The organism is Enterobacter sp. BIGb0383, assembly GCF_003751845.1.
GTDB lineage: Bacteria > Pseudomonadota > Gammaproteobacteria > Enterobacterales > Enterobacteriaceae > BIGb0383.
This window is the reverse complement of sequence record NZ_RJKQ01000002.1, coordinates 1-57,671: the sequence shown is the minus strand read 5'-3', so window position 1 is coordinate 57,671 and position 57,671 is coordinate 1. Positions and strand designations below refer to the sequence as shown.

Annotated in this window: 48 protein-coding genes and 1 tRNA gene (1 of these 49 running past the window's edge); 29 read left to right on the top strand and 20 right to left on the bottom strand. The window is 56.4% G+C overall.

The genetic code is table 11. From position 1 onward, the window contains the following. The 6 genes from msbA to EDF81_RS08655 form a co-directional block, all read left to right on the top strand. Positions 1-1,084, top strand: the 3' portion of a protein-coding gene (msbA, locus tag EDF81_RS08680) for a lipid A ABC transporter ATP-binding protein/permease MsbA (protein ID WP_123347756.1). It extends 665 nt beyond the left edge of the window; the window shows 1,084 of its 1,749 coding nt (coding positions 666-1,749); the start codon falls outside the window, past its left edge; the stop codon is at positions 1,082-1,084. Beyond that, complete coding sequence (lpxK, locus tag EDF81_RS08675) at positions 1,081-2,061, top strand: tetraacyldisaccharide 4'-kinase (protein ID WP_123347755.1); 981 nt, start codon at positions 1,081-1,083, stop codon at positions 2,059-2,061. The genes msbA and lpxK overlap by 4 nt, the downstream gene beginning before the upstream one ends. Positions 2,062-2,102: 41 nt before the next feature. After that, complete coding sequence (locus EDF81_RS08670; RefSeq protein WP_123347754.1) at positions 2,103-3,332, top strand: winged helix-turn-helix domain-containing protein; 1,230 nt, start codon at positions 2,103-2,105, stop codon at positions 3,330-3,332. A gap of 52 nt (positions 3,333-3,384) precedes the next feature. Continuing rightward, a complete protein-coding gene (ycaR, locus tag EDF81_RS08665; protein WP_123347753.1) occupies positions 3,385-3,567 on the top strand; it encodes a protein YcaR in 183 nt (60 codons plus the stop codon). After that, positions 3,564-4,310 carry a 3-deoxy-manno-octulosonate cytidylyltransferase gene (kdsB, locus tag EDF81_RS08660; protein ID WP_123347752.1) on the top strand — a complete coding sequence of 249 codons (747 nt, stop codon included), beginning with the start codon at positions 3,564-3,566 and terminating at the stop codon, positions 4,308-4,310. The genes ycaR and kdsB overlap by 4 nt, the downstream gene beginning before the upstream one ends. A gap of 138 nt (positions 4,311-4,448) precedes the next feature. After that, on the top strand, positions 4,449-5,342 hold the full coding sequence (locus EDF81_RS08655; RefSeq protein ID WP_123347751.1) for a YcbJ family phosphotransferase: 894 nt from the start codon (positions 4,449-4,451) through the stop codon (positions 5,340-5,342). On the opposite strand, the gene elyC is transcribed toward EDF81_RS08655, so the two are convergent. Beyond that, positions 5,319-6,098, bottom strand: coding sequence for an envelope biogenesis factor ElyC (elyC, locus tag EDF81_RS08650; protein ID WP_123347750.1), 780 nt, complete (start codon positions 6,096-6,098; stop codon positions 5,319-5,321). The two genes, EDF81_RS08655 and elyC, sit on opposite strands and share 24 nt — an antisense overlap. Before the next feature lie 119 nt (positions 6,099-6,217). Here elyC and cmoM point away from each other — a divergent pair, with 119 nt between their 5' ends. The 7 genes from cmoM to EDF81_RS08615 all read left to right on the top strand — a co-directional run bounded on the left by cmoM (position 6,218) and on the right by EDF81_RS08615 (position 16,825). Next, complete coding sequence (gene cmoM, locus EDF81_RS08645) at positions 6,218-7,012, top strand: tRNA uridine 5-oxyacetic acid(34) methyltransferase CmoM (RefSeq protein ID WP_123347749.1); 795 nt, start codon at positions 6,218-6,220, stop codon at positions 7,010-7,012. Next, positions 7,005-8,327 (top strand): chromosome partition protein MukF, encoded by a 1,323-nt coding sequence (mukF, locus tag EDF81_RS08640; RefSeq protein WP_123347748.1) that lies wholly within the window; start codon positions 7,005-7,007, stop codon positions 8,325-8,327. Before cmoM ends, mukF begins: the two co-directional genes overlap by 8 nt. Further along, on the top strand, positions 8,308-9,012 hold the full coding sequence (gene mukE, locus EDF81_RS08635; protein ID WP_123347747.1) for a chromosome partition protein MukE: 705 nt from the start codon (positions 8,308-8,310) through the stop codon (positions 9,010-9,012). The genes mukF and mukE overlap by 20 nt, the downstream gene beginning before the upstream one ends. Next, positions 9,012-13,460, top strand: coding sequence for a chromosome partition protein MukB (gene mukB, locus EDF81_RS08630; RefSeq protein WP_123347746.1), 4,449 nt, complete (start codon positions 9,012-9,014; stop codon positions 13,458-13,460). Before mukE ends, mukB begins: the two co-directional genes overlap by 1 nt. A gap of 174 nt (positions 13,461-13,634) precedes the next feature. Next, the gene (ldtD, locus tag EDF81_RS08625; RefSeq protein WP_123347745.1) at positions 13,635-15,446 is read left to right on the top strand and encodes a L,D-transpeptidase; all 1,812 of its coding nucleotides are present in this window, start codon (positions 13,635-13,637) and stop codon (positions 15,444-15,446) included. 167 nt (positions 15,447-15,613) lie between these two features. Then, positions 15,614-16,162, top strand: a complete 549-nt coding sequence (locus EDF81_RS08620; RefSeq protein ID WP_123347744.1) for a YcbK family protein — start codon at positions 15,614-15,616, stop codon at positions 16,160-16,162. Positions 16,163-16,177: 15 nt separating this feature from the next. Next, positions 16,178-16,825: an MBL fold metallo-hydrolase gene (locus tag EDF81_RS08615; RefSeq protein ID WP_123347743.1), complete on the top strand. Its 648-nt coding sequence runs from the start codon at positions 16,178-16,180 to the stop codon at positions 16,823-16,825. A gap of 50 nt (positions 16,826-16,875) precedes the next feature. Here EDF81_RS08615 and EDF81_RS08610 read toward each other — a convergent pair whose 3' ends face one another. From EDF81_RS08610 to pncB, 4 genes are all read right to left on the bottom strand, one after another. After that, positions 16,876-18,066, bottom strand: coding sequence for an amino acid aminotransferase (locus tag EDF81_RS08610; protein WP_123347742.1), 1,191 nt, complete (start codon positions 18,064-18,066; stop codon positions 16,876-16,878). Between the two features lie 170 nt (positions 18,067-18,236). Beyond that, positions 18,237-19,307, bottom strand: coding sequence for a porin OmpF (ompF, locus tag EDF81_RS08605; protein ID WP_311316599.1), 1,071 nt, complete (start codon positions 19,305-19,307; stop codon positions 18,237-18,239). A 596-nt stretch (positions 19,308-19,903) separates the two neighbouring features. Continuing rightward, positions 19,904-21,304, bottom strand: coding sequence for an asparagine--tRNA ligase (asnS, locus tag EDF81_RS08600; protein ID WP_123347741.1), 1,401 nt, complete (start codon positions 21,302-21,304; stop codon positions 19,904-19,906). Positions 21,305-21,593: 289 nt separating this feature from the next. Further along, positions 21,594-22,796 (bottom strand): nicotinate phosphoribosyltransferase, encoded by a 1,203-nt coding sequence (pncB, locus tag EDF81_RS08595; RefSeq protein WP_123347740.1) that lies wholly within the window; start codon positions 22,794-22,796, stop codon positions 21,594-21,596. 310 nt (positions 22,797-23,106) lie between these two features. Here pncB and pepN point away from each other — a divergent pair, with 310 nt between their 5' ends. Then, the gene (gene pepN, locus EDF81_RS08585; RefSeq protein WP_123347739.1) at positions 23,107-25,719 is read left to right on the top strand and encodes an aminopeptidase N; all 2,613 of its coding nucleotides are present in this window, start codon (positions 23,107-23,109) and stop codon (positions 25,717-25,719) included. 38 nt (positions 25,720-25,757) lie between these two features. On the opposite strand, the gene EDF81_RS08580 is transcribed toward pepN, so the two are convergent. From EDF81_RS08580 to xapA, 3 genes are all read right to left on the bottom strand, one after another. Continuing rightward, positions 25,758-26,663 carry a LysR family transcriptional regulator gene (locus EDF81_RS08580; RefSeq protein WP_123347738.1) on the bottom strand — a complete coding sequence of 302 codons (906 nt, stop codon included), beginning with the start codon at positions 26,661-26,663 and terminating at the stop codon, positions 25,758-25,760. 80 nt (positions 26,664-26,743) lie between these two features. Beyond that, the gene (locus EDF81_RS08575; RefSeq protein WP_123347737.1) at positions 26,744-28,000 is read right to left on the bottom strand and encodes a nucleoside permease; all 1,257 of its coding nucleotides are present in this window, start codon (positions 27,998-28,000) and stop codon (positions 26,744-26,746) included. A gap of 74 nt (positions 28,001-28,074) precedes the next feature. Continuing rightward, positions 28,075-28,908, bottom strand: a complete 834-nt coding sequence (gene xapA / locus EDF81_RS08570) for a xanthosine phosphorylase (RefSeq protein WP_123347736.1) — start codon at positions 28,906-28,908, stop codon at positions 28,075-28,077. A gap of 375 nt (positions 28,909-29,283) precedes the next feature. On the opposite strand from xapA, the gene pyrD reads away from it, so the two are divergent. Together pyrD and zapC are read left to right on the top strand one after the other, a co-directional pair. Then, a complete protein-coding gene (pyrD, locus tag EDF81_RS08565; protein ID WP_123347735.1) occupies positions 29,284-30,294 on the top strand; it encodes a quinone-dependent dihydroorotate dehydrogenase in 1,011 nt (336 codons plus the stop codon). Positions 30,295-30,462: 168 nt separating this feature from the next. Continuing rightward, a complete protein-coding gene (gene zapC, locus EDF81_RS08560; RefSeq protein ID WP_123347734.1) occupies positions 30,463-31,005 on the top strand; it encodes a cell division protein ZapC in 543 nt (180 codons plus the stop codon). A gap of 10 nt (positions 31,006-31,015) precedes the next feature. Here zapC and EDF81_RS08555 read toward each other — a convergent pair whose 3' ends face one another. Further along, positions 31,016-32,128, bottom strand: a complete 1,113-nt coding sequence (locus tag EDF81_RS08555) for a YcbX family protein (protein ID WP_123347733.1) — start codon at positions 32,126-32,128, stop codon at positions 31,016-31,018. Positions 32,129-32,228: 100 nt separating this feature from the next. Here EDF81_RS08555 and rlmKL point away from each other — a divergent pair, with 100 nt between their 5' ends. The 6 genes from rlmKL (at position 32,229) to rmf (ending at position 40,154) form a co-directional block, all read left to right on the top strand. After that, positions 32,229-34,337 carry a bifunctional 23S rRNA (guanine(2069)-N(7))-methyltransferase RlmK/23S rRNA (guanine(2445)-N(2))-methyltransferase RlmL gene (rlmKL, locus tag EDF81_RS08550; protein WP_123347732.1) on the top strand — a complete coding sequence of 703 codons (2,109 nt, stop codon included), beginning with the start codon at positions 32,229-32,231 and terminating at the stop codon, positions 34,335-34,337. A 12-nt stretch (positions 34,338-34,349) separates the two neighbouring features. Further along, positions 34,350-36,257 (top strand): ABC transporter ATP-binding protein, encoded by a 1,908-nt coding sequence (locus EDF81_RS08545; RefSeq protein WP_123347731.1) that lies wholly within the window; start codon positions 34,350-34,352, stop codon positions 36,255-36,257. A gap of 14 nt (positions 36,258-36,271) precedes the next feature. Continuing rightward, positions 36,272-37,525: a membrane integrity-associated transporter subunit PqiA gene (gene pqiA / locus EDF81_RS08540; protein ID WP_123347730.1), complete on the top strand. Its 1,254-nt coding sequence runs from the start codon at positions 36,272-36,274 to the stop codon at positions 37,523-37,525. A 4-nt stretch (positions 37,526-37,529) separates the two neighbouring features. Further along, entirely contained in the window at positions 37,530-39,170 is a 1,641-nt protein-coding gene (pqiB, locus tag EDF81_RS08535; protein ID WP_123347729.1) for an intermembrane transport protein PqiB, read from the top strand. Further along, positions 39,167-39,730, top strand: coding sequence for a membrane integrity-associated transporter subunit PqiC (gene pqiC / locus EDF81_RS08530; protein WP_123347728.1), 564 nt, complete (start codon positions 39,167-39,169; stop codon positions 39,728-39,730). Before pqiB ends, pqiC begins: the two co-directional genes overlap by 4 nt. Positions 39,731-39,986: 256 nt before the next feature. After that, positions 39,987-40,154, top strand: a complete 168-nt coding sequence (gene rmf, locus EDF81_RS08525) for a ribosome modulation factor (RefSeq protein WP_123347727.1) — start codon at positions 39,987-39,989, stop codon at positions 40,152-40,154. 58 nt (positions 40,155-40,212) lie between these two features. Here the strand turns inward: rmf and fabA are convergent, their stop codons facing one another. Both fabA and EDF81_RS08515 read right to left on the bottom strand, forming a co-directional pair. Then, positions 40,213-40,731, bottom strand: a complete 519-nt coding sequence (fabA, locus tag EDF81_RS08520; protein ID WP_123347726.1) for a bifunctional 3-hydroxydecanoyl-ACP dehydratase/trans-2-decenoyl-ACP isomerase — start codon at positions 40,729-40,731, stop codon at positions 40,213-40,215. A gap of 68 nt (positions 40,732-40,799) precedes the next feature. Further along, complete coding sequence (locus EDF81_RS08515) at positions 40,800-42,563, bottom strand: Lon protease family protein (RefSeq protein WP_123347725.1); 1,764 nt, start codon at positions 42,561-42,563, stop codon at positions 40,800-40,802. 178 nt (positions 42,564-42,741) lie between these two features. Here EDF81_RS08515 and matP point away from each other — a divergent pair, with 178 nt between their 5' ends. After that, on the top strand, positions 42,742-43,194 hold the full coding sequence (gene matP, locus EDF81_RS08510; RefSeq protein ID WP_123347724.1) for a macrodomain Ter protein MatP: 453 nt from the start codon (positions 42,742-42,744) through the stop codon (positions 43,192-43,194). A gap of 71 nt (positions 43,195-43,265) precedes the next feature. Here matP and ompA read toward each other — a convergent pair whose 3' ends face one another. After that, on the bottom strand, positions 43,266-44,330 hold the full coding sequence (ompA, locus tag EDF81_RS08505; protein ID WP_123347723.1) for a porin OmpA: 1,065 nt from the start codon (positions 44,328-44,330) through the stop codon (positions 43,266-43,268). 353 nt (positions 44,331-44,683) lie between these two features. Beyond that, positions 44,684-45,193 (bottom strand): SOS-induced cell division inhibitor SulA, encoded by a 510-nt coding sequence (sulA, locus tag EDF81_RS08500; protein ID WP_123347722.1) that lies wholly within the window; start codon positions 45,191-45,193, stop codon positions 44,684-44,686. 218 nt (positions 45,194-45,411) lie between these two features. Here sulA and EDF81_RS08495 point away from each other — a divergent pair, with 218 nt between their 5' ends. Further along, entirely contained in the window at positions 45,412-46,026 is a 615-nt protein-coding gene (locus EDF81_RS08495) for a TfoX/Sxy family DNA transformation protein (protein WP_123347721.1), read from the top strand. Here the strand turns inward: EDF81_RS08495 and yccS are convergent. Next, a complete protein-coding gene (gene yccS, locus EDF81_RS08490; RefSeq protein ID WP_123347720.1) occupies positions 45,992-48,145 on the bottom strand; it encodes a YccS family putative transporter in 2,154 nt (717 codons plus the stop codon). The genes EDF81_RS08495 and yccS overlap by 35 nt on opposite strands. Positions 48,146-48,163: 18 nt before the next feature. Continuing rightward, positions 48,164-48,610 (bottom strand): YccF domain-containing protein, encoded by a 447-nt coding sequence (locus EDF81_RS08485; protein ID WP_123347719.1) that lies wholly within the window; start codon positions 48,608-48,610, stop codon positions 48,164-48,166. Positions 48,611-48,732: 122 nt separating this feature from the next. Here EDF81_RS08485 and helD point away from each other — a divergent pair, with 122 nt between their 5' ends. Then, positions 48,733-50,787 carry a DNA helicase IV gene (helD, locus tag EDF81_RS08480; protein ID WP_123347718.1) on the top strand — a complete coding sequence of 685 codons (2,055 nt, stop codon included), beginning with the start codon at positions 48,733-48,735 and terminating at the stop codon, positions 50,785-50,787. Positions 50,788-50,818: 31 nt separating this feature from the next. Here the strand turns inward: helD and mgsA are convergent, their stop codons facing one another. Then, positions 50,819-51,277 (bottom strand): methylglyoxal synthase, encoded by a 459-nt coding sequence (mgsA, locus tag EDF81_RS08475; protein ID WP_123347717.1) that lies wholly within the window; start codon positions 51,275-51,277, stop codon positions 50,819-50,821. 169 nt (positions 51,278-51,446) lie between these two features. Between mgsA and EDF81_RS08470 the strand changes: the two genes are divergently transcribed. Further along, a complete protein-coding gene (locus EDF81_RS08470; protein WP_123347716.1) occupies positions 51,447-51,860 on the top strand; it encodes a CoA-binding protein in 414 nt (137 codons plus the stop codon). 20 nt (positions 51,861-51,880) lie between these two features. Here EDF81_RS08470 and hspQ read toward each other — a convergent pair whose 3' ends face one another. Continuing rightward, a complete protein-coding gene (hspQ, locus tag EDF81_RS08465; protein ID WP_123347715.1) occupies positions 51,881-52,198 on the bottom strand; it encodes a heat shock protein HspQ in 318 nt (105 codons plus the stop codon). Positions 52,199-52,256: 58 nt separating this feature from the next. After that, complete coding sequence (gene rlmI, locus EDF81_RS08460; protein WP_123347714.1) at positions 52,257-53,447, bottom strand: 23S rRNA (cytosine(1962)-C(5))-methyltransferase RlmI; 1,191 nt, start codon at positions 53,445-53,447, stop codon at positions 52,257-52,259. 93 nt (positions 53,448-53,540) lie between these two features. Here rlmI and yccX point away from each other — a divergent pair, with 93 nt between their 5' ends. Next, on the top strand, positions 53,541-53,822 hold the full coding sequence (gene yccX, locus EDF81_RS08455) for an acylphosphatase (protein WP_123347713.1): 282 nt from the start codon (positions 53,541-53,543) through the stop codon (positions 53,820-53,822). Here the strand turns inward: yccX and tusE are convergent. Further along, on the bottom strand, positions 53,819-54,148 hold the full coding sequence (gene tusE / locus EDF81_RS08450; protein WP_123347712.1) for a sulfurtransferase TusE: 330 nt from the start codon (positions 54,146-54,148) through the stop codon (positions 53,819-53,821). The two genes, yccX and tusE, sit on opposite strands and share 4 nt — an antisense overlap. Positions 54,149-54,236: 88 nt before the next feature. After that, positions 54,237-54,896 (bottom strand): FtsH protease modulator YccA, encoded by a 660-nt coding sequence (gene yccA, locus EDF81_RS08445; protein ID WP_123347711.1) that lies wholly within the window; start codon positions 54,894-54,896, stop codon positions 54,237-54,239. 276 nt (positions 54,897-55,172) lie between these two features. On the opposite strand from yccA, the gene EDF81_RS08440 reads away from it, so the two are divergent. Then, complete coding sequence (locus EDF81_RS08440) at positions 55,173-56,792, top strand: ABC transporter substrate-binding protein (RefSeq protein WP_123347710.1); 1,620 nt, start codon at positions 55,173-55,175, stop codon at positions 56,790-56,792. A gap of 141 nt (positions 56,793-56,933) precedes the next feature. Beyond that, positions 56,934-57,021: transfer RNA gene (locus tag EDF81_RS08435), tRNA-Ser, on the top strand. Positions 57,022-57,671 lie beyond the last annotated feature (650 nt).

The window sequence follows — 57,671 nt, the reverse complement described above, 5'->3', positions numbered from 1 at the left end:
GCAGGAAGTCGAAACCCAGCGCTTCGATAAGGTCAGCAATAAAATGCGCCTGCAGGGCATGAAAATGGTCTCTGCTTCCTCCATTTCCGATCCGATTATTCAGCTGATTGCCTCCCTGGCGCTGGCCTTTGTGCTCTATGCTGCCAGTTTCCCGAGCGTGATGGCAACCCTGAGCGCGGGCACCATTACCGTGGTCTTCTCATCGATGATCGCCCTGATGCGTCCGCTGAAATCACTGACTAACGTGAACGCCCAGTTCCAGCGCGGGATGGCCGCCTGCCAGACGCTGTTCGCCATTCTGGATAGCGAGCAGGAAAATGACGACGGCACGCGCGTGGTTGAGCGTGCTCGCGGCGATATCGAATTCCGCAATGTCACCTTCACCTATCCGGGCCGCGAAACGCCAGCCCTGCGCGATATTAACCTGACGATCCCGGCGGGGAAAACCGTGGCGCTGGTGGGGCGTTCCGGTTCCGGTAAATCCACGCTCGCCAGCCTGCTGACCCGTTTTTATGACGTTGATGAAGGCGAGGTCCTGATGGATGGTCACGACCTGCGCGAGTACAAGCTGTCGTCGCTGCGTAATCAGGTGGCGCTGGTTTCCCAGAACGTGCACCTCTTTAATGACACCGTGGCGAATAACATCGCCTATGCGCGTACCGAAGAGTTCAGCCGTGAGCAGATCGAAAATGCGGCGCGAATGGCCTATGCCATGGACTTTATCAGTAAGATGGATAACGGCCTGGATACCATTATCGGTGAAAACGGCGTGCTGCTTTCCGGCGGCCAGCGTCAGCGTATTGCTATTGCCCGTGCGCTGCTGCGCGACAGCCCGATCCTGATTCTGGATGAAGCGACCTCGGCGCTGGATACCGAGTCCGAACGCGCTATCCAGTCCGCGCTGGACGAGCTGCAGAAAAACCGTACTTCGCTGGTGATTGCCCACCGTCTGTCGACCATTGAAAAGGCCGATGAGATTGTGGTGGTGGAAGATGGCCGTATCGTCGAGCGTGGCAACCATGCCGAGCTGGTTGAAATGCGCGGCGTCTATGCCCAGCTGCATAAAATGCAATTCGGCGCATGATTGCCCGTATCTGGTCCGGTGAATCGCGGCTGTGGCTCCTGCTGCTGCCGCTATCCTGGCTATACGGTCTGGTCAGCGGACTGATTCGCCTGAGCTACCGACTGGGGCTGCAGAAAGCCTGGCGTGCGCCGGTGCCGGTGGTCGTAGTGGGAAACCTGACGGCGGGCGGCAACGGCAAAACGCCGGTGGTTATCTGGCTGGTTGAGCAGCTACAGCGTCGCGGATTGAGGGTTGGCGTGGTATCACGCGGCTATGGCGGTCGTGCGGCACACTATCCGCTGCTGCTGGATGCCTCGACCACCACGGCCGAAGCGGGCGATGAGCCGGTCTTGATTTATCAGCGAACCGGCGCACCGGTTGCCGTGTCACCTGTGCGAAGCGATGCGGTAAAAGCGCTGCTGGCGCAGCATGCGCTACAGTTGATCATCACCGATGATGGACTCCAGCACTACCGCCTGGCTCGCGATAAAGAAATTGTCGTGGTTGACGGCGTGCGGCGCTTTGGCAACGGCTGGTGGCTTCCTGCTGGGCCGATGCGGGAACGCGCGTCTCGCCTGAAAAGCGTTGATGCGGTGATTACGAATGGCGGCGTTCCGCGCAGCGGTGAAATCGGGATGCGCCTGCTGCCTGCTCAGGCGGTGAACCTTCTCAGCGGCGAACGCCGTGACGTTGTGCGGCTGAAAAACCTGGTTGCGATGGCCGGTATCGGACATCCGCCGCGCTTTTTCGCGACGCTTGAAAGCTGCGGCGCAGTGCTGCAAAAAACCGTTGCCCTGGCGGATCACCAGGCCCTGAGCCATGCGCAGGTGGCGGCACTGGTCAACGACGGTGATACGCTGATTATGACCGAGAAAGACGCGGTGAAGTGCCGCGCCTTTGCGGAAGACAACTGGTGGTATCTGCCGGTCGATGCCCGGCTTGACGAACCTGCCGCCGACGCGCTATTACAGGAACTTATCACTCTGGCGCACCGTTAGTTCTCGTTACGGGCGCTTCTGATTCGCTGACAGGAATCCCGATGCCCGTAACGCCACTTTCGCTGACCGCCGCCCGCCATTTACACCTTGCTGCGCAGGGGCTGCTTAAAAAGCCCCGTCGCCGCGCCCGCCCCGCCGATGTGCTCGACAGCATCCGGCAAATGTCGCTTCTGCAGATAGACACCATCAATATTGTTGCCCGCAGCCCTTACCTGGTGCTGTTCAGCCGTCTTGGGACGCTGCAAAATCAGTGGCTGGATGAGGCGCTGAAGCGTGGCGAGCTGATGGAATACTGGGCGCATGAGGCCTGTTTCCTGCCGCGCAGCGACTTTGGGCTGATGCGCCACCGCATGCTTTCGGCGGAGAATATGGGCTGGAAGTATCGTCGTAGCTGGATGGAAGAGCATGCCGATGAAATTGCCCTGCTGCTGGCCCATATCGAAGAGCGCGGTCCGGTCCGCTCGGCGGATTTCACCCACCCTCGCAAAAGCGCCACCGGCTGGTGGGACTGGAAACCGCATAAACGGCATCTGGAAGGGCTGTTTACCGCAGGTCAGGTGATGGTGGTTGAGCGGCGTAATTTTCAGCGCGTTTACGATTTAACCCAACGGGCGATGCCCGACTGGGATGACGAACGGGATTTCATCCCGAAGCCCGAGGCGGAAGCCCGAATGCTGCTGAACAGCGCCCGCAGCCTCGGTATTTTCCGTCCCCAGTGGCTGGCGGACTACTACCGGCTGCGCCAGCCCTCGCTGCCTGCGCTACTGGCCGAGTGGCAGGCGCAGGGGGAGATCCTGCCGGTGGAGGTGGAGACCCTGGGGCCGATGTGGCTGCACCGGGATCTGCTCCCGCAGATGGCGCTGGCCCAGGCCGGTAAGCTTACCGCCACCCACAGCACGGTATTATCCCCGTTTGATCCGGTGGTCTGGGATCGAAAACGTGCGGAGCAGCTGTTTAATTTCAGCTATCGCCTGGAGTGCTATACCCCGGCGCCGAAGCGTCAGTACGGCTATTTTGTTCTGCCGCTGCTTCATCAGGGCAGGCTGGTCGGCCGGATGGACAGCAAGATGCATCGCAAAGCGGGCGAGCTGGAGATCATGGCGCTCTATCTGGAGCCGGAGACAAACCTTAGCGCATCGCTGGAGCAGGGGCTGAAGCGGGCAATTGATGATTTTGCCGCGTGGCAGGGTGCAAGCGTGGTGCGCCTGGGACATCTGCCCGCTGGATTATTCGCCGGACGCACCGGCGGCTGGGAAATTGACGCCGTCTGAGCTGCCAGTGTGGTATGCTTTCGGCAAATTTTGCGCGTTATCTGGAGGAACAATGGATCATCGTCTGCTTGAAATTATCGCCTGTCCCGTATGTAACGGGAAACTGAATTACATCCAGGATAAACAAGAACTTATTTGCAAAATCGACAATCTGGCCTTTCCGGTGCGCGACGGTATTCCCGTCCTGCTGGAAAATGAAGCCCGCGTGCTGGCAGCGGAAGAGAGCAGACCATGAGTTTCGTTGTCATTATTCCGGCGCGCTACGCCTCCACCCGTCTGCCGGGAAAACCGCTGCAGGATATTAACGGCAAACCGATGATCGTCCACGTTCTGGAGCGCGCTCGCGAATCCGGCGCGTCACGGATTATCGTGGCAACCGACCATGACGAAGTGGCGCGGGCGGTCGAAGCGGCGGGCGGCGAAGTCTGCATGACCCGGGCCGACCACCAGTCCGGTACCGAGCGTCTGGCGGAAGTGATCGAGAAGTGCGGCTTTAGCGATGACACAGCTATTGTTAACGTGCAGGGCGATGAGCCGATGATCCCGCCGGTGATCATCCGCCAGGTGGCGGAAAACCTGACCAACAGTCAGGCCGGTATGGCCACCCTTGCTGTGCCGATCCACAGCGCCGAAGAGGCGTTCAACCCGAACGCGGTTAAGGTGGTGATGGATGCGCAGGGCTATGCGCTCTATTTCTCCCGCGCCACCATTCCCTGGGATCGGGACCGTTTTGCCCAGTCCCGGGAGACGATCGGCGACACGCTGCTCCGTCATATCGGCATCTACGGCTATCGCGCCGGTTTTATTCGTCGCTATGTCAGCTGGCCGGCAAGTCCGCTGGAGCAGATCGAAATGCTGGAGCAGCTGCGCGTGCTCTGGAACGGTGAAAAAATCCATGTGGCGGTGGCACAGCAGGTGCCGGGCACCGGCGTGGATACCCCGGAAGATCTCGCCCGCGTTCGTCTGGAAATGCGTTAATTCCTCTTCCCCTCCGCCCGGAGGGGAATCTCTCGCGCTGTTTTCCCCACTTTAATCATGGAAACTTGATCTGGCACGGGTGACATCCGTCCTGTGGATGCTCATTATAAAAGCAGTCGTTTGATAAGGGCGGGTGCTATGGAACAACTGCGTCTTGAACTGAGCCATCTGTTGGGTGAGAAACTAAGCCGCGTCGAGTGCGTTCATGAGAAAAGTGATACCGCGCTCTGGTCGCTGTATGACAGTCAGGGAAATCCGCTGCCGCTGCTGGCACACAGCTTTTCAACGCCGGGAATTGCACGCCAGCTGGCGTGGAAGATTTCCCAGCTGGCGCGCTGTGGGACAGTGCGGATGCCAGTGGTCTATGGCCTGATGACCCATGAGGAGCATCCTGGACCGGATGTGCTGCTGATTGAGCGTCTGCGCGGCGTATCGGTTGAAGCCCCGACCCGGACGCCTCAGCGCTGGGAGCAGCTAAAAGACCAGATTGTCGAAGGGCTGCTGGGATGGCACCGGCAGGACAGCGGCGGCTGCGTCGGTATGGTTGACTGCACCCAGGAAAATATATGGCCCAGCTGGTATCGCCAGCGGGTGGAGGTGCTCTGGACTACCCTCGGTCTGTACAGCAATACCGGCCTGACCATGCAGGATAAACGTATTCTCTTCCGCACCCGTGAATGTCTGCCCGACCTGTTTGAGGGCTTTAACGATAACTGCGTGCTGGTGCACGGCAATTTCACCCTGCGCAGCATGCTCAAGGACGCCCGCAGCGATCAGCTGCTGGCCATGGTGGGGCCGGGAAATATGCTGTGGGCGCCGCGGGAATATGAGCTGTTCCGGCTGGCCGATGGCGGGCAGGCTGAAGGGCTGCTTTGGCACTATCTCCAGCGCGCGCCGGTGGCCGAAGCTTTTATCTGGCGGCGCTGGCTCTACCTGCTGTGGGATGAAGTGGCCCGGCTGACCAGCACCGGGCGTTTCGATCGTGGCCGCTTTGATCTGGCGGCAAAATCACTCCTGCCCTGGCTCGCCTGAGGCGCCTTTCAGCCACTGCCAGATGCGTCCCATCGTTTCATAGCTTACCCGGTCGCTGTGCATCAGCCAGGCCGGGGAGGGGATGATGCGCTCCCAGGCGTTCAGCGGCGAGTCAATCGCCAGCTGGTTAGCCGGTGCCGGCAGTGGATTCAGCCCGGCGTGATGGAAAAAGTTCATCGCCCGCGGCAGGTGCGAAGCGGAAGTGACGAGCAGGAAAGGCACATCGCCAATCGCCTGTTTTACCGCCGCCGCTTCTTCTTCCGTATCCTTTGCCGTATCCAGCACTAAAATTGCGCTGCGCGGTACGCCGAGGCTTTCCGCCACGCGGGCACCCGTTTCCGCCGTGCTGACCGGGTTACCGCCCGCCGCGGCACCGGTGAAAATCAGTTTTGCACCGGGATTTTCCCGCCACAGCCTGACGCCTTCCGTCAGCCGTGGCAGGCTGTTATTGATCAGGTTTGAGCTGGGCGCCCATTCCGGGTTCCAGGTGTAGCCGCCGCCCAGAATCACAATCCAGGCCACTTTCTGCTCACCGCGCCACGTCGGATAGCGGTCTTCAATCGGTTTCAACAGCCCGTCGGCCACCGGCTGCAGGCTGAGCAGCAGCAGAACCAGCCAGCTGACGCTGATCAGTCCTTTCCCACTCTTCTGCCAGCGGGTAAACCACACCAGCGCGATCCCAAGCCCCATCAGTAAAAGCAGCAGAGGAAGCGGCAGCAGCAGGCCACCAATATATTTTTTAAGGGTAAAAAGCATCGGTGTCGGTTCCTTTTTGACCATACAGCAATAGATTTTCCGCGATATTACACCAGATAGCTCCATTCTCGGCGCGGCTGTGACAAAATAGGTCCTTTGCCAGTATTGCGGAGGGGAACATGCAGGATCGCAATTTCGACGACATCGCGGAAAAGTTCGCTCGCAATATCTATGGCACCACCAAAGGTCAGCTGCGACAGGCCATCCTGTGGCAGGATCTTGATGCGCTGCTTGCCACTCTGGGTACCCGACCGCTGCGCGTTCTCGACGCCGGTGGCGGAGAAGGGCAGACCGCCATCAAAATGGCCCAGCTGGGCCATCACGTCACTCTTTGCGACCACTCCGGTGAAATGGTGAGCCGGGCGAAACTGGCAGCCGATGAGAAAGGTGTGAGCGGTAACATGCATTTTGTACAATGCGCGGTTCAGGATGTGACGGAACATTTGGAAACCCCGGTTGATCTGATATTGTTTCACGCTGTGCTGGAATGGGTGGCAGATCCGCAGCCGGTGTTACAAACATTGTGGTCAGCCCTAAAGCCTGGCGGTGCGCTGTCGTTAATGTTTTACAACGCGAATGGTTTAGTGATGCGCAATATGGTGGTCGGAAACTTCGATTACGTTGCGATCGGGATGCAAAAGCGCAAAAAGCGCACGCTATCGCCCGACTATCCGCGCGATCCGCAGCAGGTTTATGGCTGGCTGGAACAGATGGGCTGGCAGATCGTCGGCAAGACCGGCGTACGGGTGTTCCATGATTATCTGCGCGACAAGCAGAAATCGCGTGAATCTTTTGCGCAACTCATGGAGCTTGAAACCCGCTACTGCCGGCAGGAACCCTTTATGAGTCTTGGCCGCTATATTCACGTCACCGCGCTTAAGCCGCAGGTTGATACAAGGACAAACGATGAGTGAATTTTCCCAGACAGTCCCGGAACTGGTTGGCTGGGCCAGGAAAAATGATTTTTCGCTGTCGCTGCCGGTCGACAGGCTCTCTTTCTTGCTGGCCGTTGCCACGCTGAACAGCGAACGCATGGACGGCGAGATGAGCGAAGGTGAGCTGGTGGATGCGTTCCGCCACGTGAGTGATGCGTTTGAGCAAACCAGTGAAACCATCAGCGTCCGCGCCAACAACGCGATCAACGATATGGTACGTCAACGTCTGCTGAACCGCTTTACCAGCGAACTCACCGAAGGCAACGCCATTTATCGTCTGACGCCCCTGGCGATCGGGATCACCGATTATTATATCCGCCAGCGCGAATTCTCTACCCTGCGCCTTTCTATGCAGCTCTCTATCGTAGCCGATGAATTAAAACGCGCTGCCGATGCGGCGGATGAAGGCGGGGATGAATTCCACTGGCACCGTAACGTCTACGCCCCGCTGAAGTATTCCGTGGCCGAAATCTTTGACAGTATCGACCTGACCCAGCGTCTGATGGACGAACAGCAGCAGCAGGTGAAAGACGATATCGCTCAGCTGTTGAATAAAGACTGGCGGGCGGCGATCTCCAGCTGTGAGATGCTGCTGTCGGAAACCTCCGGCACCCTGCGTGAACTGCAGGATACGCTGGAAGCGGCGGGGGATAAGCTGCAGGCTAACCTGCTGCGTATTCAGGATGCCACTCTGGCGCAGGAAGCCCTGCATTTTGTTGACCGCCTGGTGTTCGATCTGCAAAGCAAACTGGACCGCATTATTAGCTGGGGCCAGCAGTCTATCGATCTGTGGATCGGCTATGACCGTCACGTGCATAAATTTATCCGTACCGCCATCGATATGGATAAAAACCGCGTCTTTGCTCAGCGCCTGCGCCAGTCGGTGCAGACTTATTTCGATGCGCCGTGGGCGCTGACCTATGCCAGCGCCGACAGGCTGCTGGATATGCGCGACGAAGAGATGTCCCTGCGTGACGAAGAGGTGACCGGCGAACTGCCGCCGGATCTCGAATTTGAAGAATTTAATGAAATCCGTGAGCAGCTTGCGGCGCTGATTGAAGAACAGCTGGCGGTATACAAAACTCGTGGCGTGCCGTTAGATCTCGGCCTTGTCGTGCGCGAATATCTGGCGCAATACCCACGGGCACGCCATTTTGACGTGGCGCGCATCGTTGTGGATCAGGCGGTACGTCTGGGCATCGCGCAGGCGGATTTCACCGGGTTGCCGGCAAAATGGCAGCTAATTAATGATTACGGAGCCAAGGTACAGGCGCATGTCATCGACAAATATTGAACAAGTGATGCCGGTTAAGCTGGCTCAGGCTCTGGCCAACCCCTTATTCCCGGCGCTGGACAGTCAGCTGCGTGCGGGACGACATATCGGCCTCGATGAACTGGATAACCACGCATTTTTAATGGATTTTCAGGAGCATCTTGAGGAGTTTTACGCTCGCTACAACGTGGAGCTTATCCGTGCGCCTGAAGGTTTTTTCTACCTGCGTCCGCGCTCCAGCACCCTGATCCCGCGCTCGGTCCTTTCCGAGCTGGATATGATGGTCGGCAAGATCCTCTGCTACCTCTACCTTAGCCCGGAGCGGCTGGCCAATGAGGGGATTTTCACCCAGCAGGAACTCTATGACGAGCTGTTATCGCTGGCCGACGAGTCCAAACTGCTCAAGCTGGTGAATAACCGATCCACCGGGTCCGATCTCGACCGACAGAAGCTACAGGAAAAAGTGCGCGCGTCTCTGAGCCGCCAGCGCCGCCTGGGTATGGTCTGGTTTATGGGCCATGACAGCAGCAAGTTCCGCATCACCGAAGCGGTATTCCGTTTTGGCGCAGATGTGCGCTCCGGGGACGATGCGCGTGAAGCGCAGCTGCGCATGATCCGCGACGGCGAGGCGATGCCGGTGGAAAACCATCTGCAGCTTAATGATGAGCACGAAGAAAATCAGCAGGATAGCGGGGAGGAAGAGTAATGATTGAACGCGGTAAGTTTCGCTCGCTGACGCTGATTAACTGGAATGGTTTCTTTGCCCGAACCTTCGACCTGGATGCGCTGGTCACCACGCTTTCCGGCGGTAACGGTGCCGGTAAATCCACCACCATGGCGGCCTTTGTCACGGCGCTGATCCCGGATTTAACCCTGCTGCATTTCCGTAACACCACTGAAGCCGGTGCGACCAGCGGGTCACGCGATAAGGGCCTGCACGGGAAGCTGAAAGCCGGTGTCTGTTATTCGGTGCTGGACGTCATCAACTCGCGCCATCAGCGCGTAGTGGTTGGCGTTCGTCTGCAGCAGGTTGCCGGTCGCGATCGCAAAGTGGATATTAAACCCTTTGCCATTCAGGGGCTGCCAACGGCTATCCTGCCGACGCAGCTGCTGACCGAAACGCTGAACGAGCGCCAGGCGCGCGTCCTGACCCTGCAGGAGCTGAAAGACAAGCTCGATACCATGGAAGGCGTGCAGTTTAAACAGTTTAACTCCATCACCGACTATCACTCGCTGATGTTCGATCTGGGCGTGGTTGCCCGTCGTCTGCGTACGGCAGCCGACCGTAGCAAATACTATCGCCTGATTGAGGCCTCGCTGTACGGCGGGATCTCCAGCGCCATCACCCGCTCCCTGCGCGACTACCTGCTGCCGGAAAACAGCGGCGTGCGTAAAGCGTTTCAGGATATGGAAGCGGCGCTGCGCGAAAACCGCATGACGCTGGAGGCGATTCGCGTTACCCAGTCCGACCGCGATCTCTTTAAACACCTGATCTCCGAAGCCACCAACTATGTGGCGGCGGACTATATGCGTCACGCCAACGAGCGTCGTCTGCATCTGGACAAAGGGCTGGAGTTCCGCCGTGAACTCTTCTCCTCCCGTAAGCAGCTGGCCGCCGAGCAGTATAAGCATGTCGATATGGCACGCGAACTGCAGGAGCACGCAGGAGCAGAAGGGGATCTGGAAGCCGATTACCAGGCCGCCAGCGATCACCTGAACCTGGTGCAAACGGCGCTGCGTCAGCAGGAAAAAATTGAGCGCTACGAAGGCGATCTCGACGAACTGCAGATCCGCCTCGAAGAGCAAAATGAAGTGGTTGCCGAGTCGGCGGAGCGCCAGGAAGATAACGAAGCCCGCGCCGAAGCCGCCGAGCTGGAAGTGGACGAGCTGAAAAACCAGCTGGCCGATTACCAGCAGGCGCTGGACGTCCAGCAGACGCGTGCCATTCAGTATCAGCAGGCGGTTCAGGCGCTGCAGCGTGCGCAGAAACTCTGTCATCTGTCGGACCTCAACGTCGACAACGCCGACGAGTGGCTGGAAACCTTCCAGGCCAAAGAGCAGGAAGCTACCGAAAAACTGCTGACGCTGGAACAGAAAATGAGCGTGGCGCAAACCGCGCACAGCCAGTTTGAGCAGGCATATCAGCTGGTGGCGGCCATCAACGGCCCGCTGGCGCGTGATGAAGCCTGGCTGATTGCCCGCGAGCTGTTACGCGATGCCTCTAACCAGCGTCATCAGGCGGATCAGGTGCAGTCTCTGCGTAGCCGCCTGCGTGAGCTTGAGCAGCGTCTTGGCGAGCAGCAGGAAGCCGAACGTCTGCTGGCGGAATTCTGCAAACGCCAGGGCAAACAGTATGATCCGGAAGAGCTGGAAGCCCTGCATCAGGAGCTGGAAGCGCGTATCGCCAGCCTCTCTGACAGCGTGGCCTCCGCCGGTGAACAGCGTATGGCGCTGCGTCAGGAGCTGGAGCAGCTTCAGACCCGTATTCAGCAGCTGACCCGCCAGGCACCGGTCTGGCTGGCGGCGCAGAGCAGTCTGACTCAGCTTATGGAGCAGAGCGGCGAATCCTTCGAGTCAGGTCAGGAGGTCACCGAGTATCTGCAGCAGCTGCTGGAGCGCGAGCGCGAAGCCATCGTGGAACGCGATGAAGTCGGGGCGCGTAAGCAGGCCGTCGATGATGAAATCGAGCGCTTAAGCCAGCCGGGCGGCTCTGAAGACGCGCGTCTCAACGCGCTGGCCGAGCGTTTTGGCGGCGTGCTGCTGTCCGAGATTTATGACGATGTTAGCCTTGCCGATGCGCCGTACTTCTCGGCCATGTACGGGCCGTCGCGTAATGCGATTGTCGTCCCGGATCTGTCGCGCATTGCCGATCAGCTGGAAGGGCTGGAAGAGTGCCCGGAAGATCTCTATCTGATTGAGGGGGATCCGCAGTCCTTCGATGACAACGTCTTTGACGTTGATGAACTGGAAAAAGCGGTCGTTGTGAAGGTGGCCGATCGTCAGTGGCGCTATTCACGCTTCCCGGAAGTGCCGCTGTTTGGTCGTGCTGCCCGCGAAAGCCGTATTGAGATCCTTCACGCCGAGCGTGAAGAGCTGTCTGAACGTTTTGCCACACTTTCGTTTGACGTGCAGAAAACCCAGCGTCTGCATCAGGCGTTCAGCCGCTTTATCGGCAGCCACCTGGCCGTCGCGTTTAACGACGATCCGGAAGCGGAAATTCGTCAGCTGAGCACCCGTCGCGGCGAGCTGGAGCGTGCTATCAGCAGCCATGAAAGCGACAACCAGCAGCAGCGTCAGCAGTTTGAGCAGGCGAAAGAGGGCGTAGCACAGCTTAACCGCCTGGTGCCGCGACTGAGTCTGCTGACCGATGACACCCTGGCCGATCGCGTGGGTGAGATTCAGGAGCGCCTTGACGAAGCCCAGGACGCCGCCCGTTTTCTGCAGCAGCACGGAAATCAGCTGGCGAAACTGGAGCCTATTGTTTCGGTTCTGCAGAGCGACCCGCAGCAGTTTGAACAGCTGAAAGAAGACTATGCTCTCTCCCAGCAGACCCAGCGCGATGCGCGTCAGCAGGCGTTTGCCCTGACGGAAGTCGTGCAGCGTCGGGCCCACTTTGGCTATTCCGATTCGGCGGAGATGCTCAGCGGCAACAACGATCTGAACGAAAAACTGCGTCAGCGTCTTGAGCAGGCTGAAGCCGACCGCGCCCGCACCCGTGAGGTGATGCGCAGCCATGCCGCGCAGCTGAGTCAGTACAGTCAGGTGCTGGCCTCTCTGAAAAGTTCGTTCGACACCAAGAAAGAGATGCTCACCGATCTGCAAAAAGAGCTGCAGGATATCGGAGTGCGCGCCGACAGCGGGGCGGAAGAGCGTGCGCGTATTCGCCGTGACGAGCTGCATACCCAGTTAAGCAATAACCGCGGACGCCGTAACCAGCTTGAGAAAGCCATTACCCTCTGTGAAGCGGATATGGATCGCCTGACCCGCAGCCTGCGTCGTCTTGAACGTGACTACTACGAGACGCGTGAACAGGTGGTGACCGCCAAAGCGGGATGGTGTGCGGTGATGCGCATGGTGAAAGACAACGGCGTTGAACGTCGTCTGCATCGTCGCGAGCTGGCCTATCTCTCCGGCGACGAACTGCGTTCCATGTCGGATAAGGCGCTGGGTGCCCTGCGCCTGGCGGTGGCGGATAACGAACACCTGCGCGATGTGCTGCGCCTGTCGGAAGATCCGAAACGTCCTGAGCGTAAAATTCAGTTCTTCGTCGCCGTTTATCAGCATCTGCGCGAACGTATCCGTCAGGATATTATCCGCACCGATGACCCGGTCGAAGCTATCGAACAGATGGAGATCGAACTGGGACGTCTGACGGAAGAGCTGACCTCCCGCGAGCAGAAGCTGGCGATCAGCTCCCGCAGCGTGGCCAACATCATCCGTAAGACGATTCAGCGCGAGCAGAACCGTATTCGTATGCTGAACCAGGGCCTGCAGAGCGTCTCCTTCGGCCAGGTCAACAGCGTCCGACTGAACGTGAACGTGCGTGAAAGCCATGCCACGCTGCTGGAAGTGCTGTCTGAACAGCATGAACAGCATCAGGATCTGTTTAAGAGCAACCGCCTGACCTTCTCGGAAGCGCTGGCGAAACTCTATCAGCGTCTGAACCCGCAGATCGATATGGGGCAACGCACGCCGCAAACCATTGGTGAAGAGCTGCTGGACTACCGCAACTATCTGGAGATGGAAGTGGAAGTTAACCGTGGCTCCGACGGCTGGCTGCGTGCGGAATCCGGTGCGCTGTCGACCGGTGAAGCTATCGGTACCGGCATGTCGATCCTGGTGATGGTGGTGCAGAGCTGGGAAGATGAGTCGATGCGTCTGCGCGGAAAAGATATTTCCCCGTGCCGTCTGCTGTTCCTCGATGAGGCGGCGCGTCTCGATGCCCGCTCTATCGCCACGCTGTTTGAACTTTGCGATCGTCTGGATATGCAGCTGATTATCGCCGCGCCAGAGAACATCAGCCCGGAAAAAGGGACCACCTACAAGCTGGTGCGTAAAGTGTTCAATAATCAGGAGCACGTGCACGTGGTTGGCCTGCGCGGGTTTGCCCCGCAGCCCCCGGAATCACTCCCCGACACGGCGGATGCCTCCTGACCACTAACTGAATAAAAAGCGGCCGTAAAGCCGCTTTTTTTTGCTCTGTATTCTTTTTAATAGACGTATTATCTTTAAGCATCTTTACACCATGTAAAGATAACGTTTTTTTTTGTTTATATACTTGGGAATAAGCCTGATAAAAAGGCAACTTTGAATTTACCGGGGGCAAGGATGTGGCTTAACAAGAAGTATGCGTATCGGCTGTCAGCGTTGAGTGCAGGGCTGGCATTCGTCCTGGCTCCGTTGTTTTTCATTGTTAAGGCCGATGAGCCTGAGCAGATCCCTGCCGACGGCTCTGCGCTGCCGGACGCGAGCGGCTCGGCGTTTGCCTGGCCGATGCAGCAGTCGGCGACGGTGGCAATGCTGGCTGGCGTTCAGCCTTATCCGCAAAACCAGACGCCGGCAAATACGCGTGTGCAAATTCAGTCTCAGCTGCCCGCCGGTTACACGCCCGTTTATATGAACTCGCTGGCTTCCCTCTATGCTGCCCGCGAAATGAAACCCCTGTGGGAAAACCGCGATGCGGTACAGGCTTTCCAGCAGCAGCTGGCGGAGCTGGCTATCGCCGGTTTTCAGCCTCAGTTCACCACCTGGGTTGAACTGCTGACCGACCCCGCCGTCACGGGAATGGCGCGGGACGTCGTGCTGTCTGATGCCATGATGGGCTATCTGCACTACGTGACCGGGATTGCACTGAAAGGCCAGCGCTGGCTTTACAGCGAAAAACCCTATGCCCTGGCGACGCCGCCGCTGTCGGCGATTAACCAGTGGCAGCTGGCGTTTGATAAAGGTGAGCTGCCGCAGTTTATTGCGCGGCTGACCCCGCAGCATCCGCAGTATGAAGCCATGCACCAGTCTCTGAAGGCGTTGGTTGTCGATTCGCGCCCCTGGCCGCAGCTGACCGCAACCACCACGCTGCGTCCGGGACAGCAAAGCCAGGACATTCTCGCGCTACAGGAGATCCTGCAGCGTACCGGCATGCTGGAGACCGAAACGCAGCCGAATATCGTGCTGCCGGGCGATACTCCTCCTGTCGTCAGTCCCTCCGCTGAGAAAAAGAAAGCCCCGAAGCCGGGCGCCTATAGCCGCGAACTGGTCGAGGCCGTTAAGCGTTTTCAGAAATGGCAGGGACTGGGTGCCGATGGCGCGATTGGCCCGGCAACGCGTGAGTGGCTGAACGTTTCACCGGCTCAGCGGGCGGGCGTTCTGGCGCTGAATATTCAGCGGCTGCGGCTGCTGCCGGGCAAAGTGTCCACCGGTATTATGGTGAATATCCCGGCCTATTCTCTGGTCTATTACCAGGATGGCAACCCGGTGCTCGACTCACGGGTGATCGTCGGTCGTCCCGATCGCAAAACGCCGATGATGAGCAGCGCGCTGAATAATGTGGTGGTGAATCCACCGTGGAACGTGCCGCCGACGCTGGCGCGGAAAGATATTTTGCCCAAGGTCTGGAACGATCCGGGATACCTTGAGCGTCACGGCTATACGGTGCTGCGCGGCTGGAGTAACAACGCGCCGGTCATCGATCCCTGGATGGTGGACTGGAATACGATCAGCCCGTCAAACCTGCCGTTCCGCTTCCAGCAGGCACCGGGCGCGCAGAACTCTCTGGGCCGCTATAAGTTCAATATGCCAAGCTCGGACGCTATCTATCTCCATGATACGCCGAACCATAATCTGTTCAGCCGCGATGCCCGGGCGCTGAGCTCCGGCTGCGTGCGCGTGAACAAGGCTTCGGAGCTGGCCAATATGCTGCTGCAGGATGCAGGCTGGAACGATGTGCGGATATCCGACACCCTGAAACAGGGCGATACCCGCTACGTGAATATTCGCCAGAACATACCGGTTAATCTGTACTATATGACCGCGTTTGTTGGCGAAGACGGGCGGACTCAGTATCGAACAGATATTTACAATTACGATCTGACTGCGCGATCGGGTGCACAGATCCTGCAGAAAGCCGAACAATTAATCAGGTAAATTAAGCAGTTCTGCCGGAATTGTTGTCCTAAATACGGTTGAGTACGGGCTGCCGCGCGTACTCAACCGGGACAGGCCGCCTTGACGTTGCTTTTATTGCCCGGTAAGGTGCCTTTTGTGCGCAAGGGTGCATAAATGACGAACACTTACTTGTAGACCTGATTATCATGGACAAATTTGACGCTAACCGCCGCAAACTGCTGGCGTTAGGTGGCGTTGCCCTCGGGGCCGCTATTCTACCGACGCCAGCATTTGCCACGCTTTCCACGCCACGCCCGCGTATTCTGACGCTCAGTAATCTGAATACCGGTGAATCTATTAAAGCCGAGTTCTTTGATGGTCGGGGCTATATTCAGGATGAATTATCCAGGCTCAATCATTTTTTCCGCGACTACCGTGCGAATAAAATGAAAACTATCGATCCGAAACTCTTCGATCAGATTTATCGCCTGCAGGTTTTGATCGGCACGCATAAGCCGGTCCAGCTTATTTCCGGCTATCGTTCGCTCGATACCAATAACGAATTACGTTCCCATAGCCGTGGGGTAGCGAAAAAAAGCTACCATACGAAAGGCCAGGCGATGGATTTCCATATCGACGGCATTTCGTTAAGCAATGTTCGCAAAGCTGCGTTGTCTCTGAAGTCTGGTGGTGTAGGATATTACCCTTCCAGCAACTTTGTGCATATTGATACCGGGCCGGTACGGCACTGGTAACAAATCAGGAGCAGCATGAACTATCGCATTATTCCGGTTACCGCCTTTTCGCAGAACTGTTCATTAATCTGGTGTGAACAAACCCGTCTTGCCGCGCTGGTCGATCCCGGCGGTGATGCAGAGCGAATCAAACAGGAAGTGGAGGCCAGCGGCGTCACCCTGATGCAGATCCTGCTGACTCACGGTCATCTCGATCACGTCGGCGCGGCCGCAGAGCTGGCAGCGCACTACGGCGTGCCGATTATCGGTCCGGATAAAGAAGATGAGTTCTGGCTGCAGGGGTTACCTGCCCAAAGCCGTATGTTTGGTCTTGATGAGTGTGAGCCTCTGACGCCGGATCGCTGGCTGCAGGAAGGCGATAAGGTCAGCGTCGGCAATATCAGCCTGCAGGTGCTGCACTGTCCGGGCCATACGCCAGGGCACATTGTTTTCTTTGATGACGCTTCACGCCTGCTGGTGTCCGGAGATGTGATTTTCAAAGGCGGGGTCGGGCGCAGTGATTTCCCGCGTGGCGACCATAGCCAGCTTATCGACTCCATCAAGCGTAAGCTGCTGCCGCTGGGCGACGACGTGACCTTTATTGCGGGCCACGGTCCGATGTCCACGCTCGGCCATGAGCGACAGCACAATCCCTTCCTGCAGGATGAGATGCCTGTGTGGTAATAAATAAAAAAGGTCGCTGAGCGACCTTTTTTAATGCATGCCGTTTATGCTTACAGCACGGCGACGATGGCTTCACACAGCGGAGCCATATTGTCCGGCGTCATCCCGGCAACGTTAACGCGACCGGAAGCCACCGCGTAGACCCCAAACTCTTCACGCAGACGCAGCACCTGCTCTTTGCTCAGGCCGCTGAATGAGAACATCCCGTTCTGGCGGATGATAAAGCTGAAGTCGCCGCTGGCGCCTTTTTCCTGCAGGGTATTCACAAACAGCTGACGCATACGGTGAATGCGCTGGCGCATATCCGTTAGTTCCTGCTCCCAGAGCGCGCGCAGGGCATCGTTGCTGAGAATGGTCGCCACCACGGCCGCACCGTGCGCCGGTGGGTTGGAGTAGTTGGCGCGAATCGCGGATTTCATCTGGCTAAAGGCACGGTCAACGGTTTCGCTATCCGCAGCAACCAGGGTACAGGCACCGACGCGCTCGTTATACAGGCCAAAGTTCTTCGAGTAGGAGCTGGCAACCAGCAGCTCTTTGTGCAGGGCAGCAAAGGCGCGCAGACCTTCGGCGTCTTCTTCCAGACCACGCGCAAAGCCCTGGTAGGCGAAGTCGAACAGCGGCAGCCAGCCTTTTTCCACGGACAGTTTAGCCAGGGTTTGCCACTGCTCAAGGGTCGGATCGATACCGGTCGGGTTATGGCAGCAGCCGTGGAACAGCACCACGTCACCGGCCTGGGCTTCGCTGAGGCTAGCAACCAGCGCATCGAAGTCGAGGTCGTGGTTAGCGGCGTCGTAGTAGGCGTATTCGCGTACTTCCAGCCCGGCGGCGTTAAAGACGCTCTTGTGGTTCGGCCAGCTCGGGTTGCTGACCCAGACGCGTTTTACGTCGGTCGTGCGGGCCAGGAAGTCGGCCGCGACGCGCAGCGCGCCGGTACCGCCAGGCGTTTGCGCCGTGCGGGCGCGTTTATCCGTCACAATGGTGCTCGTCTTGCCGAACAGCAGCTCCTGCGTGCAGCGGCCGAATTCAGGAATACCATCGATGCCAAGGTAGTTCTTGGTGGTTTCATTTTCCAGCAGATACTGTTCGGCTTTTTTAACGCTGGTCAGAACCGGGGTTTTACCGGTTTCATCTTTATACACCCCGATACCGAGGTTAATTTTCCCGGCTCGGTCATCGGCACGAAACAGATCGGCCAGGCCCAGAATAGGGTCGGCAGGGGCAGCGGTTATGTTCTCAAACATGACGAGGTTCCATTGTGATTGCAGAAGGGAAGTCCGCTCTCAGGTTAACGGCAGAATCAGCAATTGCCAACCGTTTGCGACACTCTTTTTACAAGACGCGATATTTTTCTTTCAGGCATAAAAAAACAGGGCCGAAGCCCTGTTTTTTAAGCAGATAACGAGGGTAAAGATTAGAACTGGTAAACGATACCAACGGCAACGGTGTTGTCGGAACCTACGCCCAGTTTGTTGTCTTTGTCGATCTGGTTGATGATGTAATCAACATAGGTAGACATGTTTTTGTTGAAGTAGTAGGTTGCGCCCACTTCAATGTAGTTGATGAACTCTTCGCTGCCGACGCCTTCAACATCTTTCGCTTTAGATTTGTAGTAAGCGATGGACGGACGCAGACCGAAGTCAAACTGGTACTGTGCTACAACGGAGAAGTCCTGGGTTTTGTTAACAAAAATATCGTTAACAGCAGTAGCATTGCGGGTTTCACCGTACAGTGCTGCCAGGTAGATGTTGTTAGCATCGTATTTCAGGCCAGTCGCCCACTGCTCAGCCGTGTTGCCGCGAGCTCCACCGACCTGAGTCTGCTGCGCGTTAGTACGGTCAGCTGCACCGTATGCACCGACAACGCCAAAGCCGTCAAAGTCGTAGCTTACAGATGTTGCCCAGCCGTCACCGTTGGACTTGGTCGCATCATCACGCTCGTTTTTGCCCAGGTACTGAATGCCGAAGTTCAGGCCTTCAACCAGACCGAAGAAGTTGTTGTTACGGTAAGTCGCCAGACCACCGGTACGGCTTGAGAAGAAGTTGTCGCTGCTAGCGGTGTCGCCACCGAACTCTGGCAGCATATCGGTTACGCTGATTGCGTCATTAACCAGACCGTAGTTACGACCGTAGTCGAAGCTGCCCAGGTCGCCGAATTTCAGACCAGCGAACGCCAGACGAGTTTTGTCGCTCTTTGCGCCTTCGCTTTCAGCGTTGTTACCCGCGAAGTGATATTCCCAGCGGCCGTAACCGGTCAGCTGGTCGTTGATCTGAGTTTCACCTTTGAAGCCCAGACGCGCGTAGGTTTTGTCGCCGTTGCCAGCGTAACCGTTAGAACCGTTGTCTTTGGTGAAGTAGTGCAGGCCTACAGCTTTACCGTAGATATCAACTTTGTTGCCGTCTTTGTTATAGATTTCGGCCGCGTTAGCCGCGCCAGCAACCAGCAGGGCAGGGATAACCACTGCCAGGATATTACGCTTCATCATTATTTATTACCCTCATTAGGTTTTTTTGAACACCTGCCACTGCCAGCCAACAATTTCGTCAATAAAAATTTACGGAACTATTGGTGAGAGTTTGGTGTCTTTCTGTGTCTGAGAGGCATCTTTCCATTCATGACAACGTTTCGCTAGCCTGAAAGTGCTACAAATGTCGAAAAGAAGTAACCAAAAGAAATTATGTGTAACTAAATGTGTAATTTCGGGAACTTTGTGAACCACCTCTAAATTCCAAACCAATCGCTGAAGAAACCAGCAATCTCATTACTATATATATGAATTGCTTATGTTTAATTTAGCTAATATCAGTGACTGGCCCGCCGTTCCATTTTGGGCACGCTTTTATTGCATCTGATTTTGGCCGTCCGGATTGCCATCTTAATGTCGAAATTCTGTGCTAATGCCCGGTTAGGCAGTTCGTGCGCAATAGGAGAAATACGGATTTGGCAGGGAGGGAAAGGGGGAAACAGAGTGTAACAGTAAGCTGACAGCCTGCCGTTGACCCTGACGTCAGTTGACAGTTTTAAAGGTTTTTTGACAGGGAAAGAAAAAGGGCCAGCGGAGGCTGACCCTTTATAACATCATCAGAAGCTGGCGCTACGCGGCGTACGCGGGAAGGCGATAACGTCGCGAACGTTCTGCACGCCGGTGACGTAGGCGATCAGACGTTCAAAGCCGAGGCCGAAACCGGCGTGCGGCACGGTGCCGTAGCGACGCAGATCGCGGTACCACCAGTAGTCTTCTTTATTCAGACCCATTTCCGCCATGCGGGCATCCAGCACGTCCAGACGCTCTTCACGCTGGGAACCGCCGATAATCTCGCCGATACCCGGGGCCAGAACGTCCATTGCCGCCACGGTTTTGCCATCGTCGTTCAGACGCATATAAAACGCTTTGATCTCTTTCGGGTAGTTCTTCACAACCACCGGCGCTTTAAAGTGTTTCTCGGCCAGATAGCGCTCGTGCTCGGAGGAGAGATCCACGCCCCAGTACACCGGGTTCTCGAAGGTCTCACCGCAGTTTTCAAGGATGGTCACTGCGTCGGTGTAGTCCACCTGCGCGAAGTCGGCAGCGATAAAGCGCTCCAGACGGTCGATAGCTTCTTTATCTACGCGTTCGGCGAAGAACTTCAGATCGTCCATGCGCTCGTCCAGCACGGCCTTGAAGACATACTTCAGCATGGCTTCCGCCAGGCGGGCGTTATCTTCCAGATCGGCGAAGGCTACTTCCGGCTCCAGCATCCAGAATTCCGCCAGGTGACGGCTGGTGTTGGAGTTTTCGGCACGGAAGGTCGGGCCAAAGGTGTAGATCTTCGACAGGGCGCTGGCATAGGTTTCGCCGTTCAGCTGGCCGGACACGGTCAGGAAGGCCTCTTTGCCAAAGAAGTCTTTATCGAAATCGACTTTACCCTGGTCGTTGCGCGGCAGGTTTTCCAGGTCCAGCGTGGAGACGCGGAACATCTCACCGGCACCTTCGGTATCGGACGCGGTAATGAGCGGGGTCGACACCCAGAAGAAGCCCTGCTCGTCGAAGAAGCGGTGCAGCGCCTGCGCCAGGGTATGGCGAACGCGCGCGACGGCACCGATCAGGTTAGTACGCGGACGCAGGTGCGCCACTTCACGCAGATACTCGATGCTGTGACGTTTTGCCGCCATCGGGTAGGTGTCCGGCTCGTCAACCCAGCCGGTGACTTCTACTTTGGTTGCCTGCAGCTCGAAGCTCTGGCCCTGGCCCGGAGAGGCGGAAACCACGCCGGTCACAATAACCGAACAGCCGGTAGTCAGACGCAATACGTCTTCATTGTAATTCGACAGAGAATTATTAATGACGGCCTGTACAGGATCAAAGCAGGAACCGTCATAGACGGCGAGGAAAGAAATGCCAGCTTTTGAATCTCGGCGGGTACGTACCCATCCGCGCACGGTGACTTCGCTGTCAGCGGCTACGCGGCCCTGGAGTACGTCGGCTACAGGCACAACGCTCATAATAGTCTCTCTTGTTGTCAAAATGGAAATACCCTGCATATTTCAAGTTGCAGATGCGTTGGCTTCCTCGCTCACCCCAGTCACTTACTGATGTAAGCTCCAGGGGATTCGCTGCGTCGCCGCCTTCCTGCAACTCGAACTATTTTGGGTATAAATTAATTCACCGCCAACAGGGGCGGGTTATCTATGTTACCTGGCATCCGTCAGCAAACAAGCATAATTAAGCGTAGAAAAGGCAGAATTAATAAATTTATCAGTACGCGGGAGCCGGAAAGGCTCCCGGTGGGGATCAGCTGGCTTTTTTAACCTGGGGTAAATCGAAGGCTTTACGCAGGGCGCGCACGAACGCTTTGTCGTGGCATATAGTTTTACCCGGGCTGTCGGAGAGCTTGGCGACGGGTTTACCGTTGCACTCCACCAGCTTGATCACGATATTCAGCGGCTTCACCTGCGGGATATCGCAGGTCAGGCGAGTGCCGATACCGAAGCTCAGATTGACGCGTGAGGAGAAGTGGCGATAGAGGGACACCGCTTTCGTCAGATCGAGATTATCAGAGAACACCAGGGTTTTGCTCAGCGGGTCGATGCCCAGCTTCTGATAATGGGCAATGGCTTTTTCGCCCCACTCAACCGGATCCCCGGAGTCGTGGCGCAGCCCCTGATAGCGGGTCGCAAACTCGGGACCAAAATCGCGTAAGAAGGCGTCCATGGTGATGCAGTCGGTCAGGGCAATGCCCAGCTGGTCCGGGTACTCTTCAAGCCAGGCCGCGAGCGCGGCACGCTGGCTGGTGGCTAAATCCGGGCTAATTTGCTGATGCGCCTGGAACCACTCATGTGCCTGGGTACCCATCGGGGTGAGCGAGAGACGGCGGGCGAGATCGTAGTTGCTGGTGCCGACAAACCAGGGTTCCTGCTGCAGGCGCTGAACGATAGCCTGCTGAACGTCATGAGAGAAGCGACGACGGGTGCCAAAATCCATCAGATGAAACGCGGACATATCCAGCCCGGCCGTCAGCACAGCAAACTGCTCAAGCTTCTCTTCCAGCGTCGCCAGCGCCTGCTCAACGTCCGCTTCCGGGGAACGGTAACGGTGCACCAGTTCACTGACCACCGCCAGCAGCGGGACTTCCCACATAATAACTTCACGCCACGGCCCGGTAAGACGAATATTGAGCTTGCCGCTGTCGTTAGTGACGGTGACCTGGGAAGGATCATAGCGAAAATCGCGCAGCCACTGCAGGTAGTCATCTTTAAAGAAGGGCAGGCCGGACAGCCACTGATACTCATCGTCCTGCAGACGCAGCGACTGCATGGCGTCGACCTGCTCACGGATCGCATCGGCATAGATGCCCAGCAGATCGTCCCCACGGCAGCGGAACTCCGCGGCCACGTGGACATCGCCATAATGGTGGAAAACCGCCTGCTGCATATGCAGTTTGTAGGCGTCCGTATCAAGCAGCGTGTGCAGAATCGGGGAAGCGAATTGTGTCATGGTGCGCAGTAGCATCCTCTCACAGGAGCGTTTCCATCAATACGTATCATCTTATCAGGCAACCTGAATGCTGTGGTTTCTAAGGCTCAGCAAATAAAGACGCAGGAGTATACCCTGATTATCTGTTTATTAAAGCCCGATCACAACATATGCCGACGCCCAGGTCGAGGGCAGTTTGTGCCACCACTGTTATCTAAATGTAGCATTTTAATGATTTTCCCCGAGAAAGATAAGCATTCCGGATAGCGAGATCCCGGCAACAGGAATAGACTGGAGTACGATACCGTATACGTAAAAGCTAAGGTTTTTTATGACACAACAGCCACAAGCCAAATACCGCCACGACTACCGTGCGCCGGATTACCAGATCAGCGATATTGACTTGACCTTCGACCTGGATGCCACAAAAACCGTTGTTACCGCCGTGAGCCAGGTTGTGCGACACGGTGCCGCAGATGCTGCGTTGCGCCTGGACGGGGAAGACCTGACCCTGGTTTCCCTGCAGATTAACGACCAGCCGTGGACCGACTATAAGCAAGAACAGAGCCAGCTGGTAATTTCCGTTCTGCCGGAGCATTTTACCCTGCGCATCGTGAATGAAATCAATCCGTCGGCGAACACCGCTCTCGAAGGGCTGTATCAGTCCGGTGAAGCGCTCTGTACCCAGTGTGAAGCCGAAGGCTTCCGCCATATTACCTGGTATCTTGACCGGCCGGATGTGCTGGCGCGCTTTACCACCACCGTGATCGCCGACAAGACAAAATATCCGTACCTGCTCTCCAACGGTAACCGCGTCGACAGCGGCGAACTGGAAAATGGCCGTCACTGGATGAAGTGGCAGGATCCGTTCCCGAAACCCTGCTACCTGTTTGCGCTGGTTGCCGGAGATTTCGACGTGCTGCGCGATACCTTTACCACGCGCTCTGGTCGGGAAGTGGCGCTGGAGCTGTTTGTCGATCGCGGCAACCTCGATCGCGCCCCCTGGGCGATGACCTCCCTGCAGAATTCGATGAAGTGGGACGAGGAGCGTTTCGGCCTGGAGTACGATCTCGACATTTATATGATCGTTGCCGTCGACTTCTTTAATATGGGCGCGATGGAGAACAAAGGGCTGAACGTCTTTAACTCCAAATACGTGCTGGCCCGTACCGATACCGCCACCGACAAAGACTATCTCGATATCGAGCGGGTAATCGGTCACGAATACTTCCATAACTGGACCGGTAACCGCGTGACCTGCCGCGACTGGTTCCAGCTCAGCCTGAAAGAGGGGCTGACGGTGTTCCGCGATCAGGAGTTCAGCTCCGATCTCGGCTCCCGTGCCGTAAACCGTATCAGCAATGTCCGCACCATGCGCGGCCTGCAGTTTGCCGAAGACGCCAGCCCGATGGCGCATCCGATCCGTCCGGACAAAGTGATCGAGATGAACAACTTCTACACCCTGACGGTGTATGAGAAAGGATCGGAAGTGATCCGTATGCTGCACACCCTGCTGGGTGAAGAGAATTTCCAGAAAGGGATGCAGCTCTATTTCGAACGCCACGACGGCAGCGCCGCGACCTGCGATGATTTCGTTCAGTCGATGGAAGATGCGTCGAACGTCGATCTCTCTCATTTCCGCCGCTGGTACAGCCAGTCCGGCACGCCGATTGTCAGCGTGCGGGATGATTACAATCCGGCCACCGAGCAGTATACGCTGACCATCAGCCAGCGTACGCCAGCCACGCCGGATCAGCCTGAGAATCTGCCGCTGCATATTCCGTTCGATATCGAACTGTATGACAACGAAGGCAAGGTGATACCGCTGCAGAAAGACGGGCATCCGGTGCACTCCGTGCTGAACGTGACCCAGGCCGAGCAGACCTTTGTCTTTGATAACGTCTGGTTCCAGCCGGTTCCTTCCCTGCTGCGCGAATTCTCCGCACCGGTGAAACTGGAATATAAATGGAGCGATCAGCAGCTGACCTTCCTGATGCGCCACGCCAGCAATGACTTCTCCCGCTGGGATGCCGCACAGAGCCTGCTGGCGACCTATATTCGCCTCAACGTGGCCCGCCACCAGCAGGGCCAGCCGCTCTCGCTGCCGATCCACGTTGCCGACGCCTTCCGGGCGATCCTACTGGATGACACCATCGATCCGGCGCTGGCAGCTGAGATCCTGACGCTGCCGTCAGCGACGGAAATGGCTGAGCTGTTCGACATTATCGATCCGATCGCCATCAGCGCGGTGCGCGAAGCGTTAACCCGCACGCTGGCGACCGAGCTGGCCGACGAGGCGCTGGCGGTTTATAACGCCAACAAACTGGATGCCTACCGGGTTGAACATGCGGATATCGGCAAGCGTTCGCTGCGTAACACCTGTCTGCGCTATCTGGCCTTTGGTGACGCGCAGCTGGCGGACAAGCTGGTCAGCCATCAGTATCAGCAGGCGGACAACATGACCGACGCGCTGGCGGCACTGTCTGCGGCCGTGGCGGCGCAGCTGCCTTGCCGTGATGCGCTGATGAAAGCGTACGATGACAAATGGCATCAGGACGGTCTGGTGATGGATAAGTGGTTGATCCTGCAGGCGACCAGCCCGGCGGAGAACGTGCTGGAGACCGTTCGCGGCCTGCTACAGCACCGCTCCTTTACCCTCAGCAACCCGAACCGCGTGCGTTCTCTGATCGGCGCCTTTGCCGGCAGTAACCCGGCGGCGTTCCATGCGGCGGACGGCAGCGGATACCGCTTTATGGTGGAAATGCTGACCGAGCTGAACAGCCGCAACCCGCAGGTGGCTTCTCGCCTGATCGAGCCGCTGATCCGCCTGAAACGCTACGATGAAAAACGCCAGGCGCTGATGCGTGCGGCGCTGGAGCAGCTGAAAGGACTGGAAAATCTCTCCGGCGATCTGTACGAGAAGATTGCCAAGGCTCTGGCCTGATAAACCGCTTCTCCCCGGCGTGGATGCCGGGGAGAGCGTTATTCCCACCCGCTAAAGGTCAGGGCGTCAATCAGCCGCTGTCGTGCAGGGGTGAGCTTCGCGGCCTCATAAATCAGATAGAGATCTGCCGGAATACGCTCCTGCAACGGGCGGAAAACGATCCCCGGCCAGTGCATCAGGCTATAGCTGTCCGGCATCAGCGTAATACCGATCCCCATACTCGTCAGGGCCAGCACCGTCTGCGGCTCAAGCACCTCCCGCGTAATGTTGGGGGAGAGTCCTGCCTTAAAAAACACCTGCTGTAAGAAAGACCAGTCCGAATGCGCGGTGCGCAGGGTAATAAACTCTTCATCCTTGAGCTCGGATAACGGAACGGCATCCCATCCTGCCAGACGGTGTCCAGTCGGCATAGCGACAAGGTAGGAAGCGGTACACAGCAGCAGGCTGCTGAATTCCAGAGGAAGCGCGGTGGCCATTCGCCAGATACCGATGTCGAGTTCATTGTTGCTGAGCATCTGCAGCTGTACATCGGGAGACTGCTCGCGAAAGATAATATCGAGCGTGGGGTTGCGCTGAATAAAGCGCTGGAAACGAAGATTGAGTTCTCCCCATAGCGCCGTGCCGACAATGCCCAGCTCGATCTTCCCGCTTTCACCGCGGCCTATCTGCTCGACCTTTGCCAGCGCCTGGCTGGTTGCCTGCAGCAGCCGCCGGGTTTCGTCCATTAACACCTTACCGGCGTGGGTCAGCGCGACGTTGCGGGAGTTGCGAATAAACAGCGCCGTGCCGAGCTGGGATTCCAGTTCTTTAATCTGCATACTCAGCGGCGGCTGCGACATATTGAGCCGTGCAGCCGCTCTGCCAAAATGAAGCTCTTCGGCGACCGTCAAAAAATAACGTAAAAGCTTGAGGTCGGTTCGATAAACGTGCTCGGACTGAATCATCCCCGGCTCCCGTTGCCGATAGTGAATCGGCAGATCATAACTGATTCGCAGGCCTTCAGTCACGGAAGTCGGGGACGTGCTTAGCGTGTAGCTCCAGCCTGGACGAATTTCTCCGGCTGGTGACGGTAGCGGAAGAGGAAGAAGAACACCACGGCCAGCAGCAGTGAATAGGCCGCAAATATCAGCCAGATCGTCTGCCAGTCTCTGACGCCATCGGTCGTGAAAATATCGACCACTTTGCCGCTGACGATTGCGCCCGCGTAGGCACCGAAGCCGTTCACCATCGTCATAAACAGTCCCTGGGCGCTGGCGCGAATATCTGCGCTCACTTCCTGCTCGACAAAAACCGATCCTGAGATATTAAAGAAATCAAAGGCGCAGCCATAGACGATCATCGACAGTAACAGCAGGGTAAAACCGACCGGGGTCGGATCGCCCCAGGCGAACAGACCGAAGCGGAATGTCCAGGCCACCATACTGAGCAGCATCACCGTCTTAATGCCAAAACGGCGCAGGAAGAACGGGATCGCGAGAATGAAGGCCACTTCAGACATCTGGGAAACGGAGAGCAAAATCGACGGATACTGCACCACAAAGCTGTCGGCAAACTCAGGAATACGTGCAAAGTCGTGCAGGAAGGGGTTGCCAAACGTATTGGTAATTTGCAGCACCGCTCCCAGCAGCATGGCGAAGACGAAGAAAACGGCCATGCGGGGCTTTTTAAACAGGGCCAGCGCGTCGAGTCCCAGCATGCTGCTGATGGGTTGCCCCTGTTTGCGGTTAGCGGTCGGGATCGTCGGTAACACCATGGCGTAGACGGCCAGTAGCAGTGATGCCCCCGCTGCAATATAGAGCTGCAGATTGCTTAACTCCAGCTTCAGCAGGCTGATGGTCCACATGGCAACGATAAAGCCGACGGTGCCGTAGACGCGAACCGGCGGGAAGTGGGTGACGGTATCCAGCCCCGCTTTTTCCAGACAGGAGTAGGCAAGGGTATTCGATAAGGAGAGGGTGGGCATAAACGCCATCGCGTTGATCAGCATCGCCCAGAACATCAGGTCCGGATCCTGGATGCCTGCGGCATAAAACAGGGCGCCGGCGCAGATCAGATGGCAGATCATATAGACCCGATTGGCGCGGATCCACTTGTCCGCCACGATCCCTATCAGGGCCGGCATTAATATGGCGGCTAATCCCTTGGTGCTGTAAACCAGGCCGACGGTAGCCCCGTTAAAATACAGTGTTTTAATCATGTAGGAGCCCAGCGTAACCAGCCAGCTTCCCCAGATAAAATACTGCAAGAACATCATTATTTTGAGACGATTTTGGATTTTCATCGCGCTCGATTCCCGAGTGAGTGTGGCGCGGCGACTGTGTCAGCCGCCGCGGCCTGTTAACGTTCTAATTATTGTCAGGCCAGTTTACGCAGGAAGCCGTGAATCAGCGTGATAAAGTTCTGCTGGGACAGGGTGGCGGCCGCCAGGGTTTGTTCGTGCGACAGCGCAATCTCGCCCAGGCCTTCCGCCAGGTTAGTGATGGCAGAAACGGCGACCACTTTCAGCCCGCAGTGACGCGCTGAGATCACTTCCGGCACCACCGACATCCCCACGACGTGGCCGCCAATAATCTGCATCATGCGGATCTCTGCGGCGGTTTCAAAGTTCGGGCCCGGATAGGAAACAAACACGCCTTCAGAGAGCGGGAAGCCGGACTCTTTGGCGACGTCCTGCAGAACGGCGCGGTAGTCGGCATCATAGGCGTTAGCCAGCGAGAAAAAGCGATCGCCAAAACGGTCATCATTAGGACCGACCATCGGCGTGCCCGGCATCGTATTGATATGATCGTTGAGGGCGACCAGGCAGCCCGGGCCGATCTCCGGTCGCAGGGAACCGGCGGCGTTGGTGGAGAACAGCAGCTCGCAGCCCAGCAGCTTAAAGGTGCGGATAGCGTCGGTCATGACGTTCATCCCGCGGCCTTCATAAAAATGCCCACGGCCTTTCATACAGGCGACCGGAACGCCAGAAAGGGTGCCCAGGACCAGCTCACCCGCATGGCCGTGCACGGTGCTGACCGGGAAACCCGGCAGTTTTTCGTAGGAGATTGCGACGGCATCTTCAATCTGCTCGGCCAGTGCGCCGAGGCCGGAGCCTAAAATGAACGCCACTTTAGGGGTGAAACCAGGCTTGCTGGCGCGAATAATATCGGCAGTAGTGAAGGGGTTTTGGGCGTGATCTTGATTCAACATGGTTGGCTTTTCCTTGGCTGATGTGACGTAAGGGGAATTTCCATACGCGACCTTTATAGCGAGGGAGAAAAGGCGCTTTCCAATATTGTTTACTGCTCCGATCGATATGATTTATATATCAATTTCGCTAATTCTTGCGCAACAAGCGGTAGCGACTGCGCAACGTTGCCTGGCGGCCTTTTTTGAATTTAAGCGAAATTCTCAGGCTGCGATCCTTTTCACATTTCCCTGGGCGCTCTTTGCCAGAAGAGTGTCGGCGCGGAGAGGGAACCGTTTGCGGAACGAGACGCTTTTTTGCCACAGGTCAATTCCCTTTCGCACCCGGATCGCACATAATACCGCCCCGGTTTGCACACCGGGAATCCAGGAGAGTTCATGTACTATCCCTTCGTTCGTAAAGCCCTTTTTCAGCTCGATCCCGAGCGCGCTCATGAATTTACATTCCAGCAATTGCGTCGCATAACCGGCACCCCGCTGGAGGCGCTGGTACGCCAGAAAGTCCCGTCAAAGCCGGTCACCTGTATGGGACTGACCTTTAAGAATCCGCTGGGCCTTGCCGCCGGGCTGGATAAAAACGGTGAGTGTATCGATGCCCTCGGCGCGATGGGATTCGGATCGATCGAAATCGGCACCGTGACCCCGCGTCCGCAGCCGGGCAACGATAAGCCGCGCCTTTTTCGACTGGTCGCCGCCGAAGGGTTGATCAACCGTATGGGCTTCAATAACCTCGGCGTTGACAACCTGGTCGAGAACGTTAAGAAATCCCATTATGACGGAATTCTGGGTATTAATATCGGCAAGAATAAAGATACGCCGGTAGAGCAGGGTAAAGATGACTATCTGATTTGTATGGAAAAAGTCTATGCCTATGCCGGTTATATCGCGATCAATATCTCCTCGCCGAACACCCCAGGACTGCGCTCATTGCAATATGGCGAAGCGCTGGACGATCTACTTGTGGCGATTAAAAATAAGCAAAACGATCTTCATTCCCGGCACCATAAATATGTTCCGGTGGCGGTAAAGATCGCGCCGGATCTTTCCTCTGAAGAATTGATCCAGGTTGCCGATAGTTTAGTCCGACATAATATTGATGGCGTAATTGCGACCAATACCACGCTGGAAAGATCCCTGGTCCAGGGAATGCCGAATTGTAACGAAGCGGGTGGTCTGAGTGGTCGACCGCTGCAATTAAAAAGCACCGAGATTATTCGTCAGCTGTCGGCAGAGTTAAATGGCCGGATGCCGATTATCGGCGTTGGCGGCATTGACTCCGTGATAGCCGCCCGTGAGAAGATGGCTGCCGGTGCTTCATTGGTGCAAATTTATTCCGGGTTTATTTTTAAAGGTCCACCGCTGATTAAAGAAATCCTCACCGATATCTGACCTTTTACGACATATTGAACGCCGGGGCTTTATTTTAAGCTCCGGTTGTTTTATATTTCAGCACTGTTGCTAATTTGAACATTGTAGTCTTTTATTATAAGGACAATAAGCGAAGCGGCAAAAGCTCAGAAAGGTATCGAAGAGTTAGCTGAAGTGTGGGAGAGAATAATGCGAATTAAACCTGACGATAACTGGCGTTGGTATTTTGATGACGAGCACGATCGTATGATGCTCGATCTGGCCAATGGCATGTTATTCCGTTCGCGTTTTGCCCGCAAAATGCTGACGCCGGACGCCTTCTCTCCCGGCGGTTTCTGCGTTGATGACGCCGCGCTGTACTTCTCTTTCGATGAGAAGTGCCGCGAGCTGGAGCTGTCCAATGAACAGCGCGCCGAACTGGTGCTGAACGCGCTGGTGGCGATTCGCTTCCTCAAGCCGCAGATGCCAAAAAGCTGGCACTTCGTTGCGCATTCCGACAGCTGGCTACCGCTGGCGGGCGACGCTGCCTGCGTCTGGTTAAGCGATACCCGTGAGACGGTGAGCCTGCTGGTGGTCGAGTCGGGTGACAACGCCGCGCTGTGCCTGCTGGCGCAGCCGGGTGTAGTGATCGCCGGACGAACAATGCAGCTCGGCGACGCCATCAAAATTATGAACGACCGCCTGAAACCGCTGCCGCGTCCGGCAAGCTTTGGACTCGAACAGGCCGTCTGAGCCGCCCTTTCTACAGGGCGGAGAGCCGCAGCGGCGTTTTGGGAATGCAGCTGCAGCTTAGAATCGTCCCGTCATCAGCCCGCGCGTTTTTCTTCAGCACATTGACTTCACCTTCCAGCAAACGTACCCGACAGCAGCCGCAGATCCCGGCCCGACAAGAATAGGGAACGCGAATTCCCTGTTGCTCAAGCTGCTCCAGTAAGATTTGCTGATTGTTGCCACGGAACGCCTGGCCTTCCCATTCCACGGAAACAGTGCCTTCCGGCTCCGTTTCCGGGACCAGGGTTTCTTCGACCTGACCTGCGCCGTAAGGTTTTGCCGGACCGGTCGCCAGAATTTCGATCTCATCACCCACGCGAACTACGCCGCTGTTGCGGGCGATCAGGTTCTGCCCGAAATCGACATCGCCGTTGTCCTGTGCGGTGCGAAACGTCTGCAGCGTTGCCAGAGGCTCACCTGAAGGGTGTTTTTGCCCGCGTTCCGGGCTGACGGTGGTAAAAATACAGCGGCTACAGGGTTTGACGACGTCAAAAATCACCTCGCCGATGCGGATGGTTTTCCAGCCGTCCTCAGCCCATGCCGGTACGCCGGTAACGACCAGATTCGGGCGAAACTGCTCCATTTTGACGCTGGCGATGCAGCGCTGCTGCAGATCGCGCAGAGAGGCGTCGTTGGTCAGCAGATAGGGAAAACCATCGGCAAACGAGAGCGGGACATCTTCATGGCGTTTTACCCGGCGAGTCGGCTCGGGACCGACCCAGCGCAGTTGCACCTCGCGGGCGAAAAAGGTCGACAGCCAGCGGTTGATCTCCGCGGGCGCAATCAGGGCGGTAAAGTGGTTACCCCAGACTTCGGTCGGCGCGGCGGTGGCGGCAAATTCGGCGAAGCGTATTCGCGCACTGCTGCCGTCCGGCGCCGTCAGGTGCAGGCCGTCATACAGCGGGGACGCCGTGAAACGCACCATCTGTGGATACTGGCGTGCGGTAATAAAAGTGCCATCGGGTTCGGTGACCATAAAGATGCGGTCAAAGGCCATGCCGCTGATGTCGGCCAGCGCATGACTCAAACCGATGCCGCGCATGGATTTGACCGGATGTATAAAAAGCCGTGATAAGGTTGCCACTGCCCGCTTCCTGAAAATGAAAATAAGCCTTCAACTTTATGACATAGCCGCCAGATTGGCTATAATGCGCAGCAATTTTCTACGAGTAATAAGTGACGATATGAATTCTCTGTTTGCCAGTACGGCCCGCGGGCTGGAAGAGCTGTTAAAAACTGAACTGGAAAACCTCGGCGCGCAGGCGTGCCGGGTGGTTCAGGGCGGTGTCCATTTTGAAGGTGACACCCGGCTCATCTACCAGAGCCTGATGTGGAGTCGTCTGGCGTCGCGCATCATGATGCCACTGGGTGAGTGTGGCGTTTACAGCGACCTCGACCTTTACCTTGGCGTACAGTCGATCAAGTGGACGGAGATTTTTGCCGAAGGCGCAAGCTTTGCGGTGCATTTCAGCGGCCTGAATGACAGCATCCGTAATAGCCAGTACGGCGCGCTGAAGGTAAAAGATGCCATCGTCGATGCCTTTACCCGTAAAGACCTCCCGCGCCCGAACGTCGATCGCGAGAACCCGGATTTACGTATTAACGTCTGGCTTAACAAAGACACCGCCCATATCTCGCTCGATCTGAGCGGGGAAGGTCTGCATCTGCGTGGCTACCGCGACGGTACCGGTCAGGCGCCAATCAAAGAAAACCTTGCTGCGGCCATCGTGATGCGCTCCGGCTGGCAGCCGGGAACGCCGCTGCTGGATCCGATGTGCGGTTCCGGCACGCTGCTGATTGAAGCCGCTATGTGGGCGACCGATCGCGCACCGGGCCTGCATCGCGGGCACTGGGGCTTTGGCGGCTGGGCGCAGCATGATGACGCGATTTGGCAGTCGGTGAAGGCTGAAGCCCAGACCCGCGCCCGTCAGGGGCTGGCGGACTACGGCGCACGCTTCTACGGCTCTGATAACGACGCCCGCGTGATTGAGCGCGCCCAGCGCAACGCCCGTCGCGCCGGGATCGGCGAACTGGTGACCTTTGAGGTTAAAGAAGCCTCGCAGCTCAGCAATCCGCTGCCGAAAGGCCCTTACGGGACGGTGATCAGCAACCCACCTTACGGTGAGCGTCTCGAGAGCGAACCGGCGCTGATTGCGCTGCACAGCCTGCTGGGGCGGACCCTGAAAAATCAGTTTGGCGGCTGGACCCTGTCGTTGTTCAGCGCCTCACCGGAGCTGCTGAGCTGCCTGCAACTGCGTGCCGAACGTCAGTTCAAGGCGAAAAACGGCGCGCTGGACTGCGTGCAGAAAAACTACCATCTGACCGAAACCACCGGCGATGCACTGCCGCCAGCGATGGCAGACGATTACGCCAACCGTCTGCGCAAGAATGTGAAAAAGCTGGAGAAGTGGGCGCGTCAGGAAGGGATCGAATGCTATCGCCTGTACGATGCCGACCTGCCTGACTATAACGTGGCGGTGGATCGTTATGCGGACTGGGTCGTGGTACAGGAGTATGCCGCGCCGAAAACCGTCGACGCCACCAAAGCGCGTCAGCGCCTGTTCGATATCATTGCTGCGACCATCGCCGTGCTGGGCATTGCGCCGAATAAACTGGTGCTGAAAACCCGTGAGCGCCAGAAAGGCACCAATCAGTATCAGAAGATGAACGAGAAGGGCGAGTTTATCCAGGTGAGCGAATACAACGCGCAGCTGTGGGTCAACCTGACCGACTATCTCGATACCGGCCTGTTCCTCGATCACCGCATTGCCCGCCGGATGCTCGGCCAGATGAGCAAAGGCAAAGATTTCCTTAACCTGTTTGCCTACACCGGCAGCGCCAGCGTTCACGCCGGGCTTGGCGGCGCACGCAGCACCACCACCGTGGATATGTCGCGTACTTATCTGGAATGGGCCGAGCGTAACCTGCGCCTGAACGGTCTGACCGGTCGCGGGCATCGCCTGATGCAGGCGGATGTGCTGGGCTGGCTGCGCGAAAGCGATGAGCAGTTCGACCTGATCTTTATCGATCCGCCGACCTTCTCCAACTCCAAACGTATGGAAGAAGCCTTTGACGTCCAGCGCGATCACCTGCGTCTGATGCAGGATCTGAAACGTCTGCTGCGCAAAGGCGGCACCATTATGTTCTCAAACAACAAACGCGGTTTCCGCATGGACCTGGAAGGACTGGCTACGCTGGGACTGAAGGCTCAGGAAATCACGCAAAAAACGCAGTCGCAGGACTTCGCCCGTAATCGTCAGATCCATAACTGCTGGCTGATCACCGAAGCCTGAAAGGAAAAGTAAATGTCATTAATCAGTATGCACGGTGCCTGGCTGTCATTCAGCGACTCACCGCTTCTTGATAACACCGAACTGCACATCGAAGATAACGAGCGCGTTTGTCTGGTGGGCCGTAATGGCGCCGGTAAATCGACGCTGATGAAAATCCTCAACCGTGAACAGGGCCTGGATGATGGACGTATCGTCTATGAACAGGATCTGGTTATTGCTCGTCTGCAACAGGATCCGCCGCGTAATGTGGCGGGTAGCGTCTACGATTTCGTTGCCGGGGGCATCGAAGAGCAGGCGGAATACCTGAAACAGTATCACGAGATTTCCCATCTGGTGATGACCGATCCGAGCGACAAAAATCTCAATGAGATGGCGCGGTTGCAGGAACTGCTCGATCACCACAACCTGTGGCAGATCGAAACCCGTATCAACGACGTTCTCACTCAGCTGGGGCTGGATGCGGATATGCCGCTGGCGTCCCTTTCCGGCGGCTGGCTGCGTAAAGCCGCGCTGGGCCGTGCGCTGGTTAGCGGCCCGCGTGTGCTGCTGCTGGATGAACCGACGAACCACCTCGATATCGAAACGATCGACTGGCTGGAAGGCTTCCTGAAGTCGTTTAGCGGCACCATTATCTTTATCTCGCACGACCGTTCGTTTATTCGCAATATGTCGACGCGTATTGTCGACCTCGATCGCGGCAAGCTGGTCTCTTATCCGGGCAACTACGATCAGTATCTGCTGGATAAAGAAGAAGCGCTGCGTGTGGAAGAGCTGCAGAACGCCGAGTTCGATCGCAAGCTGGCCCAGGAAGAAGTCTGGATCCGCCAGGGCATTAAAGCGCGCCGTACTCGTAACGAAGGCCGCGTGCGCGCCCTGAAAGCGATGCGCAACGAGCGTAGCGAGCGCCGCGAAGTAATGGGCAGCGCCAAAATGCAGGTCGAAGAGGCCAGCCGCTCGGGCAAAATCGTCTTCGAAATGGAAGACGTGGACTACAGACTCGGTGATAAGAAGCTGGTGCAGGGAATGAGTGCCCAGGTTCAGCGCGGGGATAAAATTGCCCTGATCGGCCCTAACGGCTGCGGTAAAACCACGCTGCTGAAACTGATGTTAGGTCAGCTTGAAGCGGATAGCGGTCGCGTTCACGTCGGGACCAAGCTGGAAGTCGCCTACTTTGACCAGCACCGCGCAGAGCTGGATCCGGACAGAACGGTGATGGATAACCTGTCCGAAGGTAAACAGGAAGTGCTGGTGAACGGTAAACCTCGCCACGTGCTGGGTTATCTGCAGGACTTCCTGTTCCATCCTAAACGTGCGATGACGCCGGTTCGCGCGCTTTCCGGCGGTGAGCGTAACCGTCTGCTGCTGGCGCGTCTGTTCCTGAAACCCAGCAACCTGCTGATTCTCGATGAACCGACCAACGACCTCGACGTTGAAACGCTCGAGCTGCTGGAAGAGCTGATCGACAGCTATCAGGGCACCGTCCTGCTGGTGAGCCACGATCGTCAGTTTGTTGATAATACCGTGACCGAATGCTGGATCTTCGAAGGGGAAGGGCACATTGGTCAGTACGTTGGCGGCTATCACGACTCTCGTGGCCAGCAGGCTCAGTCTCTGGCGCAAAAACAGACGGTTAGCCGTAAGTCTGCGCAAGAACCGGCGGCGAAGGCAGAAGCTGTTAAACGCGGCGGTAACAAACTAAGCTATAACCTGCAGCGGGAATTAGAGCAGCTTCCTCAGCAGCTTGAAGAGCTGGAAGCCAGTCTGACAGACCTGCAGGCGCAGGTTGCGGACGGGGCGTTCTTTAGCCAGTCCCACGACCATACCCAGAAGGTGCTGGCAGACCTGGCCGCCGCCGAAGAGGCGCTTGAGCAGGCGTTTGCGCGCTGGGAGCATCTTGAGGCGCTGAAAAACGGCGCGTAAGTAAAGGAGCGAATATGTGCGAACATCATCATGCCGCCGCGCATATACTCTGCCCGCAGTGTGACTTGCTGGTGGCTCTGCCGCATCTTGCGCACGGCCACAAAGCAAACTGCCCGCGCTGCGGTACGACGCTCACGGTTGAGTGGGATGCGCCAAGACAGCGTCCCACCGCCTGGGCGACGGCGGCACTGTTTATGCTGCTGCTGGCGAATCTATTCCCCTTTGTCAGCATGAAGGTCGCGGGTGTCAGCAGCGAAGTTTCGCTGCTGGAGATCCCGGGCGTGATGTTCAGCGAAGATTACGCCAGCCTTGGTCTGTTCTTTATCCTGTTTGTGCAGCTGGTGCCCGCCTTTTGTCTGGTGAGCATTCTGCTGCTGGTGAACCAGGTCTCCATGCCTTCAAAGCTGAAGATCTGGCTTGCCAAAATCCTCTTTAAATTACAAAGCTGGGGCATGGCGGAGATTTTCCTCGCCGGGGTGCTGGTGAGCTTCGTCAAGCTGATGGCCTACGGGGATATCGGCATCGGCAGCAGCTTTGTGCCCTGGTGCCTGTTTTGCCTGCTGCAGCTGCGTACGTATCAGTGCGTTGACCGGCGCTGGCTATGGGACGACATTGCCCCGATGCCGGAGCTTCACCAGCCGCTGCGCGTGGGCGTGCCGGGGATCCGCCAGGGGCTGCGCTCCTGCCGCTGCTGCACGGCCATCTTACCGGCTGACCAGCTTGTCTGTCCCCGCTGTGAGACCACGGGGTACGTGCGGCGCAGGCATAGCCTGCAGTGGACAATGGCGCTGCTGGTGACCTCAATCCTGCTCTACTTCCCGGCTAACCTCCTGCCGATCATGATTACCGATCTCCTGGGCTCGAAGATGCCCTCGACGATCCTGGCAGGCGTTGTCCTGCTGTGGAGCGAGGGATCCTATCCGGTGGCGATGGTGATTTTTATTGCCAGCATCATGGTGCCGACGCTGAAGATGATCGCGATTGCCTGGCTATGCTGGGATGCCAACCGGGAAGGCACGCGCGATAGCGAGCGGATGCACCTGATTTATGAAGTTGTCGAGTTTGTTGGCCGCTGGTCGATGATCGACGTGTTTGTTATCGCCGTGCTCTCTGCGCTGGTGCGCATTGGCGGGCTAATGAATATCTATCCCGCCATGGGGGCTTTAATGTTTGCTCTGGTGGTGATCGCGACCATGTTTTCGGCAATGACCTTTGACCCACGTCTTTCGTGGGATCGGCAGCCGGACTCAAACCCTGAGGAGTCGTAGCAGTATGGAAACCAAAGCGGGAGAAGCTAAGGTGCAGAAAGTTAAAAACTGGTCGCCGGTGTGGATCTTTCCCATCGTGACCGCGCTGATCGGCGCCTGGATCCTTTTTTATCACTACAGCCATCAGGGTCCGGTTGTCACGCTGATCACTAACAACGCGGAAGGCATTGAAGGCGGGAAAACCACCATCAAGAGCCGCAGCGTTGACGTCGGCGTGGTGGAAAGCGCGACCCTGACGGACGATCTGACCCACGTAGAGATTAAAGCGCGGCTCAACTCCGGTATGGAGAAGCTCCTGCACAGCGATTCCGTATTCTGGGTGGTCAAACCCCAGGTGGGTCGTGAGGGCATTAGCGGTCTCGGAACCTTGCTGTCCGGTGCCTATATCGAACTGCAGCCGGGGAACAAAGGCGGCGAGCCGGAGCGCTATCAGCTGCTCGATGCGCCGCCGCTGGCGCCGCCGGATGCGAAAGGCATCCGCGTCGTGCTCGACAGCAGCCGCGCCGGACAACTCTCACCCGGCGATCCGGTCCTGTTCCGCGGCTACCGCGTGGGATCCGTGGAGGCCAGCACCTTTAATCCGCAGACGCGCAGCATCAGCTATCAGCTGTTTATTAACGCGCCCAACGATCGCCTCGTGACCAGCAACGTGCGTTTCTGGAAAGACAGTGGGATCGCGGTGGATCTGACCTCTGCCGGGATGCGCGTCGAAATGGGATCGCTGACCACGCTATTTGGCGGCGGCGTCAGCTTTGATGTGCCGGAAGGATTTGAACTGGGACAGCCCGTCGCTGAGCGCGCGGAATTTAAGCTGTACGACGATCAGCGCAGTATCCAGGAATCCCTCTACACGGAACACATCGACTATCTGATGTTCTTTAAAGATTCGATTCGCGGCCTGCAGCCGGGCGCGCCGGTTGAGTTCCGCGGTATTCGCATGGGTACGGTGGCCAAAGTGCCTTACTTCGTGCCGGGTATGCGCCAGGCGCTCAACGATGACTACCGTATCCCGGTTCTGGTGCGTATCGAGCCTGAGCGGCTGGAAATGCAGATGGGCGAGGATGCGGGCATTGCGACCCACCTGCCTGAGCTGCTGAGTAAAGGCCTGCGTGCGTCGCTGAAGACCGGCAACCTGGTGACTGGAGCGCTGTATGTCGACCTTGATTTCTATCCTAAGGCGGAACCGATTAGCGGGCTGCGCGAGTTTGCCGGTCACCAGGTGATCCCGACCATGAGCGGCGGGCTGGCGCAAATTCAGCAGCGACTGATGGATACGCTGGATAAGATTAATAATCTGCCGCTGAACCCGATGCTGGAACAGGCGACGGGCACCCTGGCGGAAAGCCAGCGCACGATGCGTCATCTGCAGACCACGCTGGATAATCTCAACAAGATCACCGCCAGTCAGTCTATGCAGCAGCTGCCGAATGATATGCAGAAGACACTGCGCGAGCTTAATCGCAGCATGCAGGGCTTCCAGCCAGGCTCTGCGGCCTATAACAAAATGGTCGCGGATATGCAGCGGCTCGATCAGGTTCTGCGTGAGCTGCAGCCGGTGCTCAAGACGCTGAACGAGAAGAGCAACGCGCTGGTATTTGAAGCGAAGAATAAAAAGGATCCTGAGCCGAAGAGGGCGAAAGAATGAAAAAGTGGCTAGTAGTATTGATGGCGGCGTGGCTGAGCGCATGCAGCAGCGGCGGAGAGAGTAAAAGCTATTATCAGCTGCCTCTGGTACAGAGCAGCGTACAGAGCAGTGCCAGCCAGGGGAGCCGACAGCTGTGGATCGATCAGGTTGCGGTGGCGGATTATCTGGCGGGCAATGGCGTGGTGTATCAGACCAGCGACGTTCAGTATGAAATTGCCACAAATAATTTGTGGGCCAGCCCGCTGGACCAGCAGCTGAAAAACACCCTGGTGGCTAACCTGAGCCGTCAGCTGGCAGGCTGGGTGGTGGCATCTCAGCCTCTGGGCAACGATCAGGATACGCTCAGCATCACGGTGACCGGTTTCCATGGCCGCTATGACGGCAGGGCGGTGGTCAGCGGAGAGTGGCTGCTTAACCATCAGGGAAGGCTGACCAAGCAGCCTTTCCATATTGAACTGAAGCAGGACCAGGATGGCTATGATGCGCTGGTCAAAGTGCTGGCAGAGGCCTGGCAGAAAGAGGCGGCTAATATCGCGACGGAACTAAAACGGCTGCCTTAATTACAATTTTTTATAACTTTTACCGTATCTGACATAGCGTCAGGTACGGTTTTTTTTTGCGTTTTTGATCAGCTTGTTACCCGTCTTGCTTCACATATTTTTCACAAATGATCCCCTGCGTACCTCACAAATATGACATCGGTATGAATTTTACGCATTGACGGTAAGAATAATTCACGGTATTCGTTAATGGTGACTGCATGTTTTGTAGTCATGTTTTCTTTTCCACCAGATCAAAAAATGAGGGAAACGAGGCATGAAGAGACAAAAACGCGATCGCCTGGAAAGGGCACATCAACGGGGCTATCAGGCCGGTATCACCGGACGCTCTAAAGAGATATGTCCTTATCAGAGCTTGAATCAACGGTCTTATTGGCTTGGAGGCTGGCGAGAGGCCATGGAGGACAAAGTTGCAACTGCCTGAGACGCTGTCTCTTTAGAACAAGAAACCTCCGCATAGCGGAGGTTTCGCCTGAAGGGGATCAGAACGCAGAAGTATCCTGGAACAGACCCACTTTCAAATCGGTTGCGTTGTAGATAACACGGCCGTCAACCAGCACTTCACCATCTGCAATACCCATCACCAGACGACGGTTAATGACGCGTTTGAAGTGAATACGGTAGGTGACTTTTTTCGCTTCCGGCAGGATCTGACCGGCGAATTTAACTTCACCCACGCCCAGCGCACGGCCTTTACCTTCGCCGCCCAGCCAGCCGAGATAGAAACCGACGAGCTGCCACATTGCATCAAGACCCAGACAGCCTGGCATTACCGGGTCGCCGATAAAGTGGCAACCGAAGAACCACAGCTCCGGATTGATATCCAGCTCGGCTTCAACATAACCCTTGTCGAAGTTTCCGCCGGTTTCCGTCATTTTGACGACACGGTCCATCATCAGCATGCTTGGAGCCGGTAACTGCGGGCCTTTCGCGCCAAACAGTTCACCGCGGCCGGAGGCAAGAAGATCTTCTTTCGTATAGGATTCGCGTTTATCTACCATGTTTTCAGTAAGCCTTATTCTAGTGAAGGACGCAGGATAGCTAACACGTGTACGCTGAACAAGTCCGATCAGTTTGGGTTAAACCAGTTTAACCAACGAAGCGGCCAGGGATAGCGATGACGTGGATCCTGTTGCGTCGCCTGTGCGATGCGTTCCTGGATAGTTTGCAGCAGCGATGTCTGACCTTCAGCGTCCCACGGCAAGCGGGTCAACAGCGGTAGCGCATCGGTTACGTCGTCAATGCTCCAGATAAAGAACTGCTCGTTTTCCACGGCTTCCAGCAGCGGCTGCGCCAGTGTCAGATGGCGAACATTGGCCGCAGGAATGATAACCCCCTGCTTGCCGGTAAGCCCACGCTGCTGGCAGATGTTAAAGAAACCCTCAATTTTTTCATTCAGCCCGCCGACCGGCTGCGAGCGGCCGAACTGATCCACAGAACCGGTAATGGCAATCTGCTGATCGATGGGCACGCCGGCAAGGGCGCTGATAAGCGCGCACAGCTCAGCCATTGAGGCGCTGTCGCCGTCTACCTCACCATAGGACTGCTCAAAGGTTAGCGAGGCGGAGAAGGGCAGCTGCTGGTCAAGCTCAAGCTCGCCCATCAGGAACGCCTGCATGATCATCATGCCTTTAGCGTGAATGTTGCCGCCCAGCTCGGCCTTACGTTCGACATCGGTGAATTCGCCGTCGCCCGTATGCACCACGCAGCTGATGCGCGAAGGTTCGCCAAAGGCGCGTGGATGACCCGGGAATTCGACCACCGACAGGGCGTTGATCTGGCCGATCTGCTCGCCGTCAGTTTCAACGAGGATCTGTTCAAGCAGAATTTCGTCCTGCATACGATCGGCCAGGAAGCCTTCACGCCATTCACGCTGCTCCAGCATTGTCCGGAGCTGTTCTGCCGTGAACGGGCCATCCTCTTCAATGAAGGGGGCGACTTCGCGCAGCTGGCGGGCTATCCAGCGCGGACACAGAGGCAGTGTCAGTTGATCCATGGTGTAGCGGGTCGCTTCGCGGATCAGAACCGGCCATGCGTCGGCCGCCGGACCTGCGAGCTGCAGGCGCTCGGCCTGGGCCCATATCCACTGGCACCAGCGGGACATATCATCCGTATCGACAATCTGCAGCGTGTCTTCAAATTCACTGTAGATGGACTGGGCCGTCAGTTCCGGCTCCATTTCCTGGAGATCGGCCAGGGCTTCACGCTCGCCGACCAGAATCACTTTCAGCTGCAGCGGCATCGACGGTACGGTGACCGGCAGCGGACGCGACTCGTCCATGCTGAGCCAGTCAAAGCGCTGCTGGCTGACAATGCGCTTCAGGCGCAGCCACAGAAGCGGCTGGGCCAGCAGGGTACGCAGGCTCAGTATCAGCACGCCGCCGTTAGCCTGGTGTACCAGGCCTGGCTGCAGCGCGATACTGCCGTTGAACTGGCGAACGCAGCCAAGAAGTTGTTCAGACTCCACCCAGTCGGCATACAGCGTCTGACCGCTGCTGGCAAAGTTATCATTGACCGAGCGGGCCGGGTGGCAGGTGACCGCGGTTCCGTCGACCTGGTAGCTGACGCCGGTCAGGGTTTCCGGGGGCTGTTGCAGCTGCTGTGCCGTCTCTGCAATAAGTTGCAGATACTCAATTTCTTCCGGCGCTTTCACCAGCATGAAGGGGGAGATCGCGAGCGGATGCAGCAGTTGCTCAAGCCCGTAGTGCAGACGGGCCTGGACGTCACTGAACAGGGTATCGGTTGTTGTCGCTAATTCGGGCTGTGCAAACAGTTCCTGATAGCTCTCGGTGTCAGGAACGAGGTCACGCCATGCTAGTTTATTCGTGGTCAAATTTGATGTTTTTTAGTCAGATGTAAAGGGCGGGATTATACCGTAAGCTGTGGACCAGCACACGGATATTAGTCACCGTAAAAAGCACGTTCCCGATGAGCCGGGTAAGATTTCTTTTCAGCAAGGCGTGAAAAAGCTGATATTCTGAACGTAGTTACACGGTCACACTGAGATCGCAATGAAATATCAACAACTGGAAAACCTTGAAAGCGGCTGGAAATGGAAGTACCTGGTGAAGAAGCACCGCGAAGGGGAGTTGATCACCCGGTATATTGAGGCCAGCGCGGCCAAAGACGCCGTCGATTTATTGCTGACGCTTGAAAATGAACCCGTGCTGGTCAGCAGCTGGATTGAGCAGCATATGAGCCCGTCGCTGGTGAACCGGATGAAGCAAACCATCCGTGCGCGGCGCAAGCGGCATTTTAACGCCGAGCATCAGCACACCCGTAAAAAGTCTATCGATCTTGAGTTTGTTGTCTGGCAACGCCTGGCAGGACTTGCGCAACGCCGCGGCAAGACACTGTCAGAAACCATTGTTCAACTGATTGAAGATGCCGAACATAAAGAGAAATATGCCAGCAAGATGTCGACGCTGAAAGAGGATCTTCAGGCGATGCTCGGCAAGAAGTAGCCTTACCGCTTCCAGCGGTATTCAGGCATAAAAAAACCCCGCAGCGCGGGGTTTTTTACTGGACGGAGAACTTAAGCCTGCGGCTGAGTTACAACGTCTTTGCTACCACGAACTTCGATCTCAACACGACGATCCGGAGCCAGGCAGTCGATCAGCGCAGCGCGAGGCTTAACGCTTTCACAGGTGCTGCCGGTAACCGGGTTGGATTTACCCATACCGCGTGCGGAAACTTTGTCAGCCGGGATACCTTTAGACACCAGGTAATCAACAACGGACTGAGCACGTTTCTCAGACAGAGTCTGGTTGTAGGCATCAGAACCGATACGGTCGGTGAAGCCCAGAACCACTACTGAACCGTCTTTCGGATCCAGGTTAGCCAGCTGAGAGTACAGCTGATCCAGTGCCTGCTGACCTTCCGGTTTCAGAGTTGCTTTGTTGAAGTTGAACAGAACGTCAGACTTCAGGGTGAAGTGCTTGGTCTGTACTTCCGGAGCCGGAGCCGGAGCCGGTGCAACTACCGGTGCAACGTCTTCCTGCTGACCGAAGCGATAAGAAACGCCCAGGCTCAGCAGACCGTTGTCCGGACGGGTGCCAACAGTCGCGGCATCACCGATGTTGTTAACCCACTGGTATTCCAGACGGGTAGCGATATCACGGGTAACAGCCCACTCAACACCGCCAGCGAATACCGGAGAAATACCGGTGTCGTGGGCTTTGAAGTTGCCATCATTGTTCTGTGCTTTGGTGTCAGCACGCCATACCATACCACCCAGACGAGTATACACGTCCAGATCGTCAGCAACCGGGTAGCTCAGTTTAGTGGTCAACTGAACGCCCTGTGCCTTGAAGGCACCGTTACCGTTTTCCATGCTGCCTTTGTAAGCCATACGGCCTAACCAGTCGTAGCCCAGCTCGAAGCCAACGTACGGGTTAACCTGGTAGCCACCGAACGCGCCAGCGCCCAGCTGATCTTTACGGGTCGGACCGTCGTTTTGACCGAGAACGGAACCGGTGTCGTGGTACTGAGACCAGCCCAGTTTAGCACCTGCGTACCAGGTGTTATCCTTCGGAGCGGCCTGCGCTACAGTAGCGAAGCCTGCCAGTGCCACTGCAATCGCGATAGCTGTCTTTTTCATTTTTGCGCCTCGTTATCATCCAAAAATCGCCATGAAGATTATCTTAAAATTCACGGTTAAATCCTTCACCGGGGGAGTGACTTAATTGGTACTCTGCCGATATATGCGGCTTAAGCCGAGTACCCCTGGCGATGTAAAGTCTACAACGTCGTTGGAAACTTACAAGTGTGAACTCTGTCAGGCATATGAAAAAAAAAGAGTTGTGTACATAAAATTTAACATTTATGTTTGGTGCCTGGATGACCGCGAGATACGGGAAACCGCATCAGACAAGCGTTGCCACAGATTTTACATGAGCCCTGAATCTGTTACAGACAACATAAAATATTTCCCAGGAATAATCTCATTTTCACTTAATGATACAAATTTGAGTGAATTTTTAGCCCGCTGAGCTGTCCCGGAGTCGATGACTGAGTTCGCACCGGACGCATAATAAAGCCCATCGCATTTCCTTCTTCAGCGGCCAGAACCAGTCGAGAATGTTCATCTTCCGTTAGCTCTTCGGAAATCCAGCCGATGACGACGCTGTAATTGCCGGTGCGAAGCGCGCGGATCATTGATTCCAGGGTATGGCAGGGCGACATCTGGTTTATTTGCATAACCTTCGCTAAAGGCAGCCCGGCAGATTGTACCCATTCGCGGCTAAGCTTCTGCTGAGGAGTCAGCCACAGCTGCCAGCGAGACTGTTGCCCGAGCTGTTGCAATAACGGTAACAACAGCAGCTGCGTCAACATGGGCTGGTCCTCACGGTAGGCCACTTCGCTAATCAGCCCGGCTGATGTGTGCTGTTGATGAGCATGCGCGGGGTGAGTTGCATGGTTAGCGGAAAACGTAGAGCGATTTGCATAGTCTGAAGTGTACATAATCAATCCAGCCCTGTTGGTTACTGTATGGATGTACAGTATACCTGAGCAGAGCAAAGATCAACCTCATTTTCGGAAAGTGACTCGCAAATTTCGTTAGTCGTCCCGCCAATCCTTAAATTCATCTTGCCGTCTGTGCGGAAGTTCCCTAAGGTGCGCCTTCAAGGAACTGTTAATTTCATTTGTCTTTATATACATGATTTAAAGGGATAATCGTCATGAATATATCGAGCAAAAGGGTGTGTGCTTCTCAGCAATTCTTCTCTCCTCTCGGGCATGTACGGTGTCGGGCGCTATTTGGGGGCTACAGCCTCTCTATCGATGACACGGTGTTCGCCATGGTGGCGGAGGGCGAATTATATTTGCGCGCTGCGGAAGAAAGCGCGCAGTACTGTACGACGCATAACCCTCATCTTCTGAAGCTGAACAAACGCGGCCGCGAGGTCTTACTCAACTATTACCGGGTCGATGAAGCACTGTGGGACGATAGCGACATGCTGCTGCTGTTGTCCGGCTACTCCCTGCAGGCGGCACGGCGTGAGAAAGCCTGGCAACGCGACCGGCGCAGACTCAGAGATCTCCCCAACCTGAATTTCCAGCTTGAACAGCTGCTTTTCGAAGCCGGCGTCACCAGCCCTGATGTGCTGTACCTGCTCGGGGCTGAGCGCTGCTGGCTGAAAATGCGGGGATTACGTAAAGAGCTGAGCGTAAAAGTGCTGTTCGCGCTGGAAGGGGCGATTGCTGGCGTGCATGCTGCGGCGCTGCCGACCTCACGACGCCAGGAACTGACAGACTGGTTTAACGGTCTGCCAGCGGTGTTTTCTCCGGGGTAGTCGCCTGCCGCTGGAGCCGACAGAACTCGGGCAGGAGCGCGACCAGTAGCCCGATCTGCTGAACAACCAGCGGTTCTTTACTGTCCGGACGTGGCTCCAGATGCTGGATTCGCTGGACCAGTCCGTCCAGCGATTGCTGAACGCGCTGCTCATCTGTCGGTGAGTGATGCAGAGCATCGTCTACATAGCAGACGGCGTCGTCGAGCAGCGTCAGAATATCCGCCGCCGTAATTTTTTCCCGGTGCGCGCCCAGCGCGGAGATATAACTGGTGAAGGTGTGGTTCAGACACAGAAGCCGGAAAGCGACCTCACGCACGGCGGGAGAAGCATCTGGCTCTGACGACATGTTCGAGACTACCGAGGCCAGCTCCGCATCGCGGTTATGGGCATCGCGTCTGGCAATGCGGTAGGCAAGGCGGTTATCACGGCCCTGATGATACTGCTCCAGAATGGCATCCAGATAGCGACAGTTGGCGTCAACGGCGCGTTCAAGCACGCGAGGGAGATTCCTGAACCGCCAGTCAGGCCAGATAAAACTCACCGCCGCCCAGGCAATCGCACAGCCTATCAGAGTATCGATAACGCGCGGCAGCGCCACCTCAAACCCTTCCCCCAGCAGATTAAAACAGAGCAGCACCAGCAGGGTAATAAACATCGTGGCATGGGCATACTGAACATTGCGAAAAGCAAAGAACAGGACGCCGGTCACGACGACTAATATCAACTGGCCCTCCAGAGAGGGGACAAAAAACAGGATCGGCAGCCCAATCGCCACCCCAACCAGGGTGCCGATAATACGCAGCGCCAGGCGATGGCGCGTCGCATTGTAGTTTGGCTGACACACGAACAGGCTGGTGAGGAGGATCCAGTAGCCGTGGTCCATCCCGGTCAGCTGAATCAGCCCATAGCCCGCGCAGAGCACAACGGACATTCGCACCGCGTGGCGAAAGAGCGCTGACTCCGGCGAAAAGTTGCGGCTCAGGCGCTGACGGATATCGCTAAAGCCATGCAGGCTGTCGTCCGCCAGCTGATTTTCCGTATCCTGTTCCGTCGTCGCGGGAACCTGCCCGGATTCAATCGTCGCCAGCTGGGCGTCGATAGCACGCAGGTTACTCAGCAGAAAGCCCAGCGCTTTCATTTGCTCCCCGGAGGCACCGTCCCGACTGACGCGTTCGAGGGCAGCATCAAGGTGGGTGAAGGCGCGCTCAAATAGCCGATCGTGCTGGTAAGGCGTACGCAGCAAGATAGAGCGCGATAGCTGCTGACAGGCCTGAGCCTGCAGACTCAGCAGTCGCTGGAAGCGAAACATCACATCGCTGTAGCGGAAACGGTCGCGCAGAACCTGATACTGAATATGCGAAGAGCTGGCGCGCTCGTGGATATCCTGAGCGACAAAATAGTAGTGCAGCGTACGACGGGTGCTGCGCTGGCCACGATCCCCACGCAGGCGCGTCAGCAGTGAGGCTTTGGTTTGATTAAGTGTATTGACCAGCTCTCCGTTGGCGAGCGCCAGCGGATACATCGGCGCCTGATGTTCATCTTCAATATCCGGATCGAACAGCCGTGATTTCAGTTCGAGATAGTGGGCCAACTGCTCATAGCTGCGCGCCAGATTGTCCTGCAACGGGCGGATCGGAAACAGCAGGTGACCCGTTAACGTCAGCAGGTTATACCAGACGGCTCCCGCCAGCAGCAGTAGCGGCTGCTGATACCAGCCATCATAGAGCGACTCACCCAGCATGGTGTAGATGGCAATCAGCAGCGCGCCAAAGGCGATGGTGGCGTAGCGCTGCCCCAGCCCGCCCAATAAGATAAAGCCGCTGGTGGAGATCAACAGACCAAGGGCGAAGAGCCACGGCCAGGGAAACAGCAGTTCAACCGAGGCGGAAGCGATAAAAAAGCTCACCAGGGTAATGACCAGGTTACGCAGGCGGCCGCTAAGCCTGTCATCAAGGTCGGTGAGTGCGGCGGCAACCACGCCCAGCGTGAGCGGGATCGTCAGTTTGACGTCGCCCAGCCACCATGGCAGTGCCGCCGTTCCACAGAGGGCGATAAAAATCCGCACGTTGTACAGCCAGCTGCTATTCCAGGTGTAGCGGCGAATCAGTGGGTTCAGCATAGTCACATCAGGCCCTGTTTACGGATAACGGCGACGGGCATTGGCATCACGCGCCGCACGTGCGGTCTCGACGGAAACAACCCGACGGCCAACGGGCCAGACGGCGATAGCGGCAATCTTAAAATTAGCGATCCCGACCGGGATCCCGATGATGGTGATGCACTGGGCGATACCGGCAACAATGTGCATTACGCACAGCCACCAGCCAAAGAAAACAAACCATAAAATGTTCAGCAGGGTGCCGCCGGTATTGAGCAGCGCATTTTTCCCATCCGGCTCAAGTTCATCGACGTGCATCGCCTCATTGCCGTAGGGAAAAAGCGAAAGTCGGGTGATCTCCCAGCAGGAGCGGGTCAGCGGCAGGGTGATAATCAGCACGATACTGACCAGGGTTGCCAGCAGCCATGCCAGCGTGGTTGCGAACCCACCCAGTACAAAGTTCAAAATATTCAGAACGGTACGCATAGACCCTCCGTGTTGCTGTCAGAAAATAAGACCCGATGATTGTAACGTTTTTTTGCGCTGGAGCACCTGATATCTGGCGGTTACACTGTTCGGTAATTCAATAAGAGTGGATCTGGCGACGCATGGAACTAAAAGCAACATCTCTCGGTAAACGGATGGCACAGCACCCTTATGACAGCGTCGTTCTGCTGAACGCCGGGGTGAAGGTTTCCGGTGAACGTCATGAATATCTTATTCCATTCAATCAGTTGCTCTCTATCCGTTGCAAGCGTGGCCTGGTCTGGGGAGAGCTGGAGTTCGTGTTGCCGGACGAAAAGGTTGTGCGTCTGCACGGGACGGAGTGGGGCGAAACCCAGCGTTTTCATCATCATTTACAGTCTCTCTGGCAGCGCTGGAGCGCGGAAATGAGTGAGGTTGCGGCCGGGGTGCTGAACCAGCAGCTGGCCGCAATGCGTCAGAACCGCGATGAGCAGAAGTGGCTCACCCGCCAGCAGGCGCAGGAAATGCAGCAGCAAATTCTGCGGACGTTTGCGGCGATTCCGTTACCCGAGTCGCGGCTGGAAGAGTTTGAAAATTGCCGTGAAGCCTGGCAGCAGCTGAAAGCCTGGCTCAAAGACAGCGATGCCGGTCGTCTGCAGCATAATCAGGCGTATACGGAGGCCATGCTGCAAACGCATGCAGATTTCTTCGCGCAAATTGAATCTTCACCGCTGAACCCGGCTCAGGCCCGGGCGGTGGTGAATGGCGAACAGTCGCTGCTGGTGCTGGCTGGCGCAGGCAGCGGCAAAACATCGGTGCTGGTCGCGCGTGCGGGCTGGCTATTGGCGCGAGGGGAGGCCTCGGCGGATCAGATCCTGCTGCTGGCGTTTGGCCGCAAGGCCGCACAGGAGATGGACGAGCGGATCCAGCAACGTCTGCATACGGATAAGATCGGTGCGCGCACCTTCCACGCGCTGGCCCTGCATATTATCCAGCAGGGCAGCAAGAAAGTTCCGGCGATCAGCACCCTGGAAAACGATACCCGCGCACGTCAGGAACTGCTTATCGATGTCTGGCAGCAGCAGTGCCAGGAGAAAAAAGCCCATGCAAAAGGCTGGCGGCAGTGGCTCGAAGAAGAGATGGAGTGGTCGGTGCCTGAGGGCGACTTCTGGCACGATGAAAAACTGCAGCGTCGTCTCGCCAGCCGTCTTGATCGCTGGATAAGCCTGATGCGTATGCACGGCGGCTCACAGGCGGAGATGATTGCGTCAGCCCCGGAAGAGATCCGCGATCTCTTCTCCCGCCGCGTGAAGCTGATGGCACCGCTGCTGAAAGCCTGGAAATCCGCGCTGAAGGCGGAAAATGCGGTCGACTTCTCCGGTCTTATCCATCAGGCAATCAATATTCTGGACAAGGGGCGCTTCGTCAGCCCGTGGAAGCATATTCTGGTGGATGAGTTCCAGGATATTTCCCCGCAGCGTGCCGCGCTGCTGGCGGCATTGCGCAAACAAAATTCCTATACAACCCTGTTCGCCGTAGGCGATGACTGGCAGGCGATTTATCGCTTTAGCGGCGCCCGGCTGGCGCTGACTACCGCCTTTAATGACAATTTCGGCGAGGGGGACAACTGCGCGCTGGATACCACCTACCGTTTTAACAGCCGCATTGGCGAGATCGCCAACCGCTTTATTCAGCAGAACCCGTATCAACTGGCAAAACCGCTGAATAGCCTGAGCGCTGGCGATAAAAAAGCGGTGACCTTGCTACCCGAAGAGCAGCTGGAAGCACTGCTGGACAAACTGAGCGGCTATGCCAAACCCGAAGAGCGGATCCTGGTGCTGGCTCGCTATCATCATCTGAAGCCTGACTGTCTGCAGAAAGCCGCGACGCGCTGGCCAAAACTGCAGCTCGACTTTATGACGGTGCACGCCAGCAAAGGGCAGCAGGCGGATTATGTCATCGTGCTGGGATTACATGAGGGGAACGACGGGTTTCCTGCTCCGGCGCGGGAATCCATTATGGAGAGTGCGCTGCTGCCGCAGCCGGAGGATTTCCCCGATGCGGAGGAGCGCCGTTTGCTCTATGTGGCGTTGACCCGTGCGCGTCATCGCGTCTGGCTACTGTTCAGCAAGACGCAGCCGTCATCCTTTGTTGAGGTGTTGCGTCAGTTGGATGTGCCGGTGGCGCGCAAACCCTGAGGTAAACAGGCGGGGATAACCCGCCTGCGCATTATTTCAGGCGATCCTGGAGATAGCGCTGATAGTCGGGGATCAGAATTTCGACGCTGTCGCCAAACCCCGGTGACTGAATAATAAAGTCAGCGGTAGAAAGGTTGGTTGCCACCGGAATATTCCACACCGTCGCGAGACGCAGCAGGGCCTTCACATCCGGATCGTGAGGCACCGCGTTAAGCGGGTCCCAGAAGAAGATCAGCACATCGATCTTCCCTTCAGAAATCAGCGCGCCAACCTGCTGGTCGCCGCCCATCGGGCCGCTCAGCATGGCGTTGACCTCAAGACCCGTTGCTTTTTGAATCAGGTTACCGGTCGTGCCAGTAGCGTACAGTTCGTGCTGGGCCAGCAGGTCCCGGTGGCGTTCCACCCAGTTCATCAGCATTTTTTTACAATGATCGTGCGCAACCAGCGCGATATGTTTACGCGCCGCAATCGTGCGGGTAGTCAGTTCCATAGTCAGGTTCCAGTGTCATTTTGCTACAGATTACAGGAAGCGTTTTCTGCTGCAAGTCGCTGTTTATAGATGCTGTTTAAATTGCGACGCAGGGCGGTAATCCCCACGGAGGAATTGGTGGCAAAAGGGAACCTGGCGTACACTGGGTAAAACGGCGAGGAGGATATCGATGAAAGAACATGACATTGCAACCATTCTGAAGTCTACTCGGACCATTGCGCTGGTGGGTGCCAGCGATAAGCCGGAGCGCCCGAGCTATCGGGTCATGAAATATCTGCTCGATCAGGGATATCACGTCATCCCGGTATCGCCGAAGGTCGCTGGTACGACCCTGCTGGGGCAGAAGGGCTACGCCACTCTGGCGGATGTGCCGGAAAAGGTCGATATGGTCGACGTGTTCCGCAATTCCGAAGCGGCATGGGGCGTGGCGCAGGAGGCGATTGCCATCGGCGCTAAGACTCTGTGGTTACAGTTGGGCGTTATTAACGAGCAGGCGGCCGTGCTGGCGCAGGATGCCGGACTGAATGTGGTGATGGATCGCTGTCCGGCGATTGAAATTCCACGGCTGGGCCTGGCGAAGTAAAAAAACCGCCAGGCGGTTTTTTAGTGGCGGAGATGCGGGCTCTGTAACCGGCGGCGGATGGTACGCGCCAGTTCATCCATTGACGGCTGCTCCGGATGTTCCGCCGCGATTTCACTGCTAAGCTGGGCTTCTGCCAGATAGGTGTGCACCGCGTCGCCGTCGTCATCTTCCATGACCACATGGTACCAGGGCGCATAGCGTAGCTCTGCGTTCACCGCCAGATCGTCTTCCAGCGGTTCATCGAGGGCGTATTCCGGGTCAATATCTACTATCACGCCCAGATACCCTAACAGGGAATGGCGGACCTGCTGGCCAATACCGAATTTGCTGGCAATCATAGTTATCTCCCGAAAATGGCTATCCCTGAGATATGGGGGCTATTCGCCCCTTATCAAGTCACATCACGCGACAGGCAAATCCTTTCAGGTAGAGACCTTCCGGATAGGGGGCGATCACCGGATGATCGGCAGCCTGGCGGAACTGCTCTATAAATTGTACATCACGCCCGGCATCTATTGCGGCATCGGCGATGATTTTTTGGAATAAATCCGTGGTCATCAGGCCGGAGCAGGAGAAGGTCAGCAGCACGCCACCCGGATTCAGCAGCTGGATCGCCAGCATATTGATATCCTTGTAGCCACGGCAGGCGCCCATCAGCTGGCTTTTATTCTCAACGAACTTCGGCGGGTCCATCACGATCACGTCAAAGGTTTCACCCGCGTCGCGATATTTGCGCAGCAGCTTAAAAACGTCGTCGCGAACGAACTCGGCCTTGCTGAGATCCAGCTGGTTGAGGGTGACGTTCTGTTTTGCCACGTCCAGCGCTTCCTGAGACGTATCAACGCTGATCACCTGACGGCAATCGCCCATCAGAGCCGAAACGGCAAAACCACCGGTGTAGGAGAAGCAGTTCAGCACGCGCTGGTCTTTCACATAGCGGCGTGTTGCCAGACGGCTGTCGCGCTGATCGAGATAGTAACCGGTCTTATGGCCACCTTTGATATCGACAAGCAGTTTCATACCGTGTTCTTCGATGGGCAGCAGATCAGGAGGCAGATCGCCGCTGACCGGCCCCTGGGCCAGCTCCAGACCCTCTTTTTTACGCACCGCAACGTCGCTACGATCGTAAATGGCGCACTCCGGATAGCACTGCTGCAGCGCCGCCACCAGGGCAGGGCGCTGATACTCCGCACCGGCGCTCAGCAGCTGCAGGACCAGATAAGCGCCAAAGCGGTCAATAGTGACGCCCGGCAGGCCATCGGACTCACCGGCGATCAGACGATAGCTGTCCAGCCCGTCACGCTGAGCCAGCCAGTCGCGCCAGGTTTGCGCCTGCTGCAGGCGACGCACGAAGAAGTCGATATCGATAGCTTCATCTTTATTAAAGGTCCAGACGCGAGCGCGGATTTGCGAAGCCGGAGAGTACGCCCCGCGCGCCAGCCATTTTCCCTGATGGTCAATGATGTCGATGGTTTCACCGGTGCTGGCTTTGCCTTCCATGCGCCCAACGGCACCGGAAAAGACCCACGGATGACGGCGCAGTAATGATTTTTCGCGCCCTTTGGCTAACACTAAACGTACACTCATAATTGGCTATTCTGTGATAATGAAGAAAATGGGCGCCATTTTCCCGACTTCAGCCGGGAAATGCAACGCATCAACGCGCAACGGGAGGAAATGATGACCAGTCTTTGCACGATGGCATGGGTACATGGCCGGGTACAGGGCGTGGGTTTTCGCTACAGTACGCAGCACGAGGCGACGCGACTGGGGCTGACCGGCTACGCACGAAATCTGGATGACGGTAGCGTCGAAGTACTGGCCTGCGGCGATGCCGGGCAGGTTGAACAGCTCCTGGCATGGCTGCGGGCCGGTGGGCCACGCAGCGCCGTCGTTGATCGGGTATTAACCGAGCCCCATCACCTGGCAAAACAACTGACCGGTTTCTCGATCCGCTACTAGATACATTTTACCGGCTTCGGCAGGCCGGCAATTTTGGTTGCCTGTTTAGCCGGGCCTTTCGGGAACAGGCGATAGAGGTAGCGGCTGTTGCCTTTCTCCTCGCCGAATTTATTCGCCATTGCTTTCACCAGCATCCGAATAGCCGGTGAGGTATTAAATTCCAGGTAGAAGTCACGCACAAAACGCACCACTTCCCAGTGCTCAGAGGAGAGGACGATGCTCTCTTTTTCCGCAATCGCCTGCGCCAGCGGTTCGCTCCACTCGCGGCTGTTTTTCAGATAGCCTTCGCTATCGGTCTCTACTTCCCGGCCTTCAAAAGTCAACATAGTCATTCGCAGCTCATTCAAACGGCGGTCAGTTTACCAAAAAAGAAAGCCCCGCATAAGCGGGGCGCGGGATGCTGCGTCAGGAGCGTTAGTCTTTGCTGGCGAAGCCAAGCAGGCTCAGCAGGCTGACAAAGATGTTGTACAGGGAGACGTACAGGCTCACCGTGGCGCGGATATAGTTGGTTTCCCCGCCGTGAATGATATTGCTGGTCTCATACAGGATTGCACCGGAAGAGAGCAGAATAAAGGCTGCGCTAATCGCCAGATGCAGCGCAGGCAGCTGCAGGAAGATGTTAGCAACCATACCGACCAGCAGAACCACGACGCCTGCCATCAGCATACCGCCGAGGAAGGACATATCTTTGCGCGTGGTCAGCACATAGCCCGAGCAGGCGAAGAACACCAGCGCCGTACCACCCAGCGCCATGCCGATAACGTCACCCATTCCCGCGGACAGATAGGCATTCAGGATTGGGCCGAGGATATAGCCCAGGAAGCCGGTAAAAGCGAAGGCGGACAGAATACCGACGGGTTTATCGGCCGTTTTGTAGGTCAGGAACATCAGACCATACATACCGACCAGCGTCAGGATCAGGCCCGGCGAAGGCAGCATCAGCAGAGTGCTGGCCGTCGCTGTGATCGCAGAAAACGCCAGCGTCAGGCTGAGCATAAAATAGGTGTTACGCAGCACCTTGTGCGTGCTGAGCAGCGATGAACGGTCACGAGATGATGTAATTATACGATCCATGAATCACTCTCTATAAGGACGGATGTAATTAGTTACGCAGCATAAAAAACCGCAGCGCAATGGCCTACTGCTTTTACCCATCTTTACGCTTACGCTTCGCTGAGATACGGAAGATTATTCTGCCACACGCGCTCTGTACGGCGTTAAACCTTGGCTCGCGATAATTTATTCAGATCGAGCTCTTATAGGTGGCTGAAATACATTGCGTTAGTTCCGACCCGGCGCTAAGAGTGAGGGTGGATGTCGTGATAATTGCAAACCAATAAGGCGAAGGATATGAAGCTAAACAGAGTGACGTTTTCTTTACTGGCTGCGGGACTGATGAGCGTCAGCGCGTGGGTTCAGGCGGCTGAGGTTCCGGCGGGCACGCCGCTGGCGGAAAAACAGGAGCTGGTGAGGAACAACGGCAGTGAACCGGCATCGCTTGACCCGCATAAAGTAGAAAGCAACGTCGAGTTTAATTTAATCAACGATATGTTCGACGGGCTGGTGGCGGTCAGGCTGGACGGGTCGATTGAACCCCGTCTGGCAGCAAGCTGGGAAAACAAAGATAACCTCGTCTGGACCTTCCACCTGCGACCCGGCATTACCTGGTCAGACGGAACGGCGATCACTGCCCAGGACGTGGTCTGGAGCTGGCAACGACTGCTCGATCCGGCCATCTCTTCTCCCTATGCCAGCTATCCCGGCCATATGCATATCGTGAATGCGACGGAGATTGCCGAAGGCAAAAAAACGCCCGATACCCTCGGCGTTAAAGCGCTGAATGACACCACCCTGCAGGTGACGCTGACCCAGCCGGTCGCCGCTTTCCTGCCGATGCTGGCACACCCAAGTATGGTGCCTGTCGATCGCGTTCTGATTGGCCGCTTTGGGGATAAGTGGACCAAACCAGAGCACTTTGTCGGGAGCGGCGCCTATAAAATCTCTGACTGGGTTGTGAACGAGAAAATCATCGCCGTGCGTAACCCGCGCTACTGGGATGACAAAAAAACGGTTATCGAAAAGGTGACTTATCTGCCCATCAGCTCCGAAACCGCCGATGTAAACCGCTATAAGGCGGGAGAAATTGATATCACCAATACCATCCCGGTAAACCAGTTTGCGCAGCTGAAAAAGACGCTGGGCGATCAGGTCAACGTAACCCCTCAGCTGGCAACCTACTACTACGAATTCAATACCACCAAAGCGCCGTTTAACGACCCCAGAGTGCGCAGAGCATTAAACCTGGCGCTCGACAAAGACATCATCGCGGAAAAAGTGATGGGGCAGGGACAGCGACCCGCCTGGCTGGTCAGCCAGCCGGAAATTGGCGGGGTGAAGCTGACGAATCCGGAATACGCTGCCTGGCCGATGGATAAACGTATTGCCGAAGCGAAGAAACTACTCGAGGAGGCTGGGTTTAATCAGCAGCATCCTCTCTCCTTTAGCCTGCTCTATAACACCATGGAAACCCACCAGCGCATCGCGATTGCCGCGGCCTCTATGTGGAAGAAAAATCTGGGAGTGGAAGTGAAGCTGCAAAATCAGGAGTGGAAAACCATGCTGGATACCATGCACACGGGGAATTTTGACCTGGTGCGCTACGCGTGGATTGCCGACTACGATGATGCTTCGACCTTCCTGAACAACTTCCGCACCGGCAGCAGTGAAAACACCAGCCAGTACAGCAACCCGGCTTACGATGCCCTGCTGGTGAGTGCCGCGAAGGCAAAAGATGTGGCTGAACGCGGCAACTATTATCAGCAGGCGGAAGATATGCTGGCGCAGGATGCGCCCGCGATCCCGGTTTATCACTATGTCAGGACGTATCTGGTCAAGCCCTGGGTCGGCGGATTTGCACCGAACAACCGGGGGGAGTACTACACCAAAGATCTTTTCCTTAAAAAACACTAGTCAGGCCCGGCTTTCTTGCTGTTAAAACATCCGGTTTGCTGTTATTTCGGACGTTTAACAGTATTTTGCCTGTTTTTCAGGCAAACGAACGTTATCGGGCTTTACAGGGCGCATCGGGATGTTTATAGTGCGCCTCATTCCGGAAGTGTGGCCGAGCGGTTGAAGGCACCGGTCTTGAAAACCGGCGACCCGAAAGGGTTCCAGAGTTCGAATCTCTGCGCTTCCGCCAGATTAAACAAGGGGTTCCCATCAGGGAACCCCTTTGTTTTTGCGTAAAAACGACCCCAGTAGCCTATTTTTCTTATCTATCAGCCCCGCTCCCTGTCGCTCCGGCGTTCCAGAACGCTTTCCTGTTACCTGCCTCGGTATCCTTCTCCTGGCGTGTGCCATCAAGATAAAATGCGTTTTTTTGACGACTTTAGGAATTAATAAACCCTGTATTAATATCCCTTTCGTTATATAAATCCGTTATTGATATTAATTACTCTTACCTGTTTTTCTTTCCCCTTCCATTTTTAGTCGTTCTTCTAAGATAATTCCCTAAGATATTTCTTGTCAGGGCATGATCCATTTATTGTCCTGATTTAAATCAATGCTGCATCGTTTTCAAATAAAATCCTGACGTTATCATCGTGCGCGACAGATATTCCTGGTATTTTCCTTTTTATCAACCGAAAGAGAGGGTTTTCTGTCCTTTTTCCGGTCTTTTTTTGTCCTTTGCCAGTCATAAATTCTTAGGATTTTTCTAATTGCAGATCGAAGATCTCAATATTTGATCATTGTAAGCGTAATGTTCTATTATGCCACTGCACGGACCAGTAGCTGGCAAATGATTAAACAGCAATATATAAGAGGGAATTATGGGCGATAGCTTCCAGC

Coding starts and splice junctions, on each gene's coding strand:
- lpxK (WP_123347755.1), top strand. CDS start 1,081: ATGATTGCCCGTATCTGGTCCGGTGAATCGCGGCTGTGGCTCCTGCTG.
- EDF81_RS08670 (WP_123347754.1), top strand. CDS start 2,103: ATGCCCGTAACGCCACTTTCGCTGACCGCCGCCCGCCATTTACACCTT.
- ycaR (WP_123347753.1), top strand. CDS start 3,385: ATGGATCATCGTCTGCTTGAAATTATCGCCTGTCCCGTATGTAACGGG.
- kdsB (WP_123347752.1), top strand. CDS start 3,564: ATGAGTTTCGTTGTCATTATTCCGGCGCGCTACGCCTCCACCCGTCTG.
- EDF81_RS08655 (WP_123347751.1), top strand. CDS start 4,449: ATGGAACAACTGCGTCTTGAACTGAGCCATCTGTTGGGTGAGAAACTA.
- elyC (WP_123347750.1), bottom strand. CDS start 6,098: ATGCTTTTTACCCTTAAAAAATATATTGGTGGCCTGCTGCTGCCGCTT.
- cmoM (WP_123347749.1), top strand. CDS start 6,218: ATGCAGGATCGCAATTTCGACGACATCGCGGAAAAGTTCGCTCGCAAT.
- mukF (WP_123347748.1), top strand. CDS start 7,005: ATGAGTGAATTTTCCCAGACAGTCCCGGAACTGGTTGGCTGGGCCAGG.
- mukE (WP_123347747.1), top strand. CDS start 8,308: ATGTCATCGACAAATATTGAACAAGTGATGCCGGTTAAGCTGGCTCAG.
- mukB (WP_123347746.1), top strand. CDS start 9,012: ATGATTGAACGCGGTAAGTTTCGCTCGCTGACGCTGATTAACTGGAAT.
- ldtD (WP_123347745.1), top strand. CDS start 13,635: ATGTGGCTTAACAAGAAGTATGCGTATCGGCTGTCAGCGTTGAGTGCA.
- EDF81_RS08620 (WP_123347744.1), top strand. CDS start 15,614: ATGGACAAATTTGACGCTAACCGCCGCAAACTGCTGGCGTTAGGTGGC.
- EDF81_RS08615 (WP_123347743.1), top strand. CDS start 16,178: ATGAACTATCGCATTATTCCGGTTACCGCCTTTTCGCAGAACTGTTCA.
- EDF81_RS08610 (WP_123347742.1), bottom strand. CDS start 18,066: ATGTTTGAGAACATAACCGCTGCCCCTGCCGACCCTATTCTGGGCCTG.
- ompF (WP_311316599.1), bottom strand. CDS start 19,307: ATGATGAAGCGTAATATCCTGGCAGTGGTTATCCCTGCCCTGCTGGTT.
- asnS (WP_123347741.1), bottom strand. CDS start 21,304: ATGAGCGTTGTGCCTGTAGCCGACGTACTCCAGGGCCGCGTAGCCGCT.
- pncB (WP_123347740.1), bottom strand. CDS start 22,796: ATGACACAATTCGCTTCCCCGATTCTGCACACGCTGCTTGATACGGAC.
- pepN (WP_123347739.1), top strand. CDS start 23,107: ATGACACAACAGCCACAAGCCAAATACCGCCACGACTACCGTGCGCCG.
- EDF81_RS08580 (WP_123347738.1), bottom strand. CDS start 26,663: ATGATTCAGTCCGAGCACGTTTATCGAACCGACCTCAAGCTTTTACGT.
- EDF81_RS08575 (WP_123347737.1), bottom strand. CDS start 28,000: ATGAAAATCCAAAATCGTCTCAAAATAATGATGTTCTTGCAGTATTTT.
- xapA (WP_123347736.1), bottom strand. CDS start 28,908: ATGTTGAATCAAGATCACGCCCAAAACCCCTTCACTACTGCCGATATT.
- pyrD (WP_123347735.1), top strand. CDS start 29,284: ATGTACTATCCCTTCGTTCGTAAAGCCCTTTTTCAGCTCGATCCCGAG.
- zapC (WP_123347734.1), top strand. CDS start 30,463: ATGCGAATTAAACCTGACGATAACTGGCGTTGGTATTTTGATGACGAG.
- rlmKL (WP_123347732.1), top strand. CDS start 32,229: ATGAATTCTCTGTTTGCCAGTACGGCCCGCGGGCTGGAAGAGCTGTTA.
- EDF81_RS08545 (WP_123347731.1), top strand. CDS start 34,350: ATGTCATTAATCAGTATGCACGGTGCCTGGCTGTCATTCAGCGACTCA.
- pqiA (WP_123347730.1), top strand. CDS start 36,272: ATGTGCGAACATCATCATGCCGCCGCGCATATACTCTGCCCGCAGTGT.
- pqiB (WP_123347729.1), top strand. CDS start 37,530: ATGGAAACCAAAGCGGGAGAAGCTAAGGTGCAGAAAGTTAAAAACTGG.
- pqiC (WP_123347728.1), top strand. CDS start 39,167: ATGAAAAAGTGGCTAGTAGTATTGATGGCGGCGTGGCTGAGCGCATGC.
- rmf (WP_123347727.1), top strand. CDS start 39,987: ATGAAGAGACAAAAACGCGATCGCCTGGAAAGGGCACATCAACGGGGC.
- fabA (WP_123347726.1), bottom strand. CDS start 40,731: ATGGTAGATAAACGCGAATCCTATACGAAAGAAGATCTTCTTGCCTCC.
- matP (WP_123347724.1), top strand. CDS start 42,742: ATGAAATATCAACAACTGGAAAACCTTGAAAGCGGCTGGAAATGGAAG.
- ompA (WP_123347723.1), bottom strand. CDS start 44,330: ATGAAAAAGACAGCTATCGCGATTGCAGTGGCACTGGCAGGCTTCGCT.
- sulA (WP_123347722.1), bottom strand. CDS start 45,193: ATGTACACTTCAGACTATGCAAATCGCTCTACGTTTTCCGCTAACCAT.
- EDF81_RS08495 (WP_123347721.1), top strand. CDS start 45,412: ATGAATATATCGAGCAAAAGGGTGTGTGCTTCTCAGCAATTCTTCTCT.
- yccS (WP_123347720.1), bottom strand. CDS start 48,145: ATGCTGAACCCACTGATTCGCCGCTACACCTGGAATAGCAGCTGGCTG.
- EDF81_RS08485 (WP_123347719.1), bottom strand. CDS start 48,610: ATGCGTACCGTTCTGAATATTTTGAACTTTGTACTGGGTGGGTTCGCA.
- helD (WP_123347718.1), top strand. CDS start 48,733: ATGGAACTAAAAGCAACATCTCTCGGTAAACGGATGGCACAGCACCCT.
- mgsA (WP_123347717.1), bottom strand. CDS start 51,277: ATGGAACTGACTACCCGCACGATTGCGGCGCGTAAACATATCGCGCTG.
- EDF81_RS08470 (WP_123347716.1), top strand. CDS start 51,447: ATGAAAGAACATGACATTGCAACCATTCTGAAGTCTACTCGGACCATT.
- hspQ (WP_123347715.1), bottom strand. CDS start 52,198: ATGATTGCCAGCAAATTCGGTATTGGCCAGCAGGTCCGCCATTCCCTG.
- rlmI (WP_123347714.1), bottom strand. CDS start 53,447: ATGAGTGTACGTTTAGTGTTAGCCAAAGGGCGCGAAAAATCATTACTG.
- yccX (WP_123347713.1), top strand. CDS start 53,541: ATGACCAGTCTTTGCACGATGGCATGGGTACATGGCCGGGTACAGGGC.
- tusE (WP_123347712.1), bottom strand. CDS start 54,148: ATGTTGACTTTTGAAGGCCGGGAAGTAGAGACCGATAGCGAAGGCTAT.
- yccA (WP_123347711.1), bottom strand. CDS start 54,896: ATGGATCGTATAATTACATCATCTCGTGACCGTTCATCGCTGCTCAGC.
- EDF81_RS08440 (WP_123347710.1), top strand. CDS start 55,173: ATGAAGCTAAACAGAGTGACGTTTTCTTTACTGGCTGCGGGACTGATG.